This window comes from Pseudomonas sp. W2-17, assembly GCF_041060445.1.
GTDB lineage: Bacteria > Pseudomonadota > Gammaproteobacteria > Pseudomonadales > Pseudomonadaceae > Aquipseudomonas.
Genome location: NZ_JAUFNS010000004.1, coordinates 279743 through 336926, shown reverse-complemented (window position 1 = coordinate 336926; position 57184 = coordinate 279743). Strand labels below are relative to the sequence as shown.

53 protein-coding genes and 3 tRNA genes (1 of these 56 only partly in view) are annotated in these 57184 nt (G+C 58.8%); 34 read left to right on the top strand and 22 right to left on the bottom strand.

The window, feature by feature from the left end; translation table 11 throughout:
- The 4 genes from QWI20_RS07390 to recX form a co-directional block, all read left to right on the top strand.
- Positions 1–1149, top strand: partial view of an AAA family ATPase gene (locus tag QWI20_RS07390; protein WP_369304879.1) — the 3' portion only. Its footprint begins 726 nt before the window's first position; the window shows 1149 of its 1875 coding nt (coding positions 727–1875); its start codon lies off the left edge, out of view; the stop codon is at positions 1147–1149.
- Positions 1150–2083: 934 nt separating this feature from the next.
- A complete protein-coding gene (locus QWI20_RS07385; RefSeq protein ID WP_282369224.1) occupies positions 2084–2599 on the top strand; it encodes a CinA family protein in 516 nt (171 codons plus the stop codon).
- Positions 2600–2684: 85 nt separating this feature from the next.
- Positions 2685–3749 (top strand): recombinase RecA, encoded by a 1065-nt coding sequence (gene recA / locus QWI20_RS07380; protein WP_065989790.1) that lies wholly within the window; start codon positions 2685–2687, stop codon positions 3747–3749.
- 8 nt (positions 3750–3757) lie between these two features.
- Positions 3758–4225 carry a recombination regulator RecX gene (gene recX / locus QWI20_RS07375; protein ID WP_122537389.1) on the top strand — a complete coding sequence of 156 codons (468 nt, stop codon included), beginning with the start codon at positions 3758–3760 and terminating at the stop codon, positions 4223–4225.
- Positions 4226–4273: 48 nt separating this feature from the next.
- Here the strand turns inward: recX and QWI20_RS07370 are convergent, their stop codons facing one another.
- A complete protein-coding gene (locus QWI20_RS07370; protein ID WP_369304878.1) occupies positions 4274–5389 on the bottom strand; it encodes an LOG family protein in 1116 nt (371 codons plus the stop codon).
- Positions 5390–5768: 379 nt separating this feature from the next.
- Positions 5769–6194, bottom strand: coding sequence for a quorum-sensing-regulated virulence factor family protein (locus QWI20_RS07365; protein ID WP_065989783.1), 426 nt, complete (start codon positions 6192–6194; stop codon positions 5769–5771).
- A 220-nt stretch (positions 6195–6414) separates the two neighbouring features.
- On the opposite strand from QWI20_RS07365, the gene QWI20_RS07360 reads away from it, so the two are divergent.
- Positions 6415–7146, top strand: coding sequence for a tRNA-uridine aminocarboxypropyltransferase (locus QWI20_RS07360; protein ID WP_369304894.1), 732 nt, complete (start codon positions 6415–6417; stop codon positions 7144–7146).
- A 58-nt stretch (positions 7147–7204) separates the two neighbouring features.
- Here QWI20_RS07360 and QWI20_RS07355 read toward each other — a convergent pair whose 3' ends face one another.
- Positions 7205–8089, bottom strand: a complete 885-nt coding sequence (locus tag QWI20_RS07355) for a DMT family transporter (protein ID WP_369304877.1) — start codon at positions 8087–8089, stop codon at positions 7205–7207.
- 175 nt (positions 8090–8264) lie between these two features.
- On the opposite strand from QWI20_RS07355, the gene erdR reads away from it, so the two are divergent.
- Both erdR and QWI20_RS07345 read left to right on the top strand, forming a co-directional pair.
- On the top strand, positions 8265–8912 hold the full coding sequence (gene erdR / locus QWI20_RS07350) for a response regulator transcription factor ErdR (RefSeq protein ID WP_065989781.1): 648 nt from the start codon (positions 8265–8267) through the stop codon (positions 8910–8912).
- A gap of 106 nt (positions 8913–9018) precedes the next feature.
- Positions 9019–9387, top strand: a complete 369-nt coding sequence (locus tag QWI20_RS07345; protein WP_065989780.1) for a diacylglycerol kinase — start codon at positions 9019–9021, stop codon at positions 9385–9387.
- A gap of 28 nt (positions 9388–9415) precedes the next feature.
- On the opposite strand, the gene QWI20_RS07340 is transcribed toward QWI20_RS07345, so the two are convergent.
- Positions 9416–10342 (bottom strand): LysR family transcriptional regulator, encoded by a 927-nt coding sequence (locus QWI20_RS07340; RefSeq protein WP_192170845.1) that lies wholly within the window; start codon positions 10340–10342, stop codon positions 9416–9418.
- Between the two features lie 122 nt (positions 10343–10464).
- On the opposite strand from QWI20_RS07340, the gene fpr reads away from it, so the two are divergent.
- Positions 10465–11244 carry a ferredoxin-NADP reductase gene (fpr, locus tag QWI20_RS07335; RefSeq protein WP_065989778.1) on the top strand — a complete coding sequence of 260 codons (780 nt, stop codon included), beginning with the start codon at positions 10465–10467 and terminating at the stop codon, positions 11242–11244.
- Positions 11245–11409: 165 nt separating this feature from the next.
- Here fpr and tsaA read toward each other — a convergent pair whose 3' ends face one another.
- From tsaA to QWI20_RS07320, 3 genes are all read right to left on the bottom strand, one after another.
- On the bottom strand, positions 11410–12117 hold the full coding sequence (gene tsaA / locus QWI20_RS07330) for a tRNA (N6-threonylcarbamoyladenosine(37)-N6)-methyltransferase TrmO (RefSeq protein WP_369304874.1): 708 nt from the start codon (positions 12115–12117) through the stop codon (positions 11410–11412).
- Between the two features lie 16 nt (positions 12118–12133).
- On the bottom strand, positions 12134–12595 hold the full coding sequence (locus tag QWI20_RS07325) for a DUF1456 family protein (RefSeq protein ID WP_074891250.1): 462 nt from the start codon (positions 12593–12595) through the stop codon (positions 12134–12136).
- 69 nt (positions 12596–12664) lie between these two features.
- The gene (locus QWI20_RS07320; RefSeq protein WP_369304872.1) at positions 12665–13375 is read right to left on the bottom strand and encodes an rRNA pseudouridine synthase; all 711 of its coding nucleotides are present in this window, start codon (positions 13373–13375) and stop codon (positions 12665–12667) included.
- 162 nt (positions 13376–13537) lie between these two features.
- Here QWI20_RS07320 and QWI20_RS07315 point away from each other — a divergent pair, with 162 nt between their 5' ends.
- Entirely contained in the window at positions 13538–14533 is a 996-nt protein-coding gene (locus QWI20_RS07315) for an alpha/beta fold hydrolase (RefSeq protein ID WP_369304871.1), read from the top strand.
- Between the two features lie 12 nt (positions 14534–14545).
- On the opposite strand, the gene QWI20_RS07310 is transcribed toward QWI20_RS07315, so the two are convergent.
- Complete coding sequence (locus tag QWI20_RS07310; RefSeq protein WP_369304869.1) at positions 14546–14998, bottom strand: GNAT family N-acetyltransferase; 453 nt, start codon at positions 14996–14998, stop codon at positions 14546–14548.
- Between the two features lie 121 nt (positions 14999–15119).
- Entirely contained in the window at positions 15120–16457 is a 1338-nt protein-coding gene (gene rimO, locus QWI20_RS07305) for a 30S ribosomal protein S12 methylthiotransferase RimO (RefSeq protein WP_369304867.1), read from the bottom strand.
- Between the two features lie 270 nt (positions 16458–16727).
- Here rimO and QWI20_RS07300 point away from each other — a divergent pair, with 270 nt between their 5' ends.
- Positions 16728–18626: a potassium transporter Kup gene (locus QWI20_RS07300; RefSeq protein ID WP_369304866.1), complete on the top strand. Its 1899-nt coding sequence runs from the start codon at positions 16728–16730 to the stop codon at positions 18624–18626.
- Positions 18627–18830: 204 nt separating this feature from the next.
- On the opposite strand, the gene QWI20_RS07295 is transcribed toward QWI20_RS07300, so the two are convergent.
- From QWI20_RS07295 to QWI20_RS07280, 4 genes are all read right to left on the bottom strand, one after another.
- The gene (locus QWI20_RS07295) at positions 18831–20120 is read right to left on the bottom strand and encodes a virulence factor family protein (RefSeq protein WP_369304864.1); all 1290 of its coding nucleotides are present in this window, start codon (positions 20118–20120) and stop codon (positions 18831–18833) included.
- Entirely contained in the window at positions 20120–22762 is a 2643-nt protein-coding gene (gene mprF, locus QWI20_RS07290) for a bifunctional lysylphosphatidylglycerol flippase/synthetase MprF (RefSeq protein WP_192170851.1), read from the bottom strand. The genes QWI20_RS07295 and mprF overlap by 1 nt, the downstream gene beginning before the upstream one ends.
- Positions 22763–23093: 331 nt before the next feature.
- Positions 23094–23170, bottom strand: a tRNA-Met gene (locus tag QWI20_RS07285).
- Positions 23171–23438: 268 nt separating this feature from the next.
- Positions 23439–23515, bottom strand: a tRNA-Met gene (locus QWI20_RS07280).
- A gap of 237 nt (positions 23516–23752) precedes the next feature.
- On the opposite strand from QWI20_RS07280, the gene dinB reads away from it, so the two are divergent.
- Entirely contained in the window at positions 23753–24811 is a 1059-nt protein-coding gene (gene dinB / locus QWI20_RS07275) for a DNA polymerase IV (protein WP_369304862.1), read from the top strand.
- Between the two features lie 17 nt (positions 24812–24828).
- Here dinB and QWI20_RS07270 read toward each other — a convergent pair whose 3' ends face one another.
- From QWI20_RS07270 to QWI20_RS07260, 3 genes are all read right to left on the bottom strand, one after another.
- Complete coding sequence (locus QWI20_RS07270; RefSeq protein WP_369304860.1) at positions 24829–25785, bottom strand: hypothetical protein; 957 nt, start codon at positions 25783–25785, stop codon at positions 24829–24831.
- A gap of 83 nt (positions 25786–25868) precedes the next feature.
- Entirely contained in the window at positions 25869–27584 is a 1716-nt protein-coding gene (locus QWI20_RS07265; RefSeq protein WP_369304858.1) for a proline--tRNA ligase, read from the bottom strand.
- Between the two features lie 173 nt (positions 27585–27757).
- Positions 27758–29080, bottom strand: coding sequence for an OprD family porin (locus QWI20_RS07260; RefSeq protein ID WP_369304856.1), 1323 nt, complete (start codon positions 29078–29080; stop codon positions 27758–27760).
- Between the two features lie 987 nt (positions 29081–30067).
- Between QWI20_RS07260 and QWI20_RS07255 the strand changes: the two genes are divergently transcribed.
- A complete protein-coding gene (locus QWI20_RS07255; protein WP_369304854.1) occupies positions 30068–30493 on the top strand; it encodes an HIT domain-containing protein in 426 nt (141 codons plus the stop codon).
- Positions 30494–30495: 2 nt separating this feature from the next.
- Complete coding sequence (locus QWI20_RS07250) at positions 30496–30702, top strand: SlyX family protein (RefSeq protein WP_133772807.1); 207 nt, start codon at positions 30496–30498, stop codon at positions 30700–30702.
- Between the two features lie 75 nt (positions 30703–30777).
- Here the strand turns inward: QWI20_RS07250 and QWI20_RS07245 are convergent, their stop codons facing one another.
- Positions 30778–31383, bottom strand: coding sequence for a cold-shock protein (locus QWI20_RS07245; protein WP_108120953.1), 606 nt, complete (start codon positions 31381–31383; stop codon positions 30778–30780).
- A 424-nt stretch (positions 31384–31807) separates the two neighbouring features.
- On the opposite strand from QWI20_RS07245, the gene QWI20_RS07240 reads away from it, so the two are divergent.
- From QWI20_RS07240 to QWI20_RS07160, 17 genes are all read left to right on the top strand, one after another.
- Positions 31808–32281, top strand: a complete 474-nt coding sequence (locus tag QWI20_RS07240; RefSeq protein WP_369304853.1) for a Dps family protein — start codon at positions 31808–31810, stop codon at positions 32279–32281.
- Between the two features lie 437 nt (positions 32282–32718).
- Entirely contained in the window at positions 32719–33066 is a 348-nt protein-coding gene (locus QWI20_RS07235; RefSeq protein WP_369304852.1) for a ribbon-helix-helix domain-containing protein, read from the top strand.
- Between the two features lie 262 nt (positions 33067–33328).
- Positions 33329–35104: an aspartate--tRNA ligase gene (gene aspS, locus QWI20_RS07230; protein WP_282369203.1), complete on the top strand. Its 1776-nt coding sequence runs from the start codon at positions 33329–33331 to the stop codon at positions 35102–35104.
- Positions 35105–35242: 138 nt separating this feature from the next.
- Positions 35243–35989 (top strand): YebC/PmpR family DNA-binding transcriptional regulator, encoded by a 747-nt coding sequence (locus QWI20_RS07225; protein ID WP_369304851.1) that lies wholly within the window; start codon positions 35243–35245, stop codon positions 35987–35989.
- 125 nt (positions 35990–36114) lie between these two features.
- A complete protein-coding gene (gene ruvC / locus QWI20_RS07220; RefSeq protein WP_065989739.1) occupies positions 36115–36639 on the top strand; it encodes a crossover junction endodeoxyribonuclease RuvC in 525 nt (174 codons plus the stop codon).
- 61 nt (positions 36640–36700) lie between these two features.
- Positions 36701–37309, top strand: coding sequence for a Holliday junction branch migration protein RuvA (ruvA, locus tag QWI20_RS07215; RefSeq protein ID WP_065989737.1), 609 nt, complete (start codon positions 36701–36703; stop codon positions 37307–37309).
- The gene (gene ruvB / locus QWI20_RS07210; protein ID WP_065989736.1) at positions 37310–38365 is read left to right on the top strand and encodes a Holliday junction branch migration DNA helicase RuvB; all 1056 of its coding nucleotides are present in this window, start codon (positions 37310–37312) and stop codon (positions 38363–38365) included.
- A gap of 137 nt (positions 38366–38502) precedes the next feature.
- A complete protein-coding gene (gene ybgC, locus QWI20_RS07205; RefSeq protein WP_074893268.1) occupies positions 38503–38973 on the top strand; it encodes a tol-pal system-associated acyl-CoA thioesterase in 471 nt (156 codons plus the stop codon).
- Positions 38963–39658 (top strand): protein TolQ, encoded by a 696-nt coding sequence (gene tolQ / locus QWI20_RS07200; RefSeq protein WP_037014076.1) that lies wholly within the window; start codon positions 38963–38965, stop codon positions 39656–39658. The genes ybgC and tolQ overlap by 11 nt, the downstream gene beginning before the upstream one ends.
- Positions 39659–39681: 23 nt before the next feature.
- On the top strand, positions 39682–40137 hold the full coding sequence (gene tolR / locus QWI20_RS07195; RefSeq protein WP_172613049.1) for a protein TolR: 456 nt from the start codon (positions 39682–39684) through the stop codon (positions 40135–40137).
- A complete protein-coding gene (gene tolA / locus QWI20_RS07190; RefSeq protein WP_369304850.1) occupies positions 40137–41228 on the top strand; it encodes a cell envelope integrity protein TolA in 1092 nt (363 codons plus the stop codon). The genes tolR and tolA overlap by 1 nt, the downstream gene beginning before the upstream one ends.
- Positions 41229–41245: 17 nt before the next feature.
- Positions 41246–42526: a Tol-Pal system beta propeller repeat protein TolB gene (gene tolB, locus QWI20_RS07185; protein WP_205902582.1), complete on the top strand. Its 1281-nt coding sequence runs from the start codon at positions 41246–41248 to the stop codon at positions 42524–42526.
- Positions 42527–42579: 53 nt separating this feature from the next.
- A complete protein-coding gene (gene pal / locus QWI20_RS07180; protein WP_065989719.1) occupies positions 42580–43083 on the top strand; it encodes a peptidoglycan-associated lipoprotein Pal in 504 nt (167 codons plus the stop codon).
- A gap of 6 nt (positions 43084–43089) precedes the next feature.
- A complete protein-coding gene (gene ybgF, locus QWI20_RS07175; protein WP_369304849.1) occupies positions 43090–43908 on the top strand; it encodes a tol-pal system protein YbgF in 819 nt (272 codons plus the stop codon).
- Positions 43909–44087: 179 nt separating this feature from the next.
- Positions 44088–44735, top strand: a complete 648-nt coding sequence (gene queE / locus QWI20_RS07170) for a 7-carboxy-7-deazaguanine synthase QueE (protein ID WP_369304848.1) — start codon at positions 44088–44090, stop codon at positions 44733–44735.
- Positions 44736–44750: 15 nt separating this feature from the next.
- Positions 44751–45425, top strand: a complete 675-nt coding sequence (queC, locus tag QWI20_RS07165) for a 7-cyano-7-deazaguanine synthase QueC (protein WP_369304847.1) — start codon at positions 44751–44753, stop codon at positions 45423–45425.
- A 63-nt stretch (positions 45426–45488) separates the two neighbouring features.
- A tRNA-Lys gene (locus QWI20_RS07160) sits at positions 45489–45564 on the top strand.
- Between the two features lie 109 nt (positions 45565–45673).
- Here QWI20_RS07160 and QWI20_RS07155 read toward each other — a convergent pair.
- Entirely contained in the window at positions 45674–46792 is a 1119-nt protein-coding gene (locus tag QWI20_RS07155; protein ID WP_369304846.1) for a hypothetical protein, read from the bottom strand.
- 234 nt (positions 46793–47026) lie between these two features.
- Here QWI20_RS07155 and QWI20_RS07150 point away from each other — a divergent pair, with 234 nt between their 5' ends.
- A complete protein-coding gene (locus QWI20_RS07150) occupies positions 47027–48124 on the top strand; it encodes an alpha/beta hydrolase (RefSeq protein ID WP_369304845.1) in 1098 nt (365 codons plus the stop codon).
- A gap of 196 nt (positions 48125–48320) precedes the next feature.
- On the opposite strand, the gene QWI20_RS07145 is transcribed toward QWI20_RS07150, so the two are convergent.
- Together QWI20_RS07145 and QWI20_RS07140 are read right to left on the bottom strand one after the other, a co-directional pair.
- A complete protein-coding gene (locus tag QWI20_RS07145; protein ID WP_369304844.1) occupies positions 48321–49535 on the bottom strand; it encodes a Vps62-related protein in 1215 nt (404 codons plus the stop codon).
- Between the two features lie 239 nt (positions 49536–49774).
- Positions 49775–49927 carry a hypothetical protein gene (locus QWI20_RS07140; RefSeq protein WP_369304843.1) on the bottom strand — a complete coding sequence of 51 codons (153 nt, stop codon included), beginning with the start codon at positions 49925–49927 and terminating at the stop codon, positions 49775–49777.
- 229 nt (positions 49928–50156) lie between these two features.
- Here QWI20_RS07140 and QWI20_RS07135 point away from each other — a divergent pair, with 229 nt between their 5' ends.
- From QWI20_RS07135 to QWI20_RS07125, 3 genes are all read left to right on the top strand, one after another.
- Positions 50157–52184: an FIST N-terminal domain-containing protein gene (locus tag QWI20_RS07135; RefSeq protein WP_369304842.1), complete on the top strand. Its 2028-nt coding sequence runs from the start codon at positions 50157–50159 to the stop codon at positions 52182–52184.
- Positions 52185–52236: 52 nt separating this feature from the next.
- The gene (locus QWI20_RS07130) at positions 52237–53046 is read left to right on the top strand and encodes a helix-turn-helix transcriptional regulator (protein WP_369304841.1); all 810 of its coding nucleotides are present in this window, start codon (positions 52237–52239) and stop codon (positions 53044–53046) included.
- Positions 53047–53151: 105 nt separating this feature from the next.
- Positions 53152–54549 carry an NAD-dependent succinate-semialdehyde dehydrogenase gene (locus QWI20_RS07125; RefSeq protein ID WP_369304892.1) on the top strand — a complete coding sequence of 466 codons (1398 nt, stop codon included), beginning with the start codon at positions 53152–53154 and terminating at the stop codon, positions 54547–54549.
- 120 nt (positions 54550–54669) lie between these two features.
- Here QWI20_RS07125 and QWI20_RS07120 read toward each other — a convergent pair whose 3' ends face one another.
- Both QWI20_RS07120 and QWI20_RS07115 read right to left on the bottom strand, forming a co-directional pair.
- Complete coding sequence (locus tag QWI20_RS07120) at positions 54670–56172, bottom strand: M10 family metallopeptidase C-terminal domain-containing protein (RefSeq protein WP_369304840.1); 1503 nt, start codon at positions 56170–56172, stop codon at positions 54670–54672.
- A 320-nt stretch (positions 56173–56492) separates the two neighbouring features.
- The gene (locus QWI20_RS07115) at positions 56493–57182 is read right to left on the bottom strand and encodes a type 1 glutamine amidotransferase domain-containing protein (protein WP_122537429.1); all 690 of its coding nucleotides are present in this window, start codon (positions 57180–57182) and stop codon (positions 56493–56495) included.
- Positions 57183–57184: the final 2 nt, after the last annotated feature.

The window sequence follows — 57184 nt, the reverse complement described above, 5'->3', positions numbered from 1 at the left end:
AGCGGCTGGGAAATGCCTATATCTCAGTTATCCTCTGGTGAGAAAACGTTGATGTGGCTGGCGTTAACGGTCTTCAATACACAGCAGTTTAAGGAAAGCTCGCGATTAGTGCCGAAGCTTCTGCTGCTCGATGAGCCCGACGCTTTCCTGCATCCACAGATGGTGGTTCAGCTGTATGAAACGTTAAATCTTCTGGTGGAGCAATTTGATGTGTACGTGGTGATAGTGAGTCACTCCCCGACCACTGTTGCCCTAGCGCCAGGTGACATCTATAAGCTAGAAGATGGAGAAGTGTTAAGCCAGGATAAGGACTCTGCTATTGCTAACTTACTAGATGGTGTTACTCAGATTTCAGTAGATCCGAATAACCGACGCCAAGTGTTCGTCGAAAATGGCACTGATGCTAATGTTTACCAACTTCTTTATAGCGCTGTTGCTAACTGTGGTTCCATGGTAGATCCGAAAATATCGTTGTCATTTCTTGCGGCGGGTCCTAAAACACCAGAGGATCATCTCAGGAATTCTGTTAAGCAGTGCTTCGGAATTGAAGAGCAAGAGCAGGTCGACCGCTTTGTGGAGATGGTCAACGGCGTCGGTGACTGCGGCCAGGTTGGCGCGTTCGTTAAGGCTCTACATCAGAGCAAAACTGTAAGAGGAATAGTTGATTGGGATAATAGGAATACAAAGCGGCCTCAAGGGGTGGTTGTCGCCGCTCGTGATTACGCCTACACCATAGATAACATACTGCTGGACCCCGTTTGTATTCTTTACATGGTAAGAGTAAAGGCCCCCGCAAAATATACTTTATTTGAGCTATGTGGGACCGAGTTGGCAGGCACAGAAGAATGGTTGGCAGATGACTCTATGATGCAGCGCTCAGTAGATAAATATTTGCACAAAATTTTGGGCTCTGACAGCGAATCCGATGCCGACTTGACTTACTTAGGTGGTCGGAAGCTCAAGACCGATCGAAGATATTTGATGATGGGTAAGGAGTTGAAAAAACTAGTGCTTCGAAACTACCCAGAGCTCAAAAGCTATGAGGAGAACAGAGACCTTCTTCTGGGTGTGGCCATAGCTATGGTGGGCAAAGGCTGGAGACATATTCCGGCAGTTTTTGCGCAGACACTCAGCGATTTGCAAAAATGATTTGGAAATTCATGGGGACGCGAGCATTGGCAGCAGGTTTGTGCAAGCAGCGATTTCTAACGGTATGGAAACCGGCGCGGTGCGTGGGGGAATTTTGGGGGAATGACTCCCCCGAATGGTGTGGAACCATGTTGTGTCATGCTTAGCTGAAAGGTCTGTAGTAGAGGGGTTTTAAGGTTTTTGACCAATATCCAACGGTGGCAAAAACGGATTCGAAATCCGTTGTACTGGCGAAAGCAACGTTGGTGATGGAGGTCGGCAGAACGCCAGGGCGGGGTGTTGCTGAAGTGTCTAATACTACCTCGGGCTACCTTGAATCTATTGGCCCTAAGCTCGGCTATCAGGGACTTTCTTTTTAGACAGAAAAAAAGCGCACGCCTTGTTCCTAATGGCGTGCGCTTCGGTTTTCACCCTACTGCTGCATCATCGGGGTGTGCGAGGACAGGTCGGAAATTGCTTTATTCATCAGTTATTTAGGCAAATTCTGTAGGAGGTTGAGGCAAGTTTCGGGCGACGAAAGGGATTCCACCTACGTGGCCCAACGTCATATCCGATTGCTTTTGCGATGGCGGCAAGGTTACCACGCACGCTCTCGGGCCGCAGGTCCGGCTGATTCGTCACGGCGCGTTTCCGAACCGACACGAAGCGCTTCGAGCTGGCTAGGATGTCGAACACCGCCCGACTGGAGGCGGCATCATCGACAAGGATTGCCCTATGCAACGCAAGCGAGGACGAGATTCAACCAACGGCCGTTTCATCCCTCTGGAGGAGGCCAAACGACGTCCACGGGAGACCATCGTGGAAACCGTCAAGAAACCCTGCCCCGAAAAACCGGAGCGCAAATAAGTGTCTTGCAGGCGTGATCCGGATTCAGGTCGCGTCCTGTATTGCACATCCATCCTGCTGGTGTAGCGTGTCTGCTTTGCCTCGACCGATACGGAGAACCCCTTTGGACGATATCACCCACCTGGCAGCAACCCTGGGTCAGCAACTGTTGGCAGCGGGCGCGCAGGTCAGCACGGCCGAATCCTGCACCGGCGGCGGCATCGCTGAAGCCATCACCCGTATCCCCGGAAGTTCGGCCTGGTTCGAGGCCGGGTATGTCACCTACTCCAACCGGCAGAAGACCCGACAACTGGCGGTGCCGGAAGCGTTGTTCGCCCAGGTCGGCGCCGTCAGCCGCGAAGTGGTCGAAGCCATGGCCAGGGGCGCGCAGGCCAACAGCGGTGCGCAGTTTTCGGTCGCGGTCAGCGGGGTGGCCGGACCGGACGGGGGCTCTGCGGAGAAACCCGTCGGCACGGTATGGGTCTGCTGGGGCGTGGCGGAACGATTGATCGCCGAGCGCTTTCTATTTGCAGGAGACCGCGATGCGGTCCGCCGACAAACGGTGAGCGCCGCGCTAGAGGGGCTTGTACGCCTCTCTCGCGGAGAAATACCAAATCAGGGGTAGGCGCGCGTCAGACCCTGTGGAATAATACTGGCTACTTATACAGTTATATCGGCCGTCAAGGCCTAACCTATTACGAGAGGATTCAATGGACGACAACAAGAAGAAAGCCTTGGCTGCGGCCTTGGGTCAGATCGAGCGTCAGTTCGGCAAAGGTGCCGTAATGCGCATGGGTGACCATGACCGCCAGGCTATTCCTGCTATCTCCACCGGCTCGCTGGGTCTCGATATCGCACTCGGTATCGGTGGCCTGCCAAAAGGCCGGATCGTTGAAATCTACGGCCCGGAATCTTCGGGTAAAACCACCCTCACTCTGTCCGTTATCGCAGAAGCCCAGAAAATGGGCGCCACCTGCGCATTCGTCGACGCCGAGCACGCGCTCGACCCAGAGTACGCCGGCAAGCTGGGCGTCAACGTCGATGACCTGCTGGTTTCCCAGCCAGATACCGGCGAGCAGGCCCTGGAAATCACCGACATGCTGGTGCGCTCGAACGCGATCGACGTGATCGTCGTCGACTCCGTGGCCGCTCTGGTACCAAAAGCTGAAATCGAAGGCGAAATGGGCGACATGCACGTCGGCCTGCAAGCCCGACTGATGTCCCAGGCGCTGCGCAAGATCACCGGTAACATCAAGACTGCCAACTGCCTTGTTATCTTCATCAACCAGATCCGTATGAAGATCGGCGTGATGTTCGGTAGTCCTGAAACCACTACCGGTGGTAACGCACTGAAGTTCTACGCGTCGGTTCGTCTGGACATCCGCCGTACAGGCGCGGTCAAGGAAGGCGACGAGGTCGTCGGTAGCGAAACCCGCGTCAAGGTCGTCAAGAACAAGGTGGCCCCGCCGTTCCGTCAGGCTGAGTTCCAGATTCTCTACGGCAAGGGCATCTACCGTAACGGCGAGATCATCGACCTCGGCGTGCTGCACGGTCTGCTGGAGAAATCCGGCGCCTGGTACAGCTATCAGGGCAGCAAGATCGGTCAGGGTAAAGCCAACTCCGCGAAGTTTCTGGCGGACAACCCGGAAATCGGCACCACCCTCGAAAGGCAGATTCGCGAGAAACTGCTGACCGCAGCACCTGATGTGAAAGCCCAATCGTCCCGCGTAGCGGCAGACGATGTGGCTGAAGTCGAAGCTGACGCGGACATCTGATCCCCGCCATGCCGGCTGTGCTTGATACGCCCGTCGCTGTAAGGCGTACTGCAATGGACCTGCTCGCACGACGCGAGCATGGTCGTGTCGAGCTGACGCGCAAGCTGCGTCAGCGCGGCGCTCCCCCCGAATTGATTGACGCAGCGCTCGACCGGTTGACGGAAGAGGGTCTGCTGTCCGAATCCCGATACCTCGAAAGCTTCGTTTCCTACCGTGCCCGTTCTGGCCACGGCCCTTTGCGCATTCGTGAAGAGCTGGGGCAGCGCGGTTTGCCGCGTCCGGACATTGAGCAGGCGCTGCGCGAGTGCGGCGTGGACTGGTGGGAAAAGCTTGAAGCGCTCTGGCAGCGCAAGTTCAGCGGTCAGTTGCCCAGAGATGCCCGCGAACGTGGGCAGCAGATGCGCTTTCTGAGTTATCGCGGATACCCGCCCGAGCTGATTGGTCGTTTGCTGAGTGGCAAGGGCAACGACGACTGACGCTTGATCTGCCTGAAGGCGCGCAGACGCGCCCTCAAGCATTCACCCTCACATCGATTTCACGGGCTGGGTTCCTTGAGCCTGCTGAGTTTGTGCAGGTGTCGCCCAGTTCTCCTCCAGATTTATGCAGTCCACCAGTTCGCGCAAGCGGCCATGGTTGCGGCCGTTGAACGTGAATGCCAGACGCGTGAGATGGCTGAACTGCGCCTCGTCATATTCGTCTTGATGCCCGTATTGCTGGAAATCGCCACTTAACCGCAGATCGACGAACCTGTCCTGCAGGGCTTCCAGCGCCTGTTCGCTCAAGGCGTGGTGCATGCGGATGACGAAGGTATTCTTCAGCCAGCGGCTGGAGTGGAAGTTGCTGTAGAAGCGGTTGATCTCGGCGACAGCCTCATCGGCGCTGTACACCAGCTTCATCAGGTTCATGTCCGTGGGCAGAATGTATTTGTTCGCCTCCAGCTCATTTTTGATGAAACCGAGAGCGCCTTCCCAGAACGTCCCGCCCGGAGCATCCAGCAGCACGATGGGAACCAGCGGGCTTTTGCCGGTCTGGATCAGCGTCAGCACTTCCAGCGCTTCATCGAGGGTGCCAAACCCACCCGGGCAGAGCACCAGCGCATCAGCCTCTTTGACGAAAAACAGCTTACGCGTGAAGAAGAAGTGGAAAGGCAGCAGATTGCCGGTGCCATCCACGGTCGCATTGGCGTGCTGTTCGAACGGCAGGGTGATGTTGAAGCCCAGGCTATGATCCAGGCCGGCGCCTTCGTGGGCCGCGGCCATGATCCCGCCACCAGCGCCGGTGATGACCATCAGATCGGAGGCTGCCAGTTGCTTGCCCAGTTCACGGGCCAGCGCATAAACAGGATGCTCCAAGGGGGTACGGGCTGAGCCGAACACGGTGACCTTGCGCCGGCCTTTGAATCGTTCGAGCACCCGGAAGGCATTCTCCAGCTCGCGCAAGGCCTGCAGAGTAATTTTGGCATTCCAGCGATTCAGGTCGTCCTGGGCCATGCGCAGGACGGTCAGAATCATGTCGCGGTAGAGCGGAAGGTTGGGGCTGTCCGGGGCGACCGAACCGAGGAGTTCTTCGACTTTGGGGGTAAGGTCAATTCCGTTGCTCTGAAAGTGCTGAGACAACGCGTCACTGGGTACGTACGGCATTCACGCTTTCTCCTTCTGCAGAATCATTGACCGCCGCCAGATGGCGGGATCGCGACGCGTCATGCGTCGGCGTGCGCAGCGCATCCGAAGGAAAGGGAGGCATCAGACCTGCGCGGCGCCCGATTCTGGGCTAGTCCGTGGTTGAAAAGAGAAAACATTGATGGCAACTGGCGCCGCAGGCAACCCTTTCTTGCATGCAAAATGTGATGAGGCATCACGGGCACAGCCAAACGAAAAGCAGGCACCAGGATCAGCGATCAAGCAGCGCGCGAAAAGTGCTGAGTGGCGGTGATTTGAATAGCGGTAGTAGCCGGGGGGGGGGGAGCAAGACTGCGCGTTGAAAGGATTTCGAAACGCGCAGCCCATAAAGCGCGTTACATCACTTCTTGTGGGCAGGAGGTTTGGCAGCGCAATCCGCCGCTTTGATTTCCTGGGTCGTGATGAGCTTGTTGGTTTTGTATTCGGTGAACTGGTAACGCAGGATCGCGCCCTTGGCCATCAGCTGACGATAACCGGCATTGCGGCACACGCTACCGCCCAGCTGACCGCGGACGTCGTCCGGGTTTTCGCGCATCTGAGCCGCCTGGCCAGACTGCACGCTCAGGTGGTTGATCAGCATCTTCCCTTCAACGGTGTAGCCTTCGTCGAGGATGTCTTCGTTGATGGCGCGTGGCGTACCGACACTGCTTTCCTTCGCGACTTTATCAAGCATCTGGCTCAGTTCGTAATCCTGTTTGGACGCCGCGTTGGCGCACAGTGGAGCGACGAGCAAAAGCGTGAGAGTGGGGGCGATGAGGCGCAGCATTGAATTCTCCTGGTGCGTGGACGGGTGATGCAGAGGCTGGCCGTTGGACCGGCGACATCCCGAGGCGTTCACTGAGGGAGTGAGCTCTCAAGGCCGGGCAGTATAGGGGAGGAGCCTTGGCGGACACCAGAGAACACGGCGCCTCGGACGGTGTCTGATAGAATGCCGCGACTTTTCGACCTGCCGGATACCCCTCGTGTCACTGCCTTCTTACCCTTCGATCACCCCGACTCTTTTTCACAGAAACTCTGTCGCATGTCTGAGAGATGAGCGGGAGGAGGAGAGTACAAAGCCTTATCTGGCTCGCGGATCACGTGCGCCCAGGTGCCAGTACTGTCGAGTGATCGAAAGTCACTGCCTGTGCAGGTGGCGTCCCAAGGTCGAGGCAAAATCAGGGGTTTGCCTCATCATGACGAAAAAAGAGGTCTTCAAACCCAGCAATACGGGTTGGCTGATCGCAGACGTGATCAAGGATAACCATGCGTTTGTGTGGTCACGCACCGAAGTCGATGAAAAGCTGATTGCATTGCTCAACGATCCGCAGTGGCAACCGTATCTGGTGTTTCCGGGGGAATATGTAGCGGCCGAGCGCGTCACCAATACCGTGACGATTAATCCGAATAAGAGACCGCTGTTCGTGCTGCTTGACGCTACATGGACTGAAGCGAGGAAAATCTTCCGTAAAAGCGCTTATTTTGACTCCATTCCCATTTTGAGCCTGATCCCCGAAAAACTTTCGCGGTACAAGCTAAGACGTTCCACGCGCAGCGAACATCTCTGTACCGCTGAAGTGGCCGCACTGTGTTTCGATCTGGCCGGCGACACTGAGGCAGCTTCGGCTCTAAGCTGCTACTTCGATGTGTTCAGTCAGCACTACTTAGGTGCTAAAAATCAGTTGCCCCTCGACCTGCTGAGCGATGCTCATCAAGAGCTCAAGGGCTATCTTGAGTAGTCATCAGTTCGGCTGGCGCCAGCGAGCCGTATCAAGACGGCTCGCATAGAAGCAGATCTCAGGCGAGGGTTTTCTTCGGCCACAACTGCGCCAGCAGCATCCCCGCCAGCATCAGTCCGCAGCCAATATAGCCCCGCAGTTGCAACGCCTCGCCGAGAATCCAGGCGCCGGCGATGGCGGCGAACACGGCTTCCAGCGAAAGGATGATCGCGGCGTGGGACGCAATGGCGTGTTTCTGCGCGACCACTTGCAGCGTGTAGCCGACGCCGACCGCGACGATGCCGCCGTAGAGCAGGGAGGGGGCCGCAGCGGTGATCGCGTCGAGGGCGATCGGTTCGAAGAGGACTGCCAGCAACAGGCTCACCACCGAACAAGTGGCGAACTGTAAAAAGGCCAGACGGATCGGGTCGTGGCGACTGGCAAACAAGCTGACCAACACCACATGCCCGCCCCACACGAACGCGCCGATCAACTGCAGCCAATCACCTGAGGCGACGTGAAAGTTATCGCCAATACTGAGCAGGCACATGCCGACCACGGCCAACAGGCAGCCCAGCCAGGTGCCCAGCCCGGTTTTATGACCGAGCAGCAAGCCCAGCAGCGGAACGACAATCACGTACAGACCGGTGATGAAACCGGAGTTGGTCACGCTGGTAAACAGCAGGCCAACCTGTTGCAGGTTGATGCCCAGTGCCAGCGCCAGGCCCATGATGATGCCGGCGCGTAACATGCCACGATTGAGCAAAGGCTCCGGCACTCGGACCGTTTTGGCGTTGCGCAGAATCAGCGGGATCAGGCAGAGGGAGCCCAGCGCAAAACGCAGCCCCGAGAACAGGTACGGACCGATGTGATCCATCCCGGAAGTCTGAGCAACAAAGCCGGTGCCCCAGATCAATGCGGTCAGGAGCATGAGCAAGTCCGCTCGCAGGGCATGGTTTGGCATGATGGCACTCGTCAGGTCGGGGGCGCAGACTTTGCCGTAAAGCGTCAGGCTTGACCACCCCGGCTTCGCTGGGCATCCTTGGCGCCGCTCACGCACGGTCCCTGTGTCAAGATGTCGCGGGCTGCCTCATTAGGTGTTGAATTCGTCGGCGCTGAGTCACTTAAAGGATCATGAAATGCCATACGAAATCCTGATTGCCGACGACCATCCCCTGTTTCGCAGCGCATTGCATCAGGCGCTGAGCCTGGGGCTCGGGCCGGATGCAAGGCTGGTCGAGGCCGAGAGCATCGCCGATCTCGAAGCGCGACTGACCGAGAAGTCCGATTGGGATCTGGTCCTGCTGGACCTGAACATGCCCGGCGCCTATGGCTTTTCGGGGTTGGTGCTGTTGCGCGGTCAGTACCCACAGGTGCCGGTGGTGATGGTTTCTGCTCAGGAAGAGGCTGCGGTGGTGGTCAAGTCCCGGGAATTCGGCGCCAGCGGTTTCATCCCTAAATCCAGTTCCCTCGAAACCATTCAGAAGGCCGTGCGAACGGTGCTGGATGGCGATGTCTGGTGGCCCCCGCAGGTCAACGAAAGCATCAGCGTGTCGCCGGAGGCCAAGGCCGCCAGCGAAGGCCTTGCCAGCCTGACGCCCCAGCAGTTTCGCGTGTTGACGATGGTCTGCGAGGGGCTGCTGAACAAGCAGATCGCCTACGAGCTGAGCGTGTCGGAAGCGACGATCAAGGCCCACGTCACAGCGATCTTTCGCAAGCTCAATGTGCGCACCCGAACCCAGGCAGCCTTGCTGCTGCAACAATTGGAATCCATTCCGCAGAGCTGATTCCCCTGAATCACGCTCAGCCCCGGGCTATACGCGGTCGACCTTCACACTTTTTTGACCGTCGCCGCACTAGCCTCCACCGCTTTCATTCATCAGTAGTTTTCCTATGACGTCCCCATTCAAAGGCCAGACTGGCCTGAAACGTATTCTCAACGCGTCTGGCTACTCCTTCGACGGCCTGACCGCTGCATTCAAAGGCGAAGCGGCGTTCCGTCAACTGGTGCTGCTCAACGTCGTGTTGATCCCGCTGTCGTTCGTTTTTCACGTCAGCCGCGGCGAGCGGGCGATCCTGATAGCGGTGTGCCTGTTGGCGCTGATTGTTGAGCTGCTGAACTCGGCCATCGAAGCCGCGATTGACCGAATCTCTCTGGACCGTCACCCCTTGTCCAAAAACGCCAAAGACATGGGCAGCGCCGCACAGTTCGTGGCGCTGAGCATGATTGCCGTGGTCTGGGGCCTGATTCTGCTGGGCTGACGGGGTCTGAATTTAGCCGGGCGGCGCGTCAGGCGATGCTCGGCAGGACGATCTCATCGCTACGGTTTACCCCGGCGGTGAATGAGCGGCAGAGGTCGAGGAATTCGCGAATAGCCGATGTTTGATATTTCTGTTTGTGCCAGATGAAGTAGAACTGCCGCACCAGATCCAGCTCCGGCGTTTCAACCGCCACAAGGCTGCCCCGACGGAAAGCGTCACGCAGGGCCAGACGCGAAATGCAGCCGATCCCCAGCCCGGATTCAACGGCGCGTTTGATCGCCTCGGTGTGTTCCAGCTCCAGCCTCACGTTCAGGCTGTTCAAGTGATGACGCATGGCCTGATCGAAGGTCAGGCGCGTCCCCGAACCCTGTTCCCGCAAAATCCACGCCTCGTGCGTCAACTCCTCCAGTGACGCCCGGCCTTTTTTGGCCAGCGGATGCTGAGGGGCGCAAAACACCACCAGCTCATCCTCGACCCAAGTCTGCACTTCGATGTCGGGGTGGCTGCAGTCGCCTTCGATCAGGCCCAGATCAATCTCGTAGTGAGCGACCTGCTGAACGATGTTCGCCGTGTTTTGCACGTGCAGCTTCACCTGGCTCTCGGGGTGGCGCTGCATGAAGCTGCCGATCAGCAGCGTGGCGAGGTAGTTGCCAATGGTGAGGGTCGCGCCGACCGCCAGCGAACCGAAGCCGGACTTGCCGTTGAGCAGGTCTTCGATCTCCTTGGCCTGATCCAGCAGCGCAACGGCCTGGGGCAAGAGCTGCCGGCCGGTCGCGTTGAGGCTCAGTCGCTTGCCGGCGCGGTCGAACAGCTGGCAGCTGGACTGGCGTTCCAGTTCGGTAATGGACGTGCTCGCCGCCGATTGCGACAAGGACAACAGGACCGCGGCGCGGGAAACGCTTTCCTGCTGGGCGACGGCGACGAAAACCTGGAGCTGACGGAGAGTAAATCGCATATCTATATAACCGATAACCTATATCTTGATAATTCAGTTAACAGATATTGTGTCTGCCACTAGAATGTCGCGCAATGGCGCATTGACTGGCGCACGTTATTTCTCAGGAGCTCCCACGTACCATGAGCAACATGAATCACGAGCGTGTCCTCAGCGTTCATCACTGGAACGACACCCTCTTCAGTTTCAAGTGCACCCGTGATCCTGGCCTGCGCTTCGAGAACGGTCAGTTCGTCATGATCGGTCTGCAGCAGCCAAACGGGCGCCCGCTCATGCGTGCCTATTCCATTGCCAGCCCGAACTGGGAAGAGCATCTGGAGTTTTTCAGCATCAAGGTGCCGGACGGCCCGCTGACCTCGCAGCTGCAGCATCTGAAGGAAGGCGACGAGATCATCATCAGCAAAAAGCCTACGGGCACGCTGGTGCTGGACGACCTGAAGCCGGGCAAACACCTTTATCTGCTCAGCACCGGGACTGGCCTGGCGCCGTTCATGAGCGTCATTCAGGACCCTGAAACCTACGAGCGTTTCGAGAAGGTCATCCTCTGCCACGGCGTGCGTTACGTGAACGAAGTCGCTTACCGCGAGTTCATCACCGAGCACCTGCCGCAGAACGAATTCTTCGGCGAGATGCTGCGCGACAAGCTGATCTACTACCCGACCGTGACCCGCGAGCCATTCGAGAACGAAGGCCGCCTGACCGACCTGATGCGCAGCGGCAAACTGTTCAGCGACATCGGCCTGCCTCCGATCAACCCGCAGGACGACCGCGCCATGCTGTGCGGCAGCCCGAGCATGCTCGACGAAACCAGCGAAGTGCTGAACAGCTTCGGTCTGACCGTTTCGCCACGCATGCGTGAGCCGGGTGATTACCTGATCGAGCGCGCTTTCGTCGAGAAGTAATCGCGTACAGATACGACCCAATCGCCGATGAATCATCCTCGCAGCACTGCGAGGGTGACGTCATCGGCGAATAGGTCAGTACAGGCACCCGCCTTTTTGGGGTCTGAAAAAAACCGCCTGGAGGTCACGGACCAGGCGGTTTTTTTGTGGGCGGGCGTAAGTCGCTTATGACCCGGCGGCAGGCACCACTTCCAGCACGCAAATGACGCCTGTCTGCGGATAGTGCCAGCGCACGTCCAGGTCCCAGAACTGCGCGCCGTAGCGTCGCGCTGGCGTGGGTGTCTGGTAGGCCGGTCGCGGGTCTTGGGCCAGGCACTGCTCGATCAGCTCGATCAGCGGTTCTTCGAGGCGCAGCCCCTGTTCGCGAGCCTGGCCAAGCGCCGCGTCTGCCCATTGCACTGGAATCAGCTCCGGCGCGGCGGCGGCCATGCTGTTGCGCGCATCGACGATCACGTCGGCATAAGGTACGTAGGGTTTCACGTCCAGCACCGGCGTGCCGTCCAGCAGGTCGATGCCCGACAACCACAGGCGCCCGGCTTCGACCTTGTCCAGCTTGACCACCGACTGACCGATGCCGTTCGGCCGATGGGTCGCGCGCGTCGCGAATACGCCCATTGACTGATTGCCGCCCAGGCGAGGAGGGCGCACCTTGAGTCGCGGTTTGTCCTCCAGGGCCTGATGAAACAGAAACAGCAGCCAGACATGGCTGACCTGTTCGAGGCCCTGCACGGCGTCACCCTGATCAAAAGGCGCGACCAGCTCCAGCACGCCCCGCGCGGCAGGCGCCAGTTGCGGCTGCCGGGGAATGGCGAACTTTTCCTTGAAGCATGAGCGCATGAAGCCGATCGGCGAGACGCTGTAGGCCTGGGTCATGGACGATCTGCAGCGCTTAGCCGCGGACGCGCAGGGTCAGGCCGCGCAGGAAGTTGCGCAGCAGCTGGTCGCCGCAGACGCGGTAGTTGGTGTGGCCTGCCTTGCGGAACAGGGCGCTGAGCTCAGGCTTGGACACCGGGAACTCGGACGCCTTGAGGATGGCGTGCATGTCGTCTTCTTTCAGCTCGAAGGCCACACGCAGCTTTTTCAGGACGATGTTGTTGGTGATGGGCAGTTCGACAGGCAGCGGCGGGCGACTCTCGTCCTTGCCGCGCTTGAAGAACACCAGGCCGTCGAGGAAGTGCGCCATGACTTCGTCGCTGCAGGGTACGAAGCCTTCTTCTTCGTCTTTCTTCATGTAGGCCGCGACATCGGCCTTGGTCGCGTCGAACCCGCCGAGCTTGATGATATCGACCACTTTAGCGTCGTTGATATCAAGCATGTAACGGATGCTGCGCAGTACATCGTTGTTCATCATGGTGCGTGTATTTCCTGGGGATTCGCAGATGAGCGCACGCGAAATGGGATGCGGCGCTCACAAAGGGGTTCAGAATTTTTCTTTGTCGGTCATGTAGCGCCACTGGCCTTCAGGCACCTTGCCGATGGAGACGCCGCCGATACGGATGCGCCGCACTGAAACAACCTTCAGGCCTACTGCCTCGCACAGCTGGGCAATGACGCCGGGCTGCGGGTTTTTCATGGCGAAGCGCAGGCGGTTTTCGTTCTGCCAGCTGGCTTTGACCTTCGGCAGTTCCTTGCCCTTGTAGGTCATGCCGTGGTTCAAGCGGTTGAGGCCGTGGGCAACCATGTCGCCCGAGATTTCGACGACGTATTCCTGCTCGATCTTGCTGCGGTCGTCGGTGAGTTTGCGCAGGATTTTCCAGTCCTGGCTGAACACCATCAGGCCGCTGGCGTTGGCTTGCAGCGTGGAAATCGCTTCCAGGCGCAGAAAGTGCCCTTTGAGCGGACGTCGACCGATGCTGTGGTCCGCCGACAACGTGCCGGGCGTAATCAGCGCCAAGGCACTTTCAGGGGTCATGCCCGCCGGGGCGTTGAACAGGAGGGTGACGGATTTAGGCGTATCGGCTTTCGCTTCCGCGTTCAGCACCACGGTCTGGTTTTCGACCTTGAACTGCGGCTCGTCGACGACAACGCCGTCCACCGTGACCCAGCCGCCTTCAATAAACAGCTCGGCTTCGCGACGGGAGCAGCCGACCAGCTCGATAAGGCGTTTGGAAAGGCGAATGGGGTCAGTCATGAGAAAAGCCGTAACAAAATGGAAAGGCGCCTATTGTACCCGCGCATGCACCGTTAATCGCGGCCACATTGAAATTGCCTGGCGAATAAGCCGCCACTCGATGGATTTTTCCGGGAGCGACGCAGGTCTGCTCTGTATTCCTACATTGTCTGGAGCGAATTCATGACCAAATGGCTACCCGCACTGCTGATGACTGTCAGCCTGCCGCTGCTCGCTGCGCAAGCCCCGGCCTACGGCCCACAGCTGGAAGGCTTTCAGTATCCGTTCCCGGCGCAGAATTTCAGCTTTGAGTCCCAGGGCGCCCCCGTGCAGATGGGTTACATGGACATCAAGCCGACCGGCACTGCCAATGGTCGCAGCGTGGTGCTGCTGCACGGCAAGAATTTTTGCGGCGCCACGTGGGAAGGCACCATCAAGGCGCTGACGGGCGCGGGTTATCGTGTGGTCGCGCCGGATCAGATCGGTTTCTGCCGCTCCAGCAAACCGGCGGATTATAAGTACTCGTTCGAGCAGCTCGCGCAGAACACCAAAGCGCTGCTGACCCAACTGGGTATTGATCACGTCACCGTGGTCGGGCATTCAATGGGTGGCATGCTAGCGACCCGTTTTGCGCTGATGTACCCCGAGCAGGTGGATCAGCTGCTGCTGGTCAACCCGATCGGTCTGGAAGACTGGAAAGCCAAAGGTGTCCCGGATCGCAGTTTTGATGACTGGTACGCCCGTGAGCTGAAGACCAGCGCCGACAGCATTCGCAAGTATCAGCAGTCGACCTATTACGCCAACGAATGGCGGCCCGAGTTCGACCACTGGGTCGACATGCAGGCCGGGATGTTCAACGGCAAAGGCAAGGAGGAGGTGGCGCGGGCGTCAGCGCAGACCTACGGGATGATCTTCAATCAACCGGTGTTCTACGACTTCGAAAAACTGAAGATGCCCACCGTGTTGCTCATCGGGCAGAAGGACAATACCGCCATTGCCAAGGACGCGGCGCCCGAGGCGTTACGCAAGACACTGGGTAACTACCCGGAGCTGGGCAAGGCCGCGGCCAAGCGCATTCCGCAGGCGACGCTGGTGGAGTTCGCAGGGTTGGGCCATGCGCCCCAGATTCAGGACCCTCAGCAGTTCAACAAAGTACTGCTGGAGAGTCTGAAGCGCTGATGCAGGGTTGCTTCACATGACCTTGAGCCGCATCCGCAATATCGGATGCGGTCGGCCGAGCCCGTCCAGCTCGGTCCGGCCCACCACTTGAAACCCCTGCCGTTCGTAAAACCCCCGCGCCTGAGCATTTTGTTCGTTCACGTCCAGCTCGGTGATGTGGAAGTGCGCCATCGCGTAGTCCAGCAGTTGCTTGCCCAGGCCCGTGCCACGGTGGTCGGGGGCAATGAACAGCATTTCGAGTTTGCCCGGGGTGGTGCCGGCGAAACCGGTGATGTGCAAGTGTGGGTCGCGGGTGCAGAACAGGTTCACGGCGCCCAGGTACTGGGTTTCCAGCAGATGCCGGAGCAGCGTGATGTAGTTCTCGGGCAGAAAGTCATGGGTCGCGCGCACGGAGGCTTCCCATACGCGGGTGAGTTCGGCGAAGTCGTGCTGCCTGGGCAGATAAATGACCGAGTGGTGGGGCATGTTGCCGCTGCTCCCTGGGTAGTGATCCTGATGTGGGGACGATAGCCAGAAAAAACAAACCCCGCCGTTTTACGGGCGGGGCTGTTGGAGGTGAAGCGGCGTGCGAGCCAGGGATTGAGCGTTAGATCGGCTCAGCCCACAGGTCGTACTCATCGGCATCCACTACGCGGCACATGACCTTGTCGCCTGGCTTGAAGTCACGGTCGCTTTCGACAAACACGTTGCCGTCGATTTCCGGCGCGTCGAAAAAGGAACGACCGACGAAACCCTGCTCGTCCACTTCGTCGATCAGCACTTCGATTTCCTTGCCGATTTTCATCTGCAGGCGCGGGGCGCTGATGGCTTGCTGATGCGCCATGAAGCGATCCCAGCGATCTTGCTTGATGTCGTCCGGAACGATCGGTGCATCCAGCAGGTTCGCCGGAGCGCCCTCGACAGGGGAGTACTGGAAGCAGCCGACGCGATCGAGCTGGGCTTCAGTCAGCCAGTCCAGCAGGTACTGGAAGTCTTCTTCGGTCTCGCCCGGGAAGCCGACGATGAAGGTCGAACGGATGATCAGGTCCGGGCACTGTTCGCGCCAGTTCTTGATGCGCACCAGGGTCTTGTCTTCGAAGGCCGGGCGTTTCATCAGCTTGAGAATCTTCGGGCTGGCGTGCTGGAACGGGATGTCCAGGTACGGCAGGATCTTGCCCGCCGCCATCAACGGAATGATCTCGTCGACGTGCGGGTACGGGTAAACGTAGTGCAGGCGTACCCACACACCCAACGAACTCAGTGCCTGGCACAGCTCGGTCATGCGCGTGCGGACCGGCTGGCCGTTCCAGAAACCGGTGCGGTACTTGATGTCGACGCCATAGGCGCTGGTGTCCTGGGAGATCACCAGCAGCTCTTTCACGCCGGCTTTGACCAGACGCTGGGCTTCGTCGAGCACATCGCCAATCGGACGGCTGACCAGCTTGCCGCGCATGGACGGGATGATGCAGAAACTGCAGCTGTGGTTACAGCCTTCGGAAATCTTCAGGTACGCGTAATGGCGTGGGGTCAGCTTGACCCCTTGCGGCGGCACCAGATCGATCAGCGGGTTGTGATCGAGCTTCGGCGGGGCGGCGTCGTGGACGGCATTGACCACTTGCTCGTACTGCTGCGGACCGGTCACGGCCAGCACGCTCGGGTGCACGCTGCGAATCACGCTTTCATCCACGCCCATGCAGCCGGTGACGATCACTTTGCCGTTTTCGGCCAGCGCCTCGCCAATGGTCTCGAGGGACTCGGCCTTGGCGCTGTCGATGAAACCGCAGGTGTTGACCACGACCACGTCAGCGTCCTGGTAGGTCGGCACGACCTGATAGCCTTCCATGCGCAGCTGAGTCAGGATGCGCTCGGAATCGACCAGAGCCTTCGGGCAACCGAGGCTGACAAAGCCGACCTTGGGGGCGGCAGACGTGGTGACGGTGGACATTGACTAACCTCGGCGTAGGATGCCCGGCGTTTGGCCGAGGCATTGACTGGGCGCTTGGGGCGCCTCTGATCAAAAAGTGCGCAATTCTAGCGGCGCCTCGAACGATTGACCAGTGTTATACAGAGAATTACGACGAGTGCTGCGCTATGCTTCGCGGCGTTACGCCCGGCACCCCAAGTGGGCCGGGCGCATCGGAATTTACCGGTGCGGCGTGGGTCAATCCGACAACGCCGGATCGCGGTGCTCGAGTCATGGTTTCAGGAGTGGTAAATGGGTCACGCAACGAGTCAGGCAGAGGTCGGGCATTCTTCGGCGAAACCGTTGAGTCTGCTGGTGGGCGCGGTGGGTGTAGCCTATGGCGACATCGGTACCAGCCCGCTTTACACCATCAAAGAGGTCTTCGTCGGCGGCTATGGCGTGCAAGCCGGCCACGATGCCGTGCTGGGCATTCTGTCGCTGATCTTCTGGTCACTGATCTGGGTGGTCTCCTTCAAATACATGGCCCTGGTGCTGCGCGCTGACAACGAAGGCGAAGGCGGCATCATGGCGCTAACGGCGCTGGCGCGAAGGGCTTCAGCCAAATATCCGAAGCTGCAGGCGAGCATGATTGTCTTCGGCCTGTTCGGCGCGGCGCTGTTTTACGGCGACAGCATGATCACCCCGGCAATTTCCGTGCTGTCCGCGGTCGAGGGCATGGAGCTGGCCTTTGACGGACTGGAGCACTGGGTGGTGCCGATTGCGTTGGTGGTGCTGGTGGCGCTGTTTCTGATTCAGCGTCACGGCACTGCGCGGATCGGCGTGATGTTCGGCCCGATCATGGTGCTGTGGTTCGTGACCCTCGGTGTACTCGGCGTTCACGGCATCCTGCAGCAGCCGGAAGTGCTGCATGCCGTCAACCCGGTGTGGGCGGTTCGCTTCTTTATTGATCATCCCGGCATTGGCGTTTCGGTTCTGGGCGCTGTGGTGCTCGCACTGACCGGTGCCGAGGCGCTGTATGCGGACATGGGTCACTTCGGTCGCAAGCCGATCTCCCGCGCGTGGTTCGCGCTGGTCCTGCCCGCACTGGTGCTGAACTACTTCGGTCAGGGCGCCCTGGTGATTCAGGACCCTGAAGCGGTGCGCAACCCGTTCTACCTGCTGGCGCCGAGTTGGGGCCTGTTGCCTTTGATTGCCCTGTCGACGCTGGCGACCATTATTGCTTCCCAGGCGGTGATTTCCGGGGCGTTCTCGATGACGCTGCAGGCGATTCAGCTCGGTTACATCCCGCGCATGTACATCCAGCACACCTCGAGCGACGCCCAAGGGCAGATCTACATCGGTGCGGTGAACTGGGCGCTGATGGTCGGGGTCATCCTGCTGGTGCTGGGCTTCGAATCCTCCGGCGCGTTGGCCTCGGCCTACGGCGTGGCAGTAACCGGCACGATGCTCTGCACAACGATTCTGGTGGCGTCGGTCATGCTGCTGGCCTGGAAATGGCCGCCGCTGATCGCGGTGCCGATTTTGGTCGGATGCCTGTTCGTGGACGGTATGTTCTTCGCGGCCAACGTGCCAAAAGTCATTCAGGGCGGGGCGTTCCCGTTCCTGGCGGGGATCGCGCTGTTCATCCTGATGACCACCTGGAAGCGCGGCAAACAGCTGCTGGTGGAGCGCATCGACCAAGGCGGTTTGCCGCTGCCGATCTTCATCAGCAGTATTCGTGTGCAGCCGCCCCATCGCGTTCAGGGCACGGCCGTATTTCTCACGGCCCGTGCGGACGCCGTTCCCCATGCGCTGTTGCATAACCTGCTGCACAACCAGGTGCTCCATGAGCAAGTGGTGTTGCTGACCGTCGTGTACGAGGACACTCCGCGCGTACCGACGGCCCAGCGCTTCGAGGTCGAGGCGTTTGGCGAGGGCTTCTATCGCGTGATTCTGCATTTCGGCTTCATCGACGAGCCGGACGTGCCGGCAGCGCTGAGCCTGTGTCACCTGAAGGAGCTGGACTTTAGCCAGATGCGCACGACCTATTTCCTCAGCCGCGAAACCGTGGTCTCGTCGAAACTGGTGGGCATGGCCCGCTGGCGCGAGGGCCTGTTCGCGTTCATGTTGAAGAACGCCAACGGCAATTTGCGTTTCTTCAAGCTGCCGTTCAACCGAGTGATCGAACTGGGCACGCAGGTGGAGATGTAAGCAGCTCCGCTTCGGCGGGGTTTAACCGGGAATGTGCCGGGTGTCATGCCGTGAGATTGATGGCGTATGCACCGGTCTCTTCCCGGCTGAAGCCGGTCCTACGGGGACAGTGCGTAACCAGAGGTGGGACCCGTCGTGAGCAGGCCCTGAAACAAAAAAATCCCCGCAATCGCAAGAGAGCGGGGATTTTTTATGGGCGGGCGATTACTCCGCGGCAGGCTCTTTGCCCTTCCACTTGTCGATCACCGCACTCAGGCGCTTGGCCAGGGCCGGGTAGTCTTCGTCGAAGTGATGGCCGCCTGGCAGTTGCATCTTCTCGCCAGGTGCTGTGGTTTCCGTACAGCCGCTTTCATCCTTCTCTTCGATGCCGTAGACGCACAACACCTTGTCGCCGGGCAGCTTGGCCATTTCAGGCCCGGTTGCCGCTTCTTTACCGGCGGCGCCCAACCAGCCTTCGACAGCAATCTCGAAGCTGCCGGTGCGGGCGAAGGCCAGCAGGATGATGCCGTCGACCCGCGCCTTGTCTTCTTCCGGCAAGCGGTTGTAGATCGCTGGCAATACGTCGGCGCCGAAGGAATAGCCCGCCAACACGAAATGCTTGGCGCCCCATTTCTGCCGGTAATGGGCCATCAGCTCGCTCAGATCAGCGGCGGTCTGTTCTGGGGATTTGTGCTCCCAGTAGTAACGAAGGGTGTCGATGCCGACGACCGGGTAGCCACCCATTTTCGCCATGTCGCCCGCCACGTCCTTGTCCAGGTCGCGCCAGCCACCGTCGCCCGACAGGAACAGCGTCACCGTGTCAGAGGGCTGGGAAGAAGGCACCTCAACCACCGGAATGTTCAGACCACCGTTGTCGTCACCCCCAATCAGGCGACGGCGCACTTCGTTGTTCAGCACCTGCGGGTACTTGATGTCGTAGTCGCTGATGCTGGTTTCGGTATTGGGTGCGTCACGGACCAGCGTGGCGCTTTCGTCGTCGGGGCCGTCGTTCCAGGCGACCGTCCACTTGCCGTGGGTTGCGGCTTTCGGCACAGGATCGGTACAACCCGGCTGATCGCGGACGAAGCCTACCGAGATGGCACGGGCGTTGTCGTTGTCCTGACCGGCCAGCCAGCGCCACGCCAGGGAAGCGCCTGAACCGACGCCGGCAACCAGATCCGGCGCGCCGTCGAGCTTTTGCAGGGCGGCATTGAAGGTCTTCGCCTGAAGCTGGCAGTCGTCCTTGGGCAGCGTCACCTGGATCACGCGAGCGGAAGCGTCGTAGCTCAGGGCGAGCAGTTGTTTCTCGGTCAGTGATTCTTCAGTGGTAACGGCGAGCGCGACCTGGGTTTTCACCTTGGTCGAGGGCACCACCCGGATCAACGCAGAGCCGTCATCCAGCGTGATGTGTTCAAGGGTCGGTTGCGCGGCGGGGCGGTTCCACAGCCAGAAACCCAATGCCACCACCAGAATTACCAGGGCTGCGAGCAAAAAGCGCCAGTAGCGTTGAATCATCAGCGTTTCACCAATCCAGTCAGGCCGCCCGCGATCAGGGCGGCGGTATCTGCCAGTGCCACGAGCGGATCAAGTCCTGCGGGCACGGCCATATAACGAGGTTCCCAGTCAGGCTGGAATTTGTCTTTGAAACGGCGCAGCCCCTGGAAGTTGTAGAGCTGCTCGCCACGGCTGAACACCATCGAACCCAGACGTTGGGTCAAGGGCGCGCCACGTCGCGGTTGCAGCCCGGACAACGGCACCATGCCGAGGCTGAAGCGGGCGTAACCTTCTTTTTTGTAATGCAGGATCAGCCCGACCATCATGAATTCCATGGTCAGCTTCGGCGCTTCCGGATGCGAGCGCATGAGGTCCAGGCTTGCCAGATCATTGCGCGAGGTCTCCAGCAAATTGGAGAACGCGACCGGCTTGCCCTGGAAGTGCACGATGGCGATCCGGAAATGCTTGAGGTAATCCAGGCTGAAGCGCCCGAGGGAGAAGCCTTTCTCGCGCACGTTCTTGCCCATCAGCCACGCATCGGAAATCACTTTGAGCTCGTCCATGGGCGCTTGACCCACTTCGTAGATTTCCAGCGACAGACCGTCGCGCCCACCCCGATTCCAGGTGTAGCGCAGGTCTTTCATTTCCTTGCCCTTGGCTTCGATGTCGAACTTGTGCAGATCGACCCGGGCCTCTTCGCCCAGCTTGATCGCAGTCAGGCCGATGTCCATGTAGAACGGCAGGTTCTCCGCACGCACCTGATAGAACACCGGGCGGGCATGGTGAACGTCACACAGATCGCGGAACTGCCAGATCAGCTCGGCCCGCTGCTGGGTCGGGCCGATCGGATCGTACAGTGCAACCAGGCTGCGGCCGCGATGGGCGTACATCAGGAACGCATTGCCGTCCGGGTGCATCAGCACGGCCTTGTCGCCGGTCAGCACCAAACCGCCATCGGGCTGGCTGGATGCTTTGATGATCTCCGCGGCTTTGGCCAGCTGTGCCTCGTCGGGCAGGTTGATCACAGGGCGCGCGGTACGCAGCAGCCACGTCAGCGAGACAATCAGCAGCAGCACCGCGCTTCCGAGCGCCGAACGCAGACCGCGTGGGGCATCGGCGTCCAGTGTGAACTGCCACCACAGCTGATGACTGTAGGGCACGTCTTGATAGGCGAACAGTAGCAGCCACACCGAAGCACCCAGCACGCAGACACTGGCGACCAGATACAGCGGTGAAAACGGCAGTTCCAGCAAGCGACTAGGGCGGTAGAACGAGCGACGGAAGATGGTCAGCAGGCACGCGGTCAGCAGCAGCAGACTGGCTTCTTCCCAGTCGAAACCCTTGAGGATCGACAGAATGGAACCCACAAACAGCAGAATCGTGGTCAGCATCCACGCCGCCGACAGGCGACGACGCAGGCCCTGCGCAAGCAACAGGCAGAGCACGCCGATCAGGCTTGCGCCGAAGTGAGAGGCGTCGATCAGTCGATGGGGAATCAGGAAGCCAAGACTCTCCAGGCGGGTGTCGATCTCGGGGGTCGAGCCAGAAAACAGCAGCACCACGCCGGAGAGAAATACCAGCAGCGCCAGAATCGGAGCGCCAAGGCCGGATGCAACGCGCATGGCTTGTTGCGCAAACAACAGTCGCTTGGCCTCGCTGTAAAGCAGTACCAGACAAGCGATCAGCAGCGGCATCACCACGTAGATCAGGCGGTACAGCAGCAGCGCGGCGGCCAGCGGCGCGGCGCCCAGCTCGTCGGCAAAGGCGGCGAGCAGAATGGCTTCAAAGACGCCGACGCCACCGGGCACGTGGCTGAGGACACCTGCGGCCAGGGCCAGCAGGTAAACCAGCAGAAACGCGCCGAAGGGCGGGGCGGAGGGCAGCAACAGATAGAGGACGGCAGCAGCGGCGGCGACGTCCAGCGCAGTGATCACCAACTGCATCAGGGTCAGGCGTACGCCAGGCAGACGCAGGGTGCGGCGTCCGGCGCGGACCAGCAGGTTATGCGGGATCGTCTGTTCCGGCAGGCGTCGGCGATAGATCGCATATCCCAGAATCAGACTGAACGCGAGCACGGCGACTGCAACGGTTGCCAGTACGGGCACTGATACATGCAGCGCCAGCGAAGCGGCTGGCAGGTCGCTCAAGGTCGCGAGGGCAGCCAGCGGGGGAAGTGCGCAACCCAAGGAAAGGCTGGCAAACAGGGTCATGTGGGCAACTTCGCCAGCACCCAGTCCCAATCGCGAGTAAAGGCGGTAACGAACCGAGCCGCCGGACAACATCGACAGGCCTACGGCGTTGCCGATGGCGAACGCGCAAAACCCGCCCATGATCAGCGACTTCGGTGGCAGATCGACATTGGCGTAGCGACTGGCGGACCACTCGTAGCCCAGCAGAATCACGAACCCGATGGCAGTCGCCAGCACTGCGCCGGCCAGAGAAGGCAGCGGCACACTGAGCAGCGAATCCTGCAGGGCGTAGATGTCCAGCTCGGTCAGCATGTGCCGACAGGCGATCAGGGCGATGGCGAACAGAAGGATGGTGACGCCTAACCCAATGGGTTGACGGTACTTGCTCACCAGTTCGCGTAGACGCAGTCGTTTCGGGGGAGCCGGAGGATGCTCCGTCACTGCTTCGTTTGTGTCGGACGGGTTGGCGCGCATCAATCACTCCTTGGATCGTGCGCGACAGGATGGAGGTATACAGCCAAGTTACCAATCCCTACGCAAAAAATAATTCAGGATGTTAGCGCTTGAACGTCTAACGGGCGAATACCACGGATACGTATCAGTGACCGTTCAGTCTAGGTTCAGTCGCTGGCCAGCGTATCGGCAGGGGAGATCAAAACTATTGCTCCCGGCAACATACAGTAACAAGACCTCTCGGATGAACGCACCCTTGGTAATGGGATGTGACAAGGATTCCGGCCCGCTGTTCGAGCGCTTTCAGCGAGGCAAAAAAAAGGCCACTCTTTCGAGTAGCCTTTTTAGATGTTGGTTGCGGGAGCCGGATTTGAACCGACGACCTTCGGGTTATGAGCCCGACGAGCTACCAGACTGCTCCATCCCGCGTCTGTGTGGCGGCATTCTACAGTCGAACGACGAAGTGTCAACCTTTAATGCCAGAGATCGACAAAATAACCACATCGGGGGCGTTGGGGCGCCTAAGTGGCGGTTGGACAAGGCTTTTATCGCAACCCGCGCCTGGCGGCAGGTCGCCATCATCCACAGGCCTTGTTTCATTTATATGAAGCGCTGGGAGGAGAGGGCGGCGGGATCGCGCTTCCCTAAATGACAGCCACAAAAAAGGCCACTCTTTCGAGTAGCCTTTTTTGATGTTTGGTTGCGGGAGCCGGATTTGAACCGACGACCTTCGGGTTATGAGCCCGACGAGCTACCAGACTGCTCCATCCCGCGTCTGTGTGGCGGCATTCTACAGAGGATCGCCGGGCTGTCAAGCAATCGGCAGAAAAAAAGGCTTTTTCTTCAATCGGTTAGCGTGAACGTGTCGCAGAGGGCCATGGCGCGTCTCGCTTTCGGGACTTTCATGGGCGGTTTCGTGGAGTGGCATGGCCGTAGGCGACGAGGCTTATTCAGTGTCAGAAAGTCGCGTGAATGAGATACTGCACGACCGTTTTCCTACGACCCCATGTGATGCCGCAGCGCAAAATCATCCATATCGACTGTGATTGCTTCTACGCCGCGATTGAGATGCGCGACGACCCGCGCCTGGCCGGCAAGCCGTTGGCAGTTGGCGGGTCGGCAGAAAGGCGGGGTGTGATCGCCACCTGCAACTACGAAGCTCGGGCCTACGGCATCCGCTCCGCGATGTCATCCCGGCACGCGCTAACGCTGTGCCCGGACCTCACCATCGTAAAGCCGAGAATGGATGCCTATAAAGAAGCATCGAAAGAGATCCAGACGATCTTCCGTGACTACACCGATCTGATCGAGCCGCTGTCGCTGGATGAGGCTTATCTGGATGTCACGGAATGCGAGCATTTTGCCGGCAGCGCGACGCGGATCGCCCAGGACATTCGCCGGCGTGTCTCCAATCAGTTGCACATCACGGTTTCCGCCGGCGTCGCGCCTAACAAGTTTCTGGCCAAGATCGCCAGCGACTGGAAAAAGCCCAACGGGTTGTTTGTCATTACCCCGGATCAGGTGGAAGACTTTGTCTCCGAATTGCCGGTGTCCAAGTTACACGGCGTTGGCAAAGTAACGGCCGACAAGCTGGGCCGCCTCGGCATCGTCACCTGCACCGATTTGCGCGGCTGGAGCAAGCTGTCGCTGGTGCGAGAATTCGGCTCATTCGGCGAGCGGCTGTGGAATCTGGCCCATGGTGTGGATGAGCGGCCCGTGCAGAACGACAATCGCCGCCAGTCGGTCAGTGTCGAAAACACCTATGACACTGATCTGCCGGACCTCGCCAGTTGCCTGTTGATGCTGCCGGCATTGCTGGAAACGTTGAACGACCGCATCGCGCGGATCGACAGCCTCTACCGCCCCGGCAAGCCGTTCGTGAAGGTCAAGTTTCACGACTTCACCCAGACAACGCTGGAACAGGCGGGAGCAGGGCGGGACTTGAGCAGTTATGAGCAACTGCTGACCCAGGCGTTCGCACGCGGCGGCAAGCCTGTGCGATTGCTGGGAGTCGGCGTGCGTCTGCATGACCTTCGGGCTGCCCATGAGCAGCTCGAGTTGTTCAGCTGAGGCTGGTTCAGGCCAGGCTATTCACTGCCCGGAGGCACAGCGACCAGTCGACCGGCGTCTTTCGCCAGTGATCTAAGGAATTCGTGCTGCAGTTGCGGATCGTTGCGGGTCAGCTCGATCAATGACTGTTCCAGCTCACTGGCTTCCTCTTCCAGTCCAAGCTCGGAAAGGCGCTTGACGCGATGCACCCACTGGCTGACTTCGTCATCTTCCAGATCGTCGTAGATCAGGTCGTGGGCTTCAATCAGCTTGCCGCGCAGTGATTTGCTCAGTGGCAACGTGGCAGTTGCCTGAACGTTGCTCTGGTCATCCTGCACTTTGATGTTCAGTTGCGTGACATAGCTGAGGTTCTGCTCGGCGAACGGGCTGTCCAGCAGATTCACGCGCAGCACGCCGTTACGATCCGTATTCAACTCGTGGGTCTCTTTGCCCGCAGTGACTTCAACCGGCGCTTCACTCCACGGCAGGCTCGAATGCTCGACGCGGTGATCGCGCTGTACTTCGTCGATACCGGCCAGGTTTTGTTGAGCGCGACCATGGGAGGGTGCGTTCATGAACGGGTTGACCCCCGCGACGCCGTAAGTGAGCCAGTCCTTGGTGACGCTGTCGGGCAGACTGCCAAACGTCAGCACGTTGACCACATTGGCGCCGATGCCCGCGACGATGGCCACCGCGCCCAGGGGGATTTCGTAGACTTCTCGCCACGGTTGATACGGCGTGTACCGGTCGTAGTGCCGGGTGACCTCGAATTCGGTGATGTCGAAGGTTTTCAGCTCGTGGATGCGTATCCGGCGCTGGGGTAATTCCAGCGTCTTGGGCTCGCCAAGGTCGACCTGAAAACTGTGATCGAGCAGTTTGCGCTCGACACGTTCTTCATGCTCGCTGCGTTGAGACAGATGATTGGCACAGCCGCCGAGAAACAGGCTGGTGCACAGCACAGCGCCTGCGAGACGTGAGGGATTTCGCTTGAACATGAGATCTCTAGGTGCAGGTAAGGCGCATAGCAGAGGCGTGGCGGATGAAAGCGCGCCTGCACAATCGCAGGCGCGCAATCCGGTCAGCGCTTGATCCGGTCCTTGATGAAAGACAACACATCGGCGACAGGCAGGGCCTGCGCTTCGGCTTCGGTGCGGCTCTTGTACTCGAGGTTGCCCTCGGCAAGACCACGGTCACTGACCACGATGCGATGCGGAATGCCGATCAGTTCCATGTCAGCGAACTTGATCCCCGGGCTGGTCTTCTTGTCGCGGTCATCCAGCAACACTTCGAAGCCGGCAGCCGTCAGTTCGGCGTACAGCTTGTCGGTTGCCTCTTTGACCGCATCGGTTTCGTAGCGCAGCGGCACGAGGGCGATCTGGAAAGGCGCGAGGGCGTCGCTCCAGATGATGCCGTTTGCGTCGTTGTTCTGCTCGATCGCGGCCGCCACAACGCGCGACACACCAATCCCGTAGCAGCCCATGGTCAATGTGACAGGCTTGCCGTTCTCGCCCAGCACCTGGCACTTCATCGCGTCGCTGTACTTGGTACCCAGCTGGAAGATGTGCCCGACTTCGATGCCGCGCTTGATGATCACGTTGCCCTGACCATCCGGGCTTGGGTCACCAGCGACGACGTTACGCAGGTCAGCGACGGCCGGAACCGGCAGGTCCCGCTCCCAGTTGACGCCGAAGTAGTGCTTGTCATCGATGTTCGCGCCAATACCGAAGTCGCTCATCAGCTCAACCGAGCGGTCGATGATGCACGGCAGCGGCAGATTCAGCGGGCCGAGGGAACCCGCGCCGGCGCCAATGGCATCGCGCAGTTCGGCTTCGGAGGCCATGACCAGCGGGCTGGCGACTTGCTCCAGATTCGACGCCTTGATTTCGTTGAGCTCGTGATCGCCACGGATGATCAGCGCAATCAGCTTGCCCTCTTCAGCGGCATGCACAACCAGCGTCTTGACGGTCTTTTCGATCGGCAGATTGAACTGCTCGACCAGGGCCGCGATGGTCTTCGCGTCAGGGGTGTCGACAAGGCGCAGCTCTTCAGTCGGCGCAGGGCGGCTGGCCTCGCGCGGAATGGCTTCAGCCTTTTCGATGTTCGCGGCGTAGTCGGAGGTGTCGCTGAACACGATGTCGTCTTCGCCGGACTCGGCCAGCACGTGGAACTCATGGGAGCCCGCGCCACCAATGGAGCCGTTGTCGGCCACGACCGGGCGGAAGTTCAGGCCCAGGCGAGTGAACACGTTGCAGTACGCCTGATGCATACGGTCGTAGGTTTCCTGAAGGGAATCCTGGGTCGCATGGAAGGAATAGGCGTCCTTCATGATGAACTCGCGGCCGCGCATCAAACCGAAGCGCGGACGGATTTCGTCACGGAATTTGGTCTGGATTTGATACATGTTGATCGGCAGCTGTTTATAGCTGTTGAGCTCGTTGCGGGCCAGATCGGTGATGACCTCTTCGTGGGTCGGGCCCGCGCAGAAATCACGATCGTGACGGTCTTTCAGGCGCAACAGCTCAGGACCGTACTGTTCCCAGCGGCCCGACTCCTGCCAGAGCTCTGCCGGCTGAATACCCGGCATCAACACTTCCAGCGCGCCAGCTGCGTTCATCTCTTCGCGAACCACCGCTTCGACCTTGCGCAGTACCCGCAGGCCCATGGGGAGCCAGGTGTAGAGACCGGAGGCAAGTTTGCGAATCATGCCGGCGCGAAGCATCAGCTGATGGCTGATTACGACCGCATCGGATGGCGTTTCTTTCTGTGTGGCGAGCAAATATTGACTGGTACGCATGGTCGGCCGTTGTCGGTTGCGGTGACTGGGAAATGACCCGGCATTGTACGGTGGTGGTATCGCTGAGTACAGGCCGGCCGGGCGCCGCAAGGGGAGGGATTGTCAACCGTACGCCCATGAAAAAGCCCGGCGCGAGGGCCGGGCTTTTCTATAACGAGTGTCAGACAGTGCGATTACAAGACCGAAATCGGGTAGTCCACGATCAGACGGAACTCGTTGACATCGCCTTCGCCCTCGTCCGTGTTGGCACGGTGGAATGCTTGGCGGATGCGGAACGACAGGTCTTTGGCCGGGCCGGTTTGAACAACGTACTTGGCCTCGACGTTTGTTTCGTGGTGGCTGCCATCAGCACCGTACAGACCGGTGTAGGTGCTGTTCGATGGAGTGTGGGTCCCGTCGATGTCAGTACCGGTCACGTAGCGAGCCATGAAACTCAGGCCTGGAACACCGTAGGTGGCCATGTTCAGGTCGTAGCGGGCTTGCCAGGATTTTTCACCCGGGGCGTTGAAGTCGGAGTATTGAATCGAGTTCGCCAGGAAGATCGAGTCGCCACCGCGGTTGTTGTCGCCAATACCGATGTAGTCGAACGGTGTATCACCGTTAACTTTCTGGAATGCCAGGGTCAGGGTATGGGCGGCCAGGAACGAATAGGCTGCAGAAAGGGAGAAGGCGTTGTTGTTGATATCGCCTGCTTTCTTGCTGCCGGTGTCCTGGGTGTTGTAGTAGTTGAAGTCGAACGCCAGCGCCTGGTCGTCGGTCAACGGCAGTGCGTAGTTCACGTTGCCGTAGTACTGATTCCACACGTCTTCCAGTTTGTTGTAGTAGAAACCAACGCCCAGGTTGTCAGTGATCGAGTACTTGCCGCCGCCATAAGTAGCGGACTTGGAGGTCACGCCAGCATAGGTGGCCCAGATATCGCCGTTGTGGGTCATATCGTCTTGGCTGGTGCCCGAGGTGAAACGACCTGCTTCTACGTCAAGACCTTTGATCTCGCTGCTCTGCAAGGTCACGCCAGTTGCGGTTTGTGGCAACAGGCGGGAACCGCCGACGGCGAAAACAGGGTTCTGCGGCTGCATGTCGCCGATTTTCAGTTCGGTCTTGGAGACGCGGAATTTAACAGCGCCACCGGCCTTGCCGAAGCTGTCTTCGTTTTTGCCCTGGCTGTCTGTCACCAGGTTGCCCGAGCCCGAGTATTTGTCCGAGCCATCAAGCTTGAAGCCGGCATAGCCGAACGCGTCAACACCGACACCAATCAGGCCTTGGGTGTAACCGGAGCTGTAGTTAGCCCAGAAACCTTGAGTCCAGTCTTTGTCGTCTACCGCGCCATTCTTTTTGTCGCGATTGTAGTAGTAGTTACGAGCCTTGACGTCGAGCTTGCTCCCCTCTACAAAACCAGTTGCTTCGGACTGATCGCTTACGAATGCCGCAGCCGATGCCAATTGGGTGCTGGCTGCAGTAACTGCCAGTGCGATTGCGCTCCACTTCATCACTCTCATCGTGACTTTGCTCCTTTGGTTTTTAAGAAGAGTACTGCCGTCCACCTGTTTTTTTATCTGGCCGGCTTCTTTCTTTTTGGTGTCGGCGAAATTTATAGCACGCTGACATTAATGGCGATAGTTACGAACCTATCCTTTCAATTTCTTTACGGCCTTGTCGCCGCCAGCTCTGTCCATGTCGCTACTGAATAGCTCCTGATTCGTTAAACGGTGCAACTACCGGGTTACTTTGAACGCTGGATTCATTCACACCTTTATTGAATCCAGACGCTCCAGCTACCTTGTCAAACGCCGTTGCATCCCTTCGGTCCCGGCCTGTCTCTCGACACGCTCGTCTTCAAGCTTGTGTGTGACAAAGCAACAACCGTGCACAAAATTTCGACGAATATGAAAAAAATGTCGAAAGCGTTGTAAAAACATTCGATGTCGACTCCAAGCTACTGAATAAAAACGATAAAAATATTTTCGATAGCCTGCTTTGCAACCCGAGTTTTCTTGAGACTAGCGCGATGAAATGTCACTAACGTTACCTGTTACCCCTTGGCAGTGGGTAAATCGCTGATAGCTGTCACATATTCGGGCCTCATCTGAGTCGTTTTGGTGCGTCACGCCGCAAAATTGCCTGTGTTTGGTTCTTCAGATTGGGTGTTGCCGCCCTGCCGAGCATGATGACCGCACCGCCATCGAGGAATATCGTCCGTGAGCCCCGGATTAACTGGACGCACCCGGAATCCGTTGCCGGGTTTTGCCAGGCCTGTGGCGGCGGCTGCCCGCTTCATGAAAGTGCGTGGCGGTATTCTTCGCGCGTTTCTGGTGCGAGGCGGACGTGTAGTGCTTACCGATCAACACCAGATCCGCAAAATGCCCGGAATCACGGTGCCGGATGAATCGTCCGGAATTCGCGAGTATCCTTCCCGCTACCCAGGACTTCTTTATCGGGCCAGTCATTCGGCTCAGCCCATCTAATCCGCGATCAGGAGTATTTACGTGTTTGTTCTAGATCCGCGCTTGCTGCAAGACACACTACCAATCGGCGACTTCCCGCTGTGCACGCTGCTGCTGTCCAATGATTCCAATTACCCGTGGTTCATTCTGGTGCCGAAGCGTCCCGGCATCAGTGAAGTGTTCCAACTGTCCGAGACGGAGCAGGCGCAGTTGTGGAAAGAAACCACCTACCTCTCGGCCGTACTTGATCGTACGTTTCAGGCCGACAAGATGAACGTGGCTGCGCTGGGTAATGTGGTCAATCAGCTGCATATGCATGTCATTGTTCGCCGGGTCGGCGATGCGGCCTGGCCTGCGCCGGTGTGGGGAAAGCATCCCGCCAAGCCTTATTCGCCGGATGAGGTTGCCCGGATCACCTCGCAACTGAAGTCCGGATTGACCGAAGCATTCACCTTTAAGGAGGACTGACCATGGATCTCGAATCCCGTGTCATGGAGCTGGAAAGTCGACTGGCCTTTCAGGACGATACGATTCAGGCCCTCAACGACGTGTTGGTCGCCCAGCAGCGCAGTCTCGATCGTCTGGAATTACAGATCGCTGCCCTGATCAAGCGTCAGGAGGAAATGGGCGGGCAGGGCGACGGCTTCGCTGAAGACTCGCGTCCCCCTCACTATTAAGGGAGAAAGAGCTGAGGGCAGGAATTTCAGCCAAAAAAAACCGCGCCTGTGAGCGCGGTTTTTTATGCGGCAACGTTAGCGGCGCGGAAGCGCAGCGATGACGTCTTCCGCTTGCAGGCCTTTGTCGCGGTTCATCACCGAAAACTCGACGCGCTGGCCCTCGACCAGAACGCGGTGGCCTTCTCCGCGAATGGCGCGAAAGTGCACGAAGATATCGTCGCCCGAATCACGGGAAATGAATCCGAAGCCTTTGGAGGTGTTGAACCACTTCACTGTGCCCGTATCGCGGTTGCCCAGATCCTGGGACTGTGCGGCAGGCGCAGGAGAGGAACGGTAGAAGCTGACCGCCAGGTGCAACGCCACGGCAATGACGACGGCGAGCAGGCTGACCAGGACGGCTGGCTGGCCGGCAATGGTTTCCAGTGGAACGACCAGCGTAAGGATTTGAAGCACGACGGCCAGCACGAGCAAGCCGCTGACCAGGTTTTGCAGTTGATGACGTGGACCTTTGTTCCAGTAAGGAATCACTGGCGCAAGCACCAGGTTGATGAGGCCGAAGAGCGCCAGGTACAGCGCATCCGGTTGGGACAGGTAAGAAGACAGCGCTTCACTACGCAGGCTGGGGATGAAAGACAGCAGCAGGGCAGCTGCGCCCGTTAGCAGGTGGACTATTTTCAACATTTCGATGACTCACATTAAGATGGATCACAAGGAAATAGCGGGTGACCTTCGGTACGCTTCGGGAGAAAAGGGAGGCGTGATGCACGAGTGTCGGTCCCGCCTATGCACTGCCGCCGGACGGCACTTTGGCGGCAGCGCATCTGTATTTAACAGCAAAGCCGAGAGCTACTCAAATCAAGTGCTTAGCGCATGTGTTCGCGGGTGATAGTGGCGGTATGTCGGTTTTTTTCAATTCTGGTAAGAGGCTCGCTCCAGAGCGGCCGGAATAAACAAACCGGTACGCTGATCGTTGCTATTAAAAGAAGCGGGCCTGACTGCGGCCCCGTGACTGAACTAATCCCGACAGATGGCTGCGCAGGGTCCATGGTCTTGGTAGAGTGGTCGGCAGTCGTTTGAAAAAAACCATCATTGAAGAGGGCTGAACATGGCAATCGATATCGGCATCAGCGAAGAAGATCGCAAGTCCATCGTGGACGGTCTTTCCCGCCTGCTGGCAGACACCTACGTGTTGTATCTGAAAACCCATAACTTTCACTGGAACGTGACTGGCCCGGCTTTTCGTACGCTGCACCTGATGTTTGAAGAGCAATACAACGAACTGGCGCTGGCGGTGGATCAAATCGCCGAACGTATCCGCGCACTGGGCTTCCCGGCGCCGGGCACCTATTCGACCTACGCACGCTTGTCGTCGATCAAGGAAGAAGAGGGCGTACCCGCTGCCGAGGACATGATTCGTTCGCTGGTTCAGGGGCAGGAAGCAGTCACCCGTACGGCCCGTGGCATTTTCCCGTTGCTGGACAAAGTGAGCGACGAGCCAACGGCGGACTTGCTGACCCAGCGCATGCAAGTGCATGAAAAAACGGCCTGGATGCTGCGCTCGATGCTGGAAACCCGATGATCAGAAGCTCAGTCATCCACAGCTGATCAACGCAATACAGGTGCGGGCAACGTAACGAGTGCCCGCTCCCCACTGCTTTCACCCGCCGCGCGCGACAATTCCCTCCTGATCCACCCTCTGTTTGAAATCCTTCAACTCACAACGCTCACCGGTGAAACTCGTTCGCCCTCTATTTCCGAGTCACGCTGACGTCCGCAATCGGGTGAGCGGGAAGAAATAAACCACCGAAAAATACATATTTAACACCCCGATTAGGGTCGGGTCTGAGTCGTTTGCTAACTCTCGAAAATCACCCCTGCAGCGTGGTGATCTCCTACAGGTTCAGGGTGCTCCTTCTGCTGGTTGCGCCCTTTGGAATACGGCTTGATAGACACCTCTTTTCAACTGATTGCGAAGGTGCCGATGCCATATCCGTAATCGCAACGAGGGGGACCTGCATGAACCTGAATACTGCCCGAGAGGGATGGGAGCCGACCCAGTGTCTGAACGCCCGGGGCGACCCGTTTATCGAGAATTTCAACATGAGCCTGGCCCAGCCGCACTCCAGGTCGGTGAGGCTCAATGGGCTGGCGACATGCCTGCGACTTGAGGAGGTGTACTGGAATATTTTGTCCGAAATGGCACGATTCAACGATTGCTCCATCAACGCCGTGCTCTCCTACGTCGATCGCGAGGTTCACCTGCGTTACGGCGGCGTCAAGAATTTCAGCGGCCTGATCCGCGTCGTGTGCGTGGCGCACGTATTGAGTGCCGAGGGCCTGCGGTTGACGCCGTCCCCGACCTGACCAGATTTCAGCGGGCCCGTTGCGGCGGGCCTGCATTCGCCAGCGCCACTGCCGCATCCACGCCGCGTGCCGAGATCTTCTTGCCCGGTATCGGGCTGCGCGGCTGCACAGCGATGATTATCCCTATATAATCCCCCGCCTTACTGTGGAAGGCAGGAACTGACCGTCAGGTCGAACTGCATGCCAAAGCTTGCGCACCCTTGCACCGGCGACGGGCGAAAGCTCCATCGAATTCCGAATTACGAGAAGTGAACACACGATCATGATGCGCAGCCATTATTGCGGCCAACTGAACGAGAGCCTGGAAGGTCAGGAAATTACCCTTTGCGGATGGGTCCATCGCCGTCGCGACCACGGGGGGGTGATTTTCCTCGACATTCGCGATCGTGAAGGTCTGGCCCAGGTGGTCTTCGATCCGGATCGTGCTGACACCTTCGCCATCGCCGACCGCGTTCGCAGCGAATACGTGGTCAAGCTGACCGGTAAAGTGCGTGCGCGTCCTGCCGGCGCCGTCAACCCGAACATGGCGTCGGGCGCGATCGAAGTGCTGGGCTATGAGCTGGAGGTGCTCAACGAGTCGGAAACCCCGCCGTTCCCGCTCAACGAGTACTCCGACGTCGGTGAAGAAACCCGCCTGCGTTATCGCTTCATCGACCTGCGTCGTCCGGAGATGGCTGAAAAGCTGCGCCTTCGCTCGCGCATCACCTCCAGCATCCGTGGCTTCCTGGACGGCAACGGCTTCCTCGATGTCGAGACGCCGATCCTCACCCGCGCCACGCCGGAAGGTGCCCGTGATTACCTGGTACCAAGCCGTACCCATCCAGGCAGCTTTTTTGCCCTGCCGCAATCGCCTCAGCTGTTCAAACAGCTGCTGATGGTTGCCGGTTTCGACCGTTACTATCAAATCGCCAAGTGCTTCCGCGACGAAGACCTGCGTGCCGACCGTCAGCCTGAATTCACTCAGATCGACATCGAGACCAGCTTCCTCAACGAAGCCGACATCATGGGCATCACCGAGACCATGGTCCGCAAGCTCTTCAAGGAAGTGCTGGATGTGGAGTTCGCTGACTTCCCGCACATGACCTTCGAAGAAGCCATGCGTCGCTACGGTTCCGACAAGCCAGACCTGCGTAACCCGCTTGAGCTGGTTGACGTTGCCGATCAGCTTCAGGCCGTGGACTTCAAAGTGTTCAGCGGTCCGGCAAACGATCCGAAGTGCCGTGTCACGGCGCTGCGCGTTCCCGGCGGCGCAAGCATGCCGCGCAGCAAGATCGACGACTACACCAAGTTCGTCGGTATCTACGGCGCCAAAGGTCTGGCTTACATCAAGGTCAACGAGCGCGCCAAAGGCGTCGAAGGCCTGCAGTCGCCGATCGTCAAGAACATCCCTGAAGCCAACCTCAACGTGATCCTTGATCGCGTGGGTGCAGTGGACGGCGACATCGTGTTCTTCGGCGCCGACAAATTCAAAATTGTCAGCGAAGCATTGGGCGCCCTGCGCATCAAGCTGGGCCACGACCTGAACCTGCTCACCTGTGAATGGGCGCCGATGTGGGTCGTCGATTTCCCGATGTTCGAAGAAAACGACGACGGCAGCTTCTCCGCGCTGCACCACCCGTTCACCGCGCCGAAATGCTCGCCTGAAGAGCTTGAGGCCAACCCTGCGACCGCGCTGTCTCGCGCCTACGACATGGTGCTGAACGGCACTGAGCTGGGTGGCGGTTCGATCCGTATCCACCGTAAGGAAATGCAGCAGGCCGTGTTCCGTCTGTTGGGTATTTCCGAAGACGAACAGCAAGAGAAGTTCGGCTTCCTGCTCGACGCACTGAAGTACGGCGCGCCGCCCCACGGTGGCCTGGCGTTCGGTCTGGATCGTCTGGTCATGCTGATGACCGGTGCTCAGTCCATTCGCGAAGTCATTGCCTTCCCGAAAACCCAGAGTGCTGCGGATGTGATGACCCAGGCACCGGGCGTGGTTGATGCCAAGGCACTGCGCGAGCTGCACATCCGCCTGCGCGAGACGCCGAAGGCCGAGTAAGCCGTGTAGACAAGGGCTCGGCGGACTGACGATTCGGTCCGCCCTGATCCCCGCCCATACCGGGCACAGATTCGAGTGAAGCGTCTGCGTTTGAGCGATCAAGCGCGGGCGTGCGTGTTTCAAGGTTTGGAGCGTGTTATGGCTGGTCATTCCAAGTGGGCGAACATCAAGCACCGCAAAGAGCGTCAGGATGCCAAGAAAGGCAAGATCTTCACCAAGTGGATCCGCGAACTGACCGTCGCTGCGAGTCAGGGCGGAGGTGATCCGGCGTCGAATCCGCGTCTGCGTCTGGCCCAGGACAAGGCCCTTGGCGCGAACATGAGTCGCGACATCATCGACCGCGCCATCGCTCGCGGTGCCGGTGCTGCCGATGCCAATGACATGGTTGAACTGGGTTATGAAGGCTACGGCCCGGGTGGCGTTGCGGTGATGGTCGAAACCATGACCGACAACCGCAACCGGACCGCTGCGGCCGTGCGCCATGCGTTCAGCAAGTGCGGTGGCAACCTGGGGACTGACGGTTCGGTGTCCTATCTGTTCGAACGCAAGGGGCAGATATCCTTTGCACCGGGCGTTGACGAAGACGCGCTGATCGAAGCTGCGATGGAAGCGGACGCTGACGACGTGGTCACCCACGAAGACGGCTCCATTGACGTATTCACGTCGTTCTCCAGTTTCTATGCCGTGCGCAACGCTCTGGAAGCCGGTGGTTTCACGCCCGCCGATGCGGAGATTGTGATGCAGCCGACCACCAGTGCGGTGCTCGATCTGGACATGGCGGAAAAGGTCCTCAAGCTGATCGATATGCTGGAAGACCTGGACGACGTGCAGAACGTCTACTCCAACGCTGAAATCCCGGACGAGGTGCTGGAGCAACTGGGCTGATCGTTTGCCCGTTCGGAACTTGAGGCCGGAGCGCACGAGACGTTGATGATCAACGCTATCGGCCTCCGGCTTCTGCCTTTATGCTGCGTCCAATTGTTCGTGTTACCTCTCAAGCTGCAGGCGTTATGACTCTTATTTTAGGTATCGACCCCGGTTCACGAATTACCGGGTTTGGCGTGGTGCGTGATACCGGGCGTGGCTGCGAGTACGTGGCCTCGGGCTGCATTCGCACGGGCACAGGCTTGCTTCATGAACGGCTGCAGATTGTGTACCGCGGCGTACGCGAGGTCATTCAGACGTACGGTCCCGTGACCATGGGCATTGAAAAGGTGTTTATGGCGCGCAACCCGGACTCGGCCTTGAAGCTGGGCCAGGCCCGGGGTGCCGCCATCGTTGCAGGCGCCGAAGAAGGCTTGGAGATCGCCGAGTACACCGCGACCCAGGTCAAGCAGGCCGTCGCAGGGACGGGGGGCGCCAACAAGGATCAGGTGATGATGATGGTCATGCATCTGCTCAAGCTAACCACCAAACCACAAGTGGATGCGTCGGATGCACTGGCAATTGCCATGTGTCACGCGCATACCCGATCCAGCCTCATCCCTCACGGCCTCAATACCGCGCGCAGTCGTGGCGGTCGGCTGCGGCTCTGATGGCATTATTTGCGTTGGCACGGCCCGTCGCAGTAGCGGGCCTCTGGAAAGGATTTGATTCGTGATTGGACGTCTACGCGGTACGTTGGTCGAGAAGCAGCCGCCGCATCTGGTACTGGATGTCAACGGCGTGGGTTACGAAGTCGAAGTGCCCATGACCACGCTTTATCGCCTGCCTCATCTGGGCGAAACCGTGACACTGCATATTCATCTGGTGGTTCGTGAAGACGCGCACCTGCTGTTCGGGTTCTACGAGAAGCGTGATCGCGAGATGTTCCGCGAGCTGATTCGTCTGAACGGGGTCGGGCCAAAACTGGCGCTGGCCCTGATGTCGACACTGGAAGTGGACGAGTTGGTGCGCTGTGTCCAGGCGCAGGATACCTCCGCGCTGACCCGAGTCCCGGGCGTTGGCAAGAAGACCGCCGAGCGTTTGCTGGTCGAGCTGAAGGATCGCTTCAAAGCGTGGGATTCGTTGCCGGGCACTTTCGCGCTGGTATCGGACGGGCCGGGCGCGCCGATGGCCGTGGCGACGGCCGAGTCAGACGCTGTCAGCGCGTTGATTTCCCTGGGCTACAAGCCTCAGGAAGCGAGCAAGGCAGTGACCGCGATCAAGGACAAGAATCTCAGCAGCGAAGACCTCATTCGCCGCGCACTGAAGGGGATGCTGTAAGTGATAGATGCCGACCGTCTGATCGCCGCCACCGGGCGTGACCGTGACGAGCAACTGGACCGTGCGATCCGGCCGCTGAGTCTGGCCGACTATATCGGTCAGCCCACCGTACGTGAGCAGATGGAGCTGTTCATTCAGGCGGCGCGCGGGCGCAGTGAAGCGCTGGACCATACGCTGATCTTCGGTCCGCCGGGCCTGGGCAAAACCACACTGGCGCATATCATCGCGCAGGAAATGGGCGTTTCGATCAAGAGCACCTCGGGCCCTGTGCTCGAACGGCCGGGTGATCTTGCGGCGATTCTCACCAATCTTGAGCCCCACGACGTGCTGTTCATTGATGAAATCCACCGTTTGTCCCCCATCGTCGAGGAAGTGCTGTACCCGGCAATGGAAGATTTCCAGCTGGACATCATGATCGGTGAAGGCCCTGCGGCGCGCTCCATCAAGCTCGATCTGCCGCCGTTCACGCTGGTGGGGGCAACCACCCGCGCGGGCATGCTGACCAACCCGCTGCGTGACCGCTTCGGTATCGTGCAGCGTCTTGAGTTCTATAGCACCGCGGATCTGGCCACAATCGTGTCGCGCTCGGCGAAAATTCTCGGGCTGTACATCGAGGACGAAGGCGCATTCGAGATTGCCCGTCGTGCACGGGGAACCCCACGGATCGCCAACCGGCTGCTGCGTCGGGTGCGGGATTTCGCCGAAGTGCGCGCCAAGGGCGAGATCACCAAGGCGATTGCCGATCTTGCGCTCAATCTGCTGGACGTCGACGAACGCGGTTTCGATCATCAGGACAGGCGCTTGCTGCTGACAATGATCGAGAAGTTCGATGGAGGGCCAGTCGGGGTGGATAACCTTGCGGCGGCCATCAGCGAGGAACGACACACAATTGAGGATGTGCTGGAGCCCTATTTGATTCAGCAAGGCTATATGATGCGCACACCCCGCGGCCGCATGGTCACGCGGCATGCTTATCTGCACTTCGGTCTGAACATCCCCTCGCGCATGGGCGACCGGGCGGTGATGGATGAACCGGTCGAAGACCCCGACGAATAAATGCACGATCAACCGATTTATTCGGTTGTTTGATGGTCTGACGGGCAGTCACCGCAAAGTGACGCGTCGCGGGCAGTAAAAACGATGAAAAACAGTTGCCTGGCCGGATTGGCAACCTGAGGAGTAAGCACTAGAGTATGCGCGCGCAAAACGGGGCTCAGTCGTTCGCACATCGTTGTCGCGTTTATTACGAGGACACCGATGCCGGCGGCATCGTTTACTACGTCAATTACCTGAAATTCATGGAGCGGGCTCGAACCGAGCGACTGCGGGAACTGGGCTTTGCCCAATCCGCAATGGCGGGTATCGAGAACCTGTTGTTCGTCGTGCATTCAAGCGAGGCTCGGTACCACAAGCCCGCGCGGCTGGATGACGAACTGCTGATCAGCGCCGAAGTAATCGAATTGAACCGCGCCAGCCTGCGCTTTCAGCAACAGGTCAGGCGGGCTGCGGATGATGTGCTGCTCTGCGAAGGGCAGTTTTTGGTGGCGTGTGTGCGCGCCGACAGTTTGAAACCCCGGGCCATTCCCGAAGCTCTGCGCACGGCCTTTGCCGGGCAGGGCGGCGCGGGTACACATTCAGAGCAGGAGATACAGCGTGGAAGCTAACGTCGTCGACCATTCCTCCATGTGGAGTTTGGTCAGCAATGCCAGCGTGGTTGTGCAGTTGGTGATGCTGATCCTGGTGGCCGCCTCGGTCACCTCGTGGATCATGATTTTTCAGCGCAGCGCCATGCTGCGCGCCGGGCGTCGGGCATTGGACAGCTTCGAGGAGCGCTTCTGGTCAGGTATCGATCTGTCCAAGCTCTACCGTCAGGCCGGCAGCAACCCGGACCCGGACTCGGGCGTAGAGCAGATCTTCCGCGCGGGCTTCAAGGAATTCTCCCGTCTGCGTCAGCAGGCTGGCGTTGATCCGGACGCAGTCATGGAAGGTGTTGCACGTGCCATGCGCGTCGCGATATCCCGTGAAGAAGAAAAACTCGAGCAGAGCCTGCCATTCCTGGCAACCGTGGGTTCCACCAGCCCGTACATCGGTCTTTTCGGTACTGTGTGGGGGATCATGAACTCCTTCCGCGGCCTGGCCACTGCGCAGCAAGCCACTCTGGCTACCGTTGCACCGGGTATCGCCGAAGCACTGATCGCCACCGCGATCGGCCTGTTCGCAGCGATCCCTGCGGTCATCGCTTACAACCGTTTCGCCGCTCGTGGCGAGAACCTGATCGGTCGCTACTACACATTCGCCGACGAGTTCCAGGCGATCCTGCACCGTAAAGTGCACACCAGCGAAGAATAAGCAGGTATTTCCCAATGGCTTTAATCGCTCGCGGCCGACGCAACAAGCGCAAGCCGGTCGCCGAAATGAACGTGGTGCCGTACATCGACGTGATGCTGGTGCTGCTGGTCATCTTCATGGTGACGGCTCCGATGATCAACCAGGGCGTGAAAGTTGATCTGCCCAAAGTCTCCAGCGAGGCTTTGCCGCAGGACAACAACAATCAGGTCCTGACGATCTCGATCAAGGCTGACAAGACCTACTACTGGAACCTTGGCAGCGAAGTCGACACCGACAAGCAAATGGACAAGGCGATGACCTTGCCGCAACTGACCAGCGCAGTGACCAAAATCATTGCGGCCGGTCGTGACGCCGGCAAGCAGACTCAAGTGTTTATCCGTGGCGACAAAACCGTCGACTACGGCGCCGTCATGGGCACGATGGGCGGGTTGCAGAAGGCCGGGGTCGGGAACGTTGGTTTGATTACCGAGGCCCCCTGATGCAGCCGATTCGAGAGCCGTCCGCCTCGGAAAGCTACTTCTGGCCGTCCGTCTGGGCGGTGGGACTGCACGTCCTGATTTTTGGTTTGTTGTTCGTCAGCTTCGCAATGACACCTGAGCTTCCTGAAGCCAGGCCGATTGTTCAGGCCACGCTCTATCAGTTGAAATCAAAAAGTCAGGCAACCACCCAGACCAACCAGAAGCTTGCCGGTGAGGCGAAGAAATCCGCTGCGCGACAAACCGAAGTCGAGCAGATGGAGCAGAAAAAAGTTGAGCAAGAGGCAGTGAAGGCGGCGGAACAAAAGAAAGCCGATGCCGCTCAAAAAGCCGAAGAACAAAAGGCTGAGGAAGCGAAGAAAGCTGACGACGCCAAAAAAGCCGATGACGCTAAAAAAGCTGCGGACGACGCCAAGAAAGCCGAAGCCAAAAAAGCGGATGACGCGAAGAAAACCGCTGAAGAGAAACAATTGGCTGATATAGCCAAGAAGAAAGCCGAAGACGACGCGAAGAAGAAAGCCGAGGAAGACGCCAAGCGCGCGGCCGCCGAGGAAGCCAAGAAACAGGCTGCCGAGGACGCGAAGAAGCAGGCTGCAGACGACGCCAAGAAAAAGGCTGCCGAAGACGCGAAGAAAAAAGCGGCTGAGGATGCCAAGAAGAAGTCGACCGAGGACGCGAAGAAGAAAGCCCAGGACGCTGCTCGCAAATCAGCGGAAGACAAGAAGGCGCAAGCTTTGGCCGACCTGCTTTCCGACAAGCCGGAACGCCAACAGGCGCTGGCCGATGAGCGTGGCGACGAAGTGGCCGGCAGCTTCGATGACTTGATTCGTTCTCGAGCAGCTGAAGGCTGGGCACGTCCACCTTCCGCGCGCAAGGGCATGACAGTCGTCCTGCAGATCAACATGTTGCCGGACGGCACTGTGACTTCGGTCAGCGTGAGCAAGTCCAGCGGCGATGGTCCTTTCGACAGTTCAGCAGTAGCGGCGGTCAAGAATATTGGTCGTTTGACAGAGATGCAGGGGATGAAGCCTTCGGACTTCGCACCTTACCGTTCATTCAAGATGACATTCACACCTGAGGACCTAGCCTTGTGATTAACCTTCTTCGAGGAATGCTTGTCGTTCTGTGTTGTGCAGCGGGTTTCGCCGCTGCCGACGAAAAGAACATTCTGGTAACAAGCGGCAGTGACCGCGCCACGCCTATTGCGGTCGTGCCGTTTGGCCTGCAAGGCGGCAGCGTGCTGCCGGAAGACATGGCCAAGATCATTGGCAACGACCTGCAGAACTCGGGCTACTACTCGCCGATTCCAAAGGAAAACATGATCAGCCAGCCGAGCCAGGCCAGCGAAGTCATCTTCCGTGACTGGAAAGCGCTGGGTGCCCAGTACGTCATGGTCGGTAGCATCGTTCCTTCGGGCGGTCGCCTTCAGGTTCAGTACGCGTTGTTCAACGTGGCCACAGAGCAACAGGTGTTGACCGGCAACGTTTCGGGCACCGCCGACCAGCTGCGTGACATGTCGCACTACATCGCCGACCAGTCGTTCGAGAAGTTGACCGGCATCAAGGGCGCGTTTTCGACCCGCATGCTGTACGTGACTGCCGAGCGTTTCTCGACTGACAACACGCGCTACACCCTCCAGCGTTCGGACTATGACGGCGCCCGCGCGGTGACGCTGTTGCAATCCCGTGAGCCGATCCTGTCGCCACGCTTCGCGCCAGACGGCAAGCGTATTGCCTATGTGTCGTTTGAGCAGAAGCGCCCTCGGATCTTCGTTCAGCACATCGACACTGGTCGTCGTGAGCAGATTACCAACTTCGAAGGCCTGAACGGCGCCCCTGCGTGGTCACCGGATGGCACCAAGCTGGCCATGGTCTTGTCGAAAGATGGCAACCCGGAAATCTATGTGATGAATCTGGCGTCGCGTCAATTGTCGCGAGTGACCAACGATTCCTCCATTGATACAGAACCGTTCTTCGGTAAAGACGGCTCCACGCTTTATTTCACGTCTGACCGCGGCGGCAAGCCACAAATCTATAAAACCAATATTAATGGCGGAGGGGCAGAGCGCGTTACTTTCATCGGTAACTACAATGCCAACCCTAAGTTATCGGCGGATGAAAAGACTCTGGTGATGATCCATCGTCAAGATGGCTTCACCAACTTCAAGGTTGCAGCTCAGGATTTGCAGCGCGGTAGCGTAAAAATCCTCACAGACAGCAACCTTGATGAGTCGCCTACTGTTGCGCCTAACGGCACCATGGTAATCTACGCCACCCGCCAGCAGGGCCGGGGAGTCTTGATGCTCGTGTCCATTAATGGACGCGTAAGGCTCCCGCTTCCTACCGCTCAAGGCGAAGTCAGAGAACCTTCCTGGTCCCCTTACCTGAACTGACGCGGCGCTTTACGTTGTACTTAACACACTTGGGGTTCATTAGGAGTTTTACGATGGAAATGCTGAAGTTTGGTAAATTTGCTGCGCTGGCTCTGGCCATGGCTGTAGCTGTAGGTTGCTCGTCCAAAGGCGGCGACAATGCCGGTGCTGGCGGCGCTGCTGTAGATCCTAACGCTGGTTACGGCGCTAACTCTGGCGCTGTTGATGGCAGCCTGAGTGAAGAAGCTGCTCTGCGCGCTATCACCACTTTCTACTTCGAATACGACAGTTCTGACCTGAAACCAGAAGCCATGCGCGCTCTGGACGTTCACGCCAAAGACCTGAAAGCCAACGGCGCTCGCGTAGTTCTGGAAGGCAACACCGACGAACGCGGTACTCGCGAATACAACTTGGCACTGGGCGAGCGTCGTGCGAAAGCCGTTCAACGCTACCTGGTTCTGCAAGGCGTTTCGCCAGCTCAGCTGGAACTCGTTTCCTACGGTGAAGAGCGTCCAGTTGCTACCGGTAACGACGAGCAATCGTGGGCTCAAAACCGTCGCGTCGAACTGCGTAAGTAATTTGACATGCGAACGTGCCGACGTGCTCTAACCGTTTTGGCTCTCACCCTTCCTCTTGCAGCGATGGGTGCGGTTCCTGTGGTCGATGACAACTCTGGCTCTGCTGGTAGCAGTTATCCGCCATCGGGTTATGGTACGTCTGGCGCCTACGCCGGAGGTGCGGCTACGGCCGCGCCTTCGGCGCAAGGTCAGCTGTTCATGCAATTGCAGCAAATGCAGGACGAGATTTCGCGCTTGCGCGGAATAGTGGAAGTCCAGCAGAACGATATCCAGCAGATGAAGCAAGAAGCACTGGATCGCTACAAAGATCTCGACTCCCGTATCGGAGCTGGCGGCGCACCTGCCCCATCAGCTGCCAACAATTCTGCTTCCGACGGCGGCACCAATGCCGGCGGAGCACCCGTGTCACCCGCCGCTCAAGCGCCTCAGGCGAGCAGCGAGCCCGGTGACCCAGCGAAAGAAAAGCTCTATTACGACGCTGCTTTCGACTTGATCAAAGCGAAGGATTTCGACAAGGCCAGTCAGGCATTTGCGGCATTCCTGCGCAAATACCCCAACAGCCAGTACGCGGGCAATGCTCAATACTGGTTGGGCGAAGTGAATCTGGCCAAGGGCGACCTTCAAGGTGCCGGTCAGGCCTTTGCGAAGGTCAGTCAGCTTTACCCAAAGCACGCCAAAGTGCCTGACTCCCTGTACAAGCTGGCGGACGTCGAACGTCGCCTGGGTCACACCGACAAAGTGAAGGGCATCCTTCAGCAAGTCGTTGCTCAGTATCCGGGTACTTCAGCCGCTCAGCTGGCTCAGCGGGACCTGCAGCGTCTCTGATTGCCATTCAATCTGACCGCTGATTCAAGAAAGCCGCGCATTGCGCGGCTTTCTTCGTTAGAATTCCGCCCCCGAAATTCCGGTATTGATTACGCTTCTGTGGATTCTGCGTGTGCAGGGTGTACAGAAGTGCCTGACGGAGGCGGATGGCCTGTTTAGCCGTTACGCCCGTGGCCCCTATGCAAGACACATTACGTATCACCGAAGTTTTTTACTCGTTGCAGGGTGAAACGCGCACGGCAGGCTTGCCTACCGTTTTCGTGCGACTCACCGGCTGCCCACTGCGTTGCGGTTATTGCGACAGCGAATATGCCTTCACTGGCGGAACCATCCAGACCCTCGACTCGCTGATGGAGCAGGTTGCCAGCTACCGCCCGCGCTATGTCTGCGTCACAGGCGGCGAGCCGCTGGCTCAGCCGAATGCCATTCCTTTGCTTCAACGGCTGTGTGACGCGGGCTACGAGGTTTCTCTGGAAACCAGCGGCGCGCTGGACATCTCGAAAGTCGATCCCCGCGTAAGCCGTGTCGTCGATCTGAAAACCCCTGGCTCCAAAGAAGTGGCGCGCAACCGATACGAAAATATCGATCTGCTTACGCCTAACGATCAGATCAAATTCGTCATTTGTTCGCGGGAAGACTACGACTGGGCCGTCTCGAAGATCATTCAGTATGGTCTGGACGGTCGCGCTGGCGAAGTGCTGTTTTCCCCTGTCCACCGCGATCTAAACGTCAGAGACCTGGCCGACTGGATCGTTGCTGACAACCTCCCGGTGCGGCTGCAATTGCAGTTGCATAAAATCCTCTGGAACGACGAGCCGGGGCGCTGAATGAGTGAGCAATCGATGACTGAGAAAAGAGCGGTAATCCTGCTGTCCGGCGGGCTGGATTCGGCCACTGTGGTGGCGATGGCCAAGGCAGATGGCTTCAGCTGCTACACCATGAGCTTCGACTACGGCCAACGGCATCGCGCCGAGTTGCAGGCGGCGGAGCGTGTAGCGGCCGATATGGGCGTGGTCGAACACAAGGTTATCGGCCTCAATCTCAACGGCATCGGCGGGTCCGCGCTGACTGACAGCAGCATCGCGGTGCCTGAGACGCCGGGTGAGGGCATTCCGGTGACGTACGTACCGGCGCGCAATACTGTTTTTCTCTCTCTCGCACTGGGCTGGGCCGAAGTGCTCGGTGCTCGGGACATCTTCATCGGTGTCAACGCCGTGGATTACTCGGGCTACCCGGATTGCCGTCCAGAATTTGTCGAGTCGTTCGAGCGCATGGCCAATCTCGCCACCAAGGCTGGCGTTGAAGGGCAGGGCTTCACGATACAGGCGCCGCTGCAGATGCTGAGCAAGGCCGATATCGTTAAAACCGGTACGCGCCTGGGTGTGGATTACGGTTTGACGGTTTCCTGCTATCAGGCCGACGAGCAGGGAAGTGCGTGCGGAAAATGCGACAGCTGCCGCCTGCGCGCTGAGGGGTTCGCGGCGGCTGGCGTGACGGACCCGACGCGTTATTTTTAAATTATTTTCGCTTGGGTGTTGAATTACTGTGAAATATCAGTAATATACGCGCCACAACGAAGCGGGTCGTTAGCTCAGTTGGTAGAGCAGTTGGCTTTTAACCAATTGGTCGTAGGTTCGAATCCCACACGACCCACCATTTCGAAAATCTGGAAGGCCCATGAAAATGCGGATTTCCAGATTTTTTTTGCCTGTCAGAAAGTAGCGGCCGGCGCTGACTCAATCACTCAACGCCCCGTGCGTCCATTTCACGCCTTGCCGAAAACCACGTCCAGGGACATCGAGTCCGTATGGCGCATAGGGTTGCTGCCCTGACCCAGGGTGTCGTCATTCGGATGCTGATACGTCATTCCAGTGCCCAGCTCGTTGGTCAGGAAATCGCCCCCCTGTTTCATCTTCTCCGTGGACCCGTCGTACCATCCGGCGATGGTCTTGTCCCCCGCAGAGTCCAGGGAAGTAATGCTGTCAGGTGCCTTGTCAGCGATACTTTGCTTGTCGCCGACTTCAAATCCTTTTCCATCGGTGGCATGGATCGCTGCATTGCGGCCATCAATGTCGCTGGTATTGATGAAGCCGTTGTAGAACTCCAGGCGGCTCGCGTCAGGCTTGTAGTTGCCGTCCGCGTCGGCCTGTTTAAGCAGCCCCGTCGTGTCTGCCTCGTACTTCATGGTTCCTTTTTGCCCAGGCTCCAATGACAGTTCACCTACCAGCTTTTCATTTTTGTCGAACTGGCCAATCTTTATCGCGTGGTCTTGAGTATTGGTGATATTGAGCGAGTAAGGCCCGCTGCCAGCGGAGGCGGCGTCACCTACGGCGGTACTCTTGTCTGCAGGTGCAGGTGCAGGTGCAGGTGCAGGTGCAGCTGTCGCCTGCGGCGCGGCCTGAGCATCTGCCGGAGGCGTGGATGCCACTTGAGGCCCGGCTGATGATGGCTGGGCCGCACTTGGCGTCGCGGCTGCTTGCTGGGACCCAGCGTTAGTAGCGATCGGCTGAGCAGGCGCTGAGACTGCCGCCGACTTGCCCTGCGGACTGCCACTGCCTTGAGAAGACGCGCCCGTGTCGCTCCGGCTTTGCTGCATGAATTGTGCGAGCGCCTGCATGATCTGCTCGACCAGATTACGTACCGATGCAGCCAAGTCCTGATCGGTGGGATTGGCTGCACGCGCGCTGGCATTCACTCGGCTGTCACTGTTGTGGGGCGATGGTCCCCCGAAGTTCACCGACTGCGCACCGGCACCGGGCGACGTACCAAAATCGATACCTCCGCCCGCTTGCCGCTGGTCAGTCAGACGCTCTTGGGGCGAGCCAAAATCGCTGTTATGCAAGCCGAAGAGCTGATCAACAGGCCCACTCACTTTCGTCGACATACGTCACCCGCTTTGGACTTTATACCGCTTGAGTGGCAACTGAACCGCTTTGGTTCCGTCGTCCCAAACCGTTGGTCCGAGGCACCTTCCTTCTTTCCAGACAGATGACCTGGTCATGGCCTTGGCATCCCGCAGCCCCTGCGCAGATTCCTGGAACTGACGCTTATCTTTCTCGGACTCATACAGGTAGGCATAGGGATATCCGTCCCCCAGCCCGGCCGATTGAGGTTTGACATGATCAAAGACCATCGCAAATGCATGTTGGTAATCTCCGCGCTCTGCGCGGCGGTGTTGATAGGCGGGTGCGCACGAGACCCTGAAAAGCGCTCAGTGTCGGAGCTCGCGGTGGGCGGCACGAAGAGCATGCTGCGCACTGACTCGGACATGCAGAAAGTCCTGAATGCCTATTCGAGTTTTGACGCGAAGGCGGTGGAAAAGACCACGCCAACCGAGGCACGGCAACAGCCAACAATCGCTGATGCGGTGAAAAGCGTTCTGGCTGACCAGAAGCGCGATAGCTCTCCTAATGCATTAGTGCCGGGTGTTACGAGCCGCGACACGACGGTTCCCGGTGCAGCCGGCGCGATGCCCGCTACTGTCTACACCCCTGACGGCCCAGGTCCTTTCCCTGTGGTTCTGTATTTCCATGGCGGGGGATGGGTGATTGCCGATCGCAAGGTGTATGACGGTGGTGCCCGTGGTTTATCGAAGCAGGCCAATGCAGTCGTCGTCTCCGTCGACTATCGCCGTGCGCCTGAGAATAAGTTTCCTGCCGCCCATGATGATGCGCTGGCCGCTTACCGTTGGCTGACCACCCATGCAACGAAGGTAAATGGAGACCCTAAACGACTCGCCCTTGCAGGTGAAAGCGCAGGCGGGAATCTTGCGATTGCCACCGCCGTTGCCGCACATCAGGCCGGGCTGACCGCTCCAAAACATGTCCTCTCGGTCTACCCGGTGGCGCAGTCGAGCACCAATACTGAGTCATACCTCAAATATGCCGACGCGATGCCGCTCAACCGTCCGATGATGCTGTGGTTCATCGCTCAAGTGACGAGTCGCCCGGCGGACGTCAGTGATCCTAGAATTGACCTGGTGCACGCGAACCTGGCAGGCCTGCCGCCTGTGACCTTGATCAATGCCGAGATCGACCCGTTACGCGATGACGGCGCTCAGTTGGAGCAAGCGCTTAAAGGTGCTGGGGTCAGTGTTGAACGCAAGGTTTATCCTGGCGTCACTCACGAGTTTTTTGGCACCGCTGCGGTTGTGCAGAAGGCCCAAGAAGCTCAGGAATATGCGGGTCAGCGCTTGAAAGGGAGTTTCGACAAGTAAAAGCACACTGCGAATAGGCGGTACGAGAATCATGCAGACCTGACCTGAGTCGCGGGGTTTAAATCCTATCGCCCTATCCATACTTGGGGGCGTCGGTCTTGCCAGTTATTTCAGGGACGCTAAGGATCGCCATTGAAGTCCCAAACGGAGTAATGCCTCCGTTTGGGTTGGTTTATTCAAGCCAGTGATTGTTTTCCTATTCGAAGCTCACCTTCAGGTTCGTTTCTTCCGTCGGTGGGTACTCAGCCCAAAAGATGTTATCGCCATCAGAGTACCCAACGTTGTTTGATACTTGTGTGTTGTCTTGACGAAACAGCTTGTAGGTACTTTCAATGGCGAATGCTGCCACTGCTTTTTTTACCCCGACGGTCACGTTGACCGTTCGGGTGGTCGACTTCTCCCAGCCGCTTGAAGAGGTCGTCGTATAGGAAAAGCTTTGGCTCAACTTCACAGAAGCTGTAAACATCGGGCCTAACTTCCATTCGCCACCAATTTCAATGCCCGTTGTCGAGGTGAAGGATGTAGAACTGTCCCCGCTTACCCCGTTGGTCACCGCCCAATTGAAGCTTTGCTCTGAAGAGCTCTGGTTATAGCCGAAGCCGATCAGTGTATATTTATCGGTCCGTTCCAGCCGATAAATCGGTGATTTGAACAGTTGCTCGATGGGTTTCAGGTTGGGATCTCTGACCGTGAACCACGAGAGATTGCTGATGTAGGTAAGCGTGCTTTCATCGAACCCCGTCGGTTTGCCGTAGCCATGCAAGACAGGAGTCGGTGGCGGATCGAAGTGGGTCATCGGGATCTGGAAGCGCAGGGAATATGCATTTGGGTCAGTAGATGGCTTGTCGTGGCTTGCCACACCGACGAAGGTCCCGGCAGAGAGATAGACCTCACCCGCAGGTGCGCTCGGCGGAGATATCTGCCAGCAGCCAAAATCCTGGTCAGAATGAGTTTTGGTGTCGTCCCATATCAAGTCGCCGATCAGCGACGGCATGACGAGGTCGGTCCTTACGCAACGGACGGCGTCGAGTGACGGCTTGTCGTAACCGCCATTGCATACCAGCCCCAATGCTACGTACCCTTGGGGTGGAACAGGTCGCCACATTGATCCATCGCGATCCGCTCCCGATCCGCTGTCATTCCAAACCAAAACATAGTCAGTCGGAGCCCGTAACGCCGTTCCGGCGGATCCATTCATATCACTGACCAGTGCAACCGCTGTTTGACCGGTGGCGTCGTTGTAGTTACCAACGGCATAGTCACCCAGCGGATAAAAGCCATCAAGACCGTCCGCCTTTTGGGGCCTCCAGAAAGCACCATCGTGACTACCGCGAGAACCCGCGTCATTCCATTGCAAGCTGAATTGGGTTGTAAAGGAAATGCGCAGATCTTTGAACTCAAGAATTTCCATGTGCATAATTCCCTCTATGAACTGTTTCTAGGTTGGTGATTGAGTGGTACAGGTATACGGTAACTCAGTCAGCTGTTTATCATTCAGATTGGCTCGAAGTGTTGTTGTCAGGACCCGCCAGTATCCAAACGTAAACCGTCCGGCATGCTTCAGTTTTTGATGAAGTTGTACACTTTCAGAAACGGCTCCCAAGCCACTTAAAGAAGTTAACTGACTTTATGGCTTCTACCTCTTCAATGTTAAGCCGAAGCGATGTGGTAAGCAGAAAAGTCTGTCGCTTTTAAGTGGATACGCGGATTAGTCTTTTTCACGCTTAGGTGAAAATGGCCTGACGGAATAACAGAGGAAATCGTTGCCGAAAGAAGGTACAGACACATCTCTTCCTTGATCATGAAGCCTCCTCACCATCGCGCCATCGGTGATGGCAAAATGATGCTAGTTCACGGACAAAAAAAACCAGCCACTTTTGCCTGACATGACGAGCGGCAATCAAAAGGTCCGTCTAATCCAACCGACCAATGCCCACCTTCCACACTTCAGTCGCCTAGCCTACAGCCGATACAGAAAAAAGCTTCGCGTATGCATGCCTGCGCCCTGCGACCCTTTCTAGTGAGTCAAGCGATGAACCCATTCAACCTCTTCAACCGATCCCGCGCCCATCGACAGGAAGCGGTCAGCATAAACTGCACCGCTGGCGAACTGGACCGTGCCCTCGCCGGCGTGCGTTCAGTTCCCGTTCTGGTGACAGGTTTCGTTTCTCCGCATCTGGACATCGACCAGGTCGCCGCGCGCATCAAGCAGCGGTTTCCCGACAGCGCCCTGAGCCTGTGCACCACCTCCGGCGAGCTGTGCAACAGTGCGACCGGTTTGTATTGTGCGACCGGCGATCGTTGGGACCGCATCGTCCTGCAGCTCTTCGAGCACAGCGTGATTGCATCGGCCGAAGTGGTGATGGTGCCGCTGGAATGCGAAGACATCCGCAGCGGCGGCAAGCGCATGGAGATGCGTGAGCGCATTGAAAAACTGGTCAGCAACATCAAGCGTGCGCAGGTCAGCACGCCTATCGACCATCGTGACACCTTGGCCTATGTGGTGTTCGACGGCTTGTCGGCGTCCGAGTCGTTCTTCATGGAAGCGCTTTACGAGTCCGGTCGCTTCCCCTGCCTCTTCGTCGGAGGCTCGGCCGGTGGCAAGTCGGATTTCAAGAAGACACTGATCCACGACGGCAAGCGCAGCTATCAGAATCATGCGCAAATTGTCTTCATCAAGACGGCCGCCGACGTACGTTTCGGTGTATTCAAAAGTCAGAATTTTCAACCCGCCGGATTGACCTTCAGTGTCCTGACCGCTTCTGTCGAAGACCGCACTATCGATCAGGTGATCGACAGTAAGGGCAACATCATGAGCATGGTGCAGGCGCTGTGTAACGCCTTCGACTGTGACGCTCACGCCCTGGAAAAGAACCTCGCGGATTACTCCTTTGCCATTCGGGTGGGCAGCGAGTTGTTCGTGCGATCAATCGCGCGCATCGACCATGCGCAGCAAATCATTCAGCTGTTCTGCGACGTGGCCCCCGGCGAAGAGCTGGTGATGGTCAAGCGTACGCCGTTGCGCGAAGCCACCCGCGTGGATTACGAGCAATTCCTGCGCGGCAAGGGCGGACAGCCCGTCGCGGCGATCCTCAACGACTGCATCTTGCGTCGGGCCAACAACGGCAAGGATCTGGGCAGCATGACCGGTTTGTTCGGTGACGTACCGCTGGTGGGGTTCTCGACCTTCGGTGAAATTCTCGGCCTGAACCTGAACCAGACGCTCACGGCGATCTTCTTCTTTCGGGTGGCAAAAGACGCGTCATTCACGGATGAGTATGTGGACAATTTCATCGCGCATTATGGCGAATTCAAGGCGTTTTTCCTGCGCCGCCAGCTTAAGAAGATGGTGGGCTTGAACCACGTCATCGTGAAGCAGATCGAGGCGTTCAAGCTTAACGACTTCAACACCGCGCTGGACACCCGCGGGCTGGATACCAAAGTCCTGCCTGTGTTCGAAGGCCTCGCCGCACTGGGTCGGGTCCTTGCCCAGGCCGGTCAGCAGCAGGAAGAGATGTCCACGCAAATCAAGCACTATTCCGGCGAGTTGCACCTGTCGATGGACGATCTGGCCGGCACGATTGACCAGCAGAACACGGTCTCGACAAACGCCGGCAATACCGTTGTAGCGCTGGTCAGCCAGGCGGACGAAGCGGTGGTCGGCGCACGAGCCCTCGCGGAATCGAGCCTGCGCATCCAGTCCATCGTGCAGGTCATTCAACAGATCGCTGGACAGACCAATCTGCTGGCGCTCAACGCCGCCATTGAAGCCGCACGGGCCGGGGAATTGGGCCGAGGCTTTGCCGTGGTCGCTGACGAAGTGCGCAAACTGGCGGAAATCACCCGCAAGAACGCGGCCGAGATCGGCGTCGACATCGACCTGCTCTCCAGCGAGATCCAGCGGGTGGCGCAGCAGATCGAAGACCAGTCCACCGGCGTCGGCGCGCTACGGGAAATGCTCGACTCACTGGAAAACTCGAACCAGGCCACCGAAGGCACGGCGCGGCGCACCAAAGCCATCGCCGATACCTTGACCGGCTTGACCCACGCCAGAGCTTGACCCACGATGCCCGTTTTCCGCGATCAACCAAAACGTGGACCACGAGCGAGTTATGGCAAAAAGACCTTCGATAGAGCAGCGGCGCGAATTCGGTAACTTCTTGTCCAGCCGGCGCGCGCGGCTTGATCCGAAGGACTTCGGCCTGCCAGAAGGGCCGCGCCGCACCCCGGGACTGCGCCGTGAGGAAGTGGCGGCGCTCGCCGGGGTCAGCGTCAGTTGGTACACCTGGCTTGAGCAGGGCCGCGATATTCAGCCTTCGCCGGACGCGCTGCAACGGATATCCAAAGTCCTCAAGCTCGATCGTGTGGAGTCCGCGCACCTGTATGCGCTTTCCGCACTGGAGGTGCCGGTTGTTGCGACCGGCGGCGGGGTGACCGCCGGCCTGGAAATGTTGGTGCGCGCGATCAACCCCATTCCGGCGTATGTGCGCAATGCCCGACTCGACATCCTGGCGTGGAACGACGCCATCGCCGAGCTGTTCGTCGACTACGGTTCGTTGCAGCCCCATGAGCGCAACACGCTGCGTCTGCTGTTTCTGTACATCCCGTACCGAACCATCATTCTGGATTGGGAGCAGATGGCACGTGGCATGATCAGTGCGTTTCGGGCATCACGCGCGCTGGCCCAGGACAAGGCACCCTTCGATAGCCTGATCGAAGAGCTCTCGGCCCTGAGCGCTGAATTCAAAGAGTGGTGGCAGGACACCGAGGTCAAAGGTTTCGAGGAGGGCCGCAAGCGTCTGCTGCACCCCATCAGCGGCCATATCGATTTCACCTACGTCGCGCTGACGCCTGAAGGGCGGCCGGACCTGTCGCTGGTGACCTATATTCCCCGCCACACTGCCTATGACTCACGGTCATAGGATAACAACACGCCTTCCTGGCTTTTTCGGGCTTGCCTAGAGTGGCGGTCATCGCAGCGCACATGCGCTGCACCGACCGTCAACGAGGTAATCACGATGTCTGACTTGAGCCCGATCTCCGCCGCAAACGTCGCTACGTCACGCAACCCGGCCACCGGTGAGCTGATCGCCACTTATCCCTTCCAGACCCAGACCGACGTCGAGCAGTTGCTGGATGTGAATGCTGCGGCTTTTCGTCTGTGGCGCGCCACGCCGATGCGCGAGCGAGTGGCGGCGTATCGCCGTCTGGCGGACACCTTGCGCGAGCGGTCGGAATCCTTGGCTGCGCTGATCACCGCTGAAATGGGCAAGACCCTGGCGGCGGCCCGTGGAGAAGTGGAGAAGTGCGCGGCCACGATCGAGTGGATTGCCGACAACGGCCCGGCGATTCTTGCCAATGAGCCAGTCAATGTAGGCAGCGACGACGAAGTCCACGTGTCCTTCCTGCCGATCGGCACGGTGCTGGCGGTGATGCCCTGGAACTTCCCGCTGTGGCAGGTGATTCGTGCATCCGGGCCGATCATGCTGTCGGGCAATGGCTTCATGCTCAAGCACGCGCCGAACGTCATGGGCTCGGCTTACGCGCTGCAGGAAGCTTACGAGGCGGCAGGCTTTCCCAAAGGGCTGTTCACCAACCTCATCGCTGACAACGACACCGTGGCCCGCACCATCGAAGACCCGCGCATTGCCGCTGTCACTCTGACGGGCAGCATGCGCGCAGGTTCTGCCGTGGCAGCCACGGCGGGCAAGGCGCTCAAGAAGAGCCTGCTGGAACTGGGCGGCTCGGACGCCTTCATTGTGTTGGCCGACGCCAATATTGATCTCGCGGTGAAAGCTGCCGTCGAGGCGCGTTTCCAGAACGCCGGTCAGGTCTGTCTGGCCGCCAAGCGCTTCATTCTGGAGGCACCGATCGCCGAGCAATTCACGCGTCAATTCGTTGCAGCGGTCGAGCAACTGAAGGTCGGCGACCCGCTCGACAGCGCGATCAACGTCGGCCCGATGGCCCGCGCTGATCTGCGCGATGAGCTGGATGGTCAGGTTCAACGCACCCTTGCCGCCGGCGCGACGTTGCTGCTGGGCGGGAAGAAGATCGAAGGCCCCGGCAACTTCTACGCGCCTACCGTGCTGGCCGATGTGAAGCCAGGCATGGCCGCATTCGATGAAGAAACATTCGGCCCGGTGGCAGCGATCACCATTGCCGCCAACGCCGAAGACGCCATCGTGCTGGCGAACACCAGTGACTACGGTCTTGGCGGCAGCCTGTGGACCCAGGACATCCCGCGCGCGCAACGCATCGCCCGGCGTCTGGAAACCGGCGGCGTGTTCATCAATGGTTTCCCGGCTACCAACGCGCGGATCCCGGTGGGTGGCGTCAAGAAGAGTGGCTACGGCCGCGAACTGTCCCACTTCGGGCTGCGTGAATTCACCAACGCCCAGGCGGTGTGGGCTAAAAGCGTCGACTGAGATTCAGTGAGCAGTATCAGCGTGGGCGTATACGTTTGCAGTCGCCCATGCTGCAAAAAAAAGCCGTCGCACGTGCGACGGCTTTTTCATGCCTGCCCTATTGGAGCGGCGCGTCTGGATTCAGCCGATCGGGTGCAGGTCGGCGGGTGCCAGGCCCACTAGCTCGATGTGTGCAGCGTTTGTGTCGGCCACGATCAGATTATCGGCGGTGAAAGTTTTGGCGACGTTCTTGTCGATACTGATCTCGAATCGGTGACCGTCAGCGTCCGCTTCGTAATCCTTGAGGTAGGTGCGGTGCAGGGCGGTGTCGTAGATCAACTTAAGCGTGCCGTCGGTGCCGTCGCCAAGGCCGGTGTAGCCCAGCGCTGACACATCGATCTTGTCCTGTGTGGCATCGAAGTTTTTGATGAGGTCCGAATTGCCCCGAAAGCTGTCGCTCTTCTCGACGTATCGAAAGGTGTCGACGCCGGTGTTGCCGACCAGCAGGTCATCATCACCGCCGCCAACAAGGATGCCGCCTGCGGTCGAGTTGGTGAACTCGTCACGGTAGTTGTCGCCGGTCAGCGTCTGGTTGGCGCGGTCTGCCGCAGAGTCCCCGGCAAAGGTGAACCGGTCCATGTCCTGCAGGCCAGTGAGCGGATACCGTTCATATTGCGTCAGGTGCACCACGAATCGGTTGCCGTCTTCATCGGCCTCGAAGGATTGGGCAATCGCGTAACCGGCTTCGCTGTCATAGCGGTAATTGAGTGTGCCGTTATAGCCATCGCCCAGGCCGGTGAAACCCAGTGCCGAAACGTCCAGAAGGTCGCCCTCGCCAAGCTGGAAGTCGTGGATGAAATCGATACTGGACTGTCCCGAGCTGTCGTTAACAAAGCTGTCGGTGATGTGTTCGAAGGCGAAGGTGTTACGTGCATTGCCGCTGTACATCTCATCAGCGCCACCGCCACCTGTGACGATGTTGGCGCTTTTGGGAACGATCAAAAAGTCATCGCCGTCGGTCCCGCTGATGACGTATTGCTTTTCGCTCTCCTGATGTTCGCGGCCATTGCTTTCTGCCGTCAGGTCGTAACGCAGGGCGAAATTCTGCGTGCCGATCTGAGCGGCGTGGTCGCCTTCCAGCCGGACTTCGAATGCCTGGCCCTCGGCGTTTTTGTCCAGTGAGCGAACATAGGTAATGTTCTCGTCAGCGTTGTAAGTGACCGCTAGATCGCCGTTGTGGCCATTACCCACCCGCTCCAGGCCGAGCGCTGTCAGGTCAAGTACGTCATTGGATTGGAAGTTTTCGATCAGGTCCGAGTGCGAGCCCTGTTTGTCGAAATAGCTGTCCGTCACTGATGTGTAGACGAAGGTGTTGCCGTAGTAATAAGCGGGATGGCTGATGAGGGTATCGACGCCCGCACCGCCGTTATAACGGTCCTGCGAGTTGTTGAACGGGTTGGGTGGCCCCGGCTGGCCCGTGAGGACGTCATCGCCACCGCCGCCAAAGATGAAATCTCGCTTCGTGGTGCCCGTGAGGATGTCGTCATCCGCCGTGCCCACGTAGCTGTCATACGTGCCATGAGCAGTCACGACAGCCGCCTCATCCGCTTCACTCTGCAGTGCTGTTTTCGTTGCCTGAGCCATTTTTTTCTCGCCATAGGAGGTTTGGCACTGCGACCGCCGTGGACGGCAGATCCAGTTACAACGGGCATCGTGAGCGTTCAGCAATGCCGGCCACTGGCGTGGTAGACCCGTCAGAGCCGCGTTTGTTTGATTATTCGCGTCCGTCCAGAAACGACAAAGCCCGACATAAAGTCGGGCCTGGGGTCGGGTTGAATCCATTCATTACCAGTTCATGGCGATTATCCCGGTGCGAAGGTGCGAAGGTGCGAAGGTGCGAAGGTGCGAAGGTGCGAAGGTGAGAAGTGGGGAGGGGTGCGAACACCCCTCGCGCCGGGCGGTGATCAGGCCGATTTGTTCTGCAGTGCCTTGATCAACACGTCTGCCGCAGGACCGGAGGAAGCTGGGTTCTGGCCGGTGATCAGCAGACCATCGGTGAGGACGTACGAGCCCCAGTCCGGACCTTTGGAGTAGACGCCGCCCAGTGATTTCAGCTCGTCTTCCACCAGGAAAGGCACCACATTGGTCAGGCCGACCGCTTCTTCTTCGCTGTTGGCAAAGCCGGTGACCTTTTTGCCTTTAACCAGCGGCGTGCCGTCGGCATTCTTCACGTGGCGCAGCACGCCGGGGGCGTGACATACGACAGCGACAGGCTTGTTGGCGGCGATGAACGACTCGATGAGCTGGACGGAATTTTTGTCTTCAGCCAGATCCCACAGCGGGCCATGGCCGCCTGGGTAGAACACAGCGTCGAAATCTGCCTGGGACACGCTGTCCAGGCGGACGGTATTGGCGAGCAGGGCTTTGGCGGTTTCGTCTTTCTCGAAGCGACGGGTCAGGTCGGTCTGGAAGTCAGGCTCATTGCTCTTCGGGTCCAGCGGAGGCTGACCGCCTTGTGGCGAGGCCAGTACGATTTCGGCGTTGATGTCGCTGAACGCGTAGTAGGGCGCGGCCAGTTCTTCCAGCCAGAAGCCGGTAGGCCGGCCGGTGTTGCCGAGGGTGTCGTGGGACGTCAGAACCATAAGCACTTTCATCG

Bases quoted from the DNA above. Each gene is read 5' to 3' on its own strand.
- recA (WP_065989790.1), top strand. From the start codon at position 2,685: ATGGACGACAACAAGAAGAAAGCCTTGGCTGCGGCCTTGGGTCAGATC.
- recX (WP_122537389.1), top strand. From the start codon at position 3,758: ATGCCGGCTGTGCTTGATACGCCCGTCGCTGTAAGGCGTACTGCAATG.
- QWI20_RS07370 (WP_369304878.1), bottom strand. From the start codon at position 5,389: ATGCCGTACGTACCCAGTGACGCGTTGTCTCAGCACTTTCAGAGCAAC.
- QWI20_RS07365 (WP_065989783.1), bottom strand. From the start codon at position 6,194: ATGCTGCGCCTCATCGCCCCCACTCTCACGCTTTTGCTCGTCGCTCCA.
- QWI20_RS07355 (WP_369304877.1), bottom strand. From the start codon at position 8,089: ATGCCAAACCATGCCCTGCGAGCGGACTTGCTCATGCTCCTGACCGCA.
- erdR (WP_065989781.1), top strand. From the start codon at position 8,265: ATGCCATACGAAATCCTGATTGCCGACGACCATCCCCTGTTTCGCAGC.
- QWI20_RS07345 (WP_065989780.1), top strand. From the start codon at position 9,019: ATGACGTCCCCATTCAAAGGCCAGACTGGCCTGAAACGTATTCTCAAC.
- QWI20_RS07340 (WP_192170845.1), bottom strand. From the start codon at position 10,342: ATGCGATTTACTCTCCGTCAGCTCCAGGTTTTCGTCGCCGTCGCCCAG.
- fpr (WP_065989778.1), top strand. From the start codon at position 10,465: ATGAGCAACATGAATCACGAGCGTGTCCTCAGCGTTCATCACTGGAAC.
- tsaA (WP_369304874.1), bottom strand. From the start codon at position 12,117: ATGACCCAGGCCTACAGCGTCTCGCCGATCGGCTTCATGCGCTCATGC.
- QWI20_RS07325 (WP_074891250.1), bottom strand. From the start codon at position 12,595: ATGATGAACAACGATGTACTGCGCAGCATCCGTTACATGCTTGATATC.
- QWI20_RS07320 (WP_369304872.1), bottom strand. From the start codon at position 13,375: ATGACTGACCCCATTCGCCTTTCCAAACGCCTTATCGAGCTGGTCGGC.
- QWI20_RS07315 (WP_369304871.1), top strand. From the start codon at position 13,538: ATGACCAAATGGCTACCCGCACTGCTGATGACTGTCAGCCTGCCGCTG.
- QWI20_RS07310 (WP_369304869.1), bottom strand. From the start codon at position 14,998: ATGCCCCACCACTCGGTCATTTATCTGCCCAGGCAGCACGACTTCGCC.
- rimO (WP_369304867.1), bottom strand. From the start codon at position 16,457: ATGTCCACCGTCACCACGTCTGCCGCCCCCAAGGTCGGCTTTGTCAGC.
- QWI20_RS07300 (WP_369304866.1), top strand. From the start codon at position 16,728: ATGGGTCACGCAACGAGTCAGGCAGAGGTCGGGCATTCTTCGGCGAAA.
- QWI20_RS07295 (WP_369304864.1), bottom strand. From the start codon at position 20,120: ATGATTCAACGCTACTGGCGCTTTTTGCTCGCAGCCCTGGTAATTCTG.
- mprF (WP_192170851.1), bottom strand. From the start codon at position 22,762: ATGCGCGCCAACCCGTCCGACACAAACGAAGCAGTGACGGAGCATCCT.
- dinB (WP_369304862.1), top strand. From the start codon at position 23,753: ATGCCGCAGCGCAAAATCATCCATATCGACTGTGATTGCTTCTACGCC.
- QWI20_RS07270 (WP_369304860.1), bottom strand. From the start codon at position 25,785: ATGTTCAAGCGAAATCCCTCACGTCTCGCAGGCGCTGTGCTGTGCACC.
- QWI20_RS07265 (WP_369304858.1), bottom strand. From the start codon at position 27,584: ATGCGTACCAGTCAATATTTGCTCGCCACACAGAAAGAAACGCCATCC.
- QWI20_RS07260 (WP_369304856.1), bottom strand. From the start codon at position 29,080: ATGAGAGTGATGAAGTGGAGCGCAATCGCACTGGCAGTTACTGCAGCC.
- QWI20_RS07250 (WP_133772807.1), top strand. From the start codon at position 30,496: ATGGATCTCGAATCCCGTGTCATGGAGCTGGAAAGTCGACTGGCCTTT.
- QWI20_RS07245 (WP_108120953.1), bottom strand. From the start codon at position 31,383: ATGTTGAAAATAGTCCACCTGCTAACGGGCGCAGCTGCCCTGCTGCTG.
- QWI20_RS07240 (WP_369304853.1), top strand. From the start codon at position 31,808: ATGGCAATCGATATCGGCATCAGCGAAGAAGATCGCAAGTCCATCGTG.
- QWI20_RS07235 (WP_369304852.1), top strand. From the start codon at position 32,719: ATGAACCTGAATACTGCCCGAGAGGGATGGGAGCCGACCCAGTGTCTG.
- aspS (WP_282369203.1), top strand. From the start codon at position 33,329: ATGATGCGCAGCCATTATTGCGGCCAACTGAACGAGAGCCTGGAAGGT.
- QWI20_RS07225 (WP_369304851.1), top strand. From the start codon at position 35,243: ATGGCTGGTCATTCCAAGTGGGCGAACATCAAGCACCGCAAAGAGCGT.
- ruvC (WP_065989739.1), top strand. From the start codon at position 36,115: ATGACTCTTATTTTAGGTATCGACCCCGGTTCACGAATTACCGGGTTT.
- ybgC (WP_074893268.1), top strand. From the start codon at position 38,503: ATGCGCGCGCAAAACGGGGCTCAGTCGTTCGCACATCGTTGTCGCGTT.
- tolA (WP_369304850.1), top strand. From the start codon at position 40,137: ATGCAGCCGATTCGAGAGCCGTCCGCCTCGGAAAGCTACTTCTGGCCG.
- tolB (WP_205902582.1), top strand. From the start codon at position 41,246: ATGCTTGTCGTTCTGTGTTGTGCAGCGGGTTTCGCCGCTGCCGACGAA.
- pal (WP_065989719.1), top strand. From the start codon at position 42,580: ATGGAAATGCTGAAGTTTGGTAAATTTGCTGCGCTGGCTCTGGCCATG.
- ybgF (WP_369304849.1), top strand. From the start codon at position 43,090: ATGCGAACGTGCCGACGTGCTCTAACCGTTTTGGCTCTCACCCTTCCT.
- queE (WP_369304848.1), top strand. From the start codon at position 44,088: ATGCAAGACACATTACGTATCACCGAAGTTTTTTACTCGTTGCAGGGT.
- queC (WP_369304847.1), top strand. From the start codon at position 44,751: ATGACTGAGAAAAGAGCGGTAATCCTGCTGTCCGGCGGGCTGGATTCG.
- QWI20_RS07155 (WP_369304846.1), bottom strand. From the start codon at position 46,792: ATGTCGACGAAAGTGAGTGGGCCTGTTGATCAGCTCTTCGGCTTGCAT.
- QWI20_RS07150 (WP_369304845.1), top strand. From the start codon at position 47,027: ATGATCAAAGACCATCGCAAATGCATGTTGGTAATCTCCGCGCTCTGC.
- QWI20_RS07145 (WP_369304844.1), bottom strand. From the start codon at position 49,535: ATGGAAATTCTTGAGTTCAAAGATCTGCGCATTTCCTTTACAACCCAA.
- QWI20_RS07140 (WP_369304843.1), bottom strand. From the start codon at position 49,927: ATGATCAAGGAAGAGATGTGTCTGTACCTTCTTTCGGCAACGATTTCC.
- QWI20_RS07135 (WP_369304842.1), top strand. From the start codon at position 50,157: ATGAACCCATTCAACCTCTTCAACCGATCCCGCGCCCATCGACAGGAA.
- QWI20_RS07130 (WP_369304841.1), top strand. From the start codon at position 52,237: ATGGCAAAAAGACCTTCGATAGAGCAGCGGCGCGAATTCGGTAACTTC.
- QWI20_RS07120 (WP_369304840.1), bottom strand. From the start codon at position 56,172: ATGGCTCAGGCAACGAAAACAGCACTGCAGAGTGAAGCGGATGAGGCG.
- QWI20_RS07115 (WP_122537429.1), bottom strand. From the start codon at position 57,182: ATGAAAGTGCTTATGGTTCTGACGTCCCACGACACCCTCGGCAACACC.